Annotated in this window: 40 protein-coding genes, 7 rRNA genes and 2 riboswitches (2 of these 49 cut by a window edge); of the genes, 9 read left to right on the top strand and 38 right to left on the bottom strand. The window is 42.1% G+C overall.

Features of this window, described 5'->3' with window-relative positions; translation table 11 throughout:
- The 13 genes from ACZ449_RS22640 to ACZ449_RS22580 form a co-directional block, all read right to left on the bottom strand.
- Positions 1-457, bottom strand: partial view of a pyridoxal phosphate-dependent aminotransferase gene (locus tag ACZ449_RS22640; RefSeq protein WP_464258303.1) — the 5' portion only. 740 nt of this gene lie to the left of the window's left edge; the window shows 457 of its 1,197 coding nt (coding positions 1-457); the start codon lies at positions 455-457; its stop codon lies off the left edge, out of view.
- Between the two features lie 18 nt (positions 458-475).
- Entirely contained in the window at positions 476-1,129 is a 654-nt protein-coding gene (locus ACZ449_RS22635; protein ID WP_464258302.1) for a methionine ABC transporter permease, read from the bottom strand.
- A complete protein-coding gene (locus tag ACZ449_RS22630; RefSeq protein WP_464258301.1) occupies positions 1,098-2,153 on the bottom strand; it encodes a methionine ABC transporter ATP-binding protein in 1,056 nt (351 codons plus the stop codon). The genes ACZ449_RS22635 and ACZ449_RS22630 overlap by 32 nt, the downstream gene beginning before the upstream one ends.
- Positions 2,154-2,235: 82 nt before the next feature.
- Positions 2,236-2,360: riboswitch (SAM riboswitch) on the bottom strand.
- Positions 2,361-2,728: 368 nt separating this feature from the next.
- A 5S ribosomal RNA gene (gene rrf, locus ACZ449_RS22625) occupies positions 2,729-2,845 on the bottom strand.
- Positions 2,846-3,066: 221 nt separating this feature from the next.
- A 23S ribosomal RNA gene (locus ACZ449_RS22620) occupies positions 3,067-5,981 on the bottom strand.
- A 460-nt stretch (positions 5,982-6,441) separates the two neighbouring features.
- Positions 6,442-7,997, bottom strand: a 16S ribosomal RNA gene (locus ACZ449_RS22615).
- Together the 16S, 23S and 5S rRNA genes form the textbook arrangement of a ribosomal RNA operon.
- Before the next feature lie 557 nt (positions 7,998-8,554).
- A complete protein-coding gene (locus ACZ449_RS22610; RefSeq protein WP_464258300.1) occupies positions 8,555-9,697 on the bottom strand; it encodes an ABC transporter ATP-binding protein in 1,143 nt (380 codons plus the stop codon).
- Between the two features lie 39 nt (positions 9,698-9,736).
- Positions 9,737-10,903, bottom strand: coding sequence for an oligogalacturonate lyase family protein (locus tag ACZ449_RS22605; RefSeq protein ID WP_464258299.1), 1,167 nt, complete (start codon positions 10,901-10,903; stop codon positions 9,737-9,739).
- A 126-nt stretch (positions 10,904-11,029) separates the two neighbouring features.
- Complete coding sequence (locus ACZ449_RS22600; RefSeq protein WP_464258298.1) at positions 11,030-12,358, bottom strand: ABC transporter substrate-binding protein; 1,329 nt, start codon at positions 12,356-12,358, stop codon at positions 11,030-11,032.
- Between the two features lie 34 nt (positions 12,359-12,392).
- Complete coding sequence (locus ACZ449_RS22595) at positions 12,393-13,229, bottom strand: carbohydrate ABC transporter permease (protein ID WP_464258297.1); 837 nt, start codon at positions 13,227-13,229, stop codon at positions 12,393-12,395.
- On the bottom strand, positions 13,226-14,191 hold the full coding sequence (locus tag ACZ449_RS22590; protein WP_464258296.1) for a carbohydrate ABC transporter permease: 966 nt from the start codon (positions 14,189-14,191) through the stop codon (positions 13,226-13,228). Before ACZ449_RS22590 ends, ACZ449_RS22595 begins: the two co-directional genes overlap by 4 nt.
- A 167-nt stretch (positions 14,192-14,358) precedes the next feature.
- Positions 14,359-15,954 (bottom strand): response regulator, encoded by a 1,596-nt coding sequence (locus tag ACZ449_RS22585; RefSeq protein WP_464258295.1) that lies wholly within the window; start codon positions 15,952-15,954, stop codon positions 14,359-14,361.
- On the bottom strand, positions 15,947-17,791 hold the full coding sequence (locus ACZ449_RS22580) for a sensor histidine kinase (protein ID WP_464261924.1): 1,845 nt from the start codon (positions 17,789-17,791) through the stop codon (positions 15,947-15,949). The genes ACZ449_RS22585 and ACZ449_RS22580 overlap by 8 nt, the downstream gene beginning before the upstream one ends.
- Positions 17,792-18,023: 232 nt before the next feature.
- Here ACZ449_RS22580 and pelA point away from each other — a divergent pair, with 232 nt between their 5' ends.
- Positions 18,024-19,583, top strand: a complete 1,560-nt coding sequence (gene pelA, locus ACZ449_RS22575; RefSeq protein ID WP_464258294.1) for a pectate lyase — start codon at positions 18,024-18,026, stop codon at positions 19,581-19,583.
- 275 nt (positions 19,584-19,858) lie between these two features.
- Here pelA and ACZ449_RS22570 read toward each other — a convergent pair whose 3' ends face one another.
- The 8 genes from ACZ449_RS22570 to gyrA form a co-directional block, all read right to left on the bottom strand.
- Positions 19,859-21,274 (bottom strand): S-layer homology domain-containing protein, encoded by a 1,416-nt coding sequence (locus ACZ449_RS22570; protein WP_464258293.1) that lies wholly within the window; start codon positions 21,272-21,274, stop codon positions 19,859-19,861.
- A gap of 715 nt (positions 21,275-21,989) precedes the next feature.
- On the bottom strand, positions 21,990-23,648 hold the full coding sequence (ilvD, locus tag ACZ449_RS22565; protein ID WP_464258292.1) for a dihydroxy-acid dehydratase: 1,659 nt from the start codon (positions 23,646-23,648) through the stop codon (positions 21,990-21,992).
- Between the two features lie 119 nt (positions 23,649-23,767).
- Complete coding sequence (locus tag ACZ449_RS22560) at positions 23,768-24,862, bottom strand: tetratricopeptide repeat protein (protein WP_464258291.1); 1,095 nt, start codon at positions 24,860-24,862, stop codon at positions 23,768-23,770.
- Positions 24,863-25,264: 402 nt separating this feature from the next.
- Positions 25,265-25,381 (bottom strand): 5S ribosomal RNA (gene rrf, locus ACZ449_RS22555).
- Positions 25,382-25,475: 94 nt separating this feature from the next.
- Positions 25,476-28,390, bottom strand: a 23S ribosomal RNA gene (locus tag ACZ449_RS22550).
- Positions 28,391-28,723: 333 nt separating this feature from the next.
- A 5S ribosomal RNA gene (gene rrf, locus ACZ449_RS22545) occupies positions 28,724-28,840 on the bottom strand.
- Positions 28,841-29,007: 167 nt separating this feature from the next.
- Positions 29,008-30,563 (bottom strand): 16S ribosomal RNA (locus ACZ449_RS22540).
- A gap of 516 nt (positions 30,564-31,079) precedes the next feature.
- Complete coding sequence (gene gyrA / locus ACZ449_RS22535; protein WP_464261923.1) at positions 31,080-33,521, bottom strand: DNA gyrase subunit A; 2,442 nt, start codon at positions 33,519-33,521, stop codon at positions 31,080-31,082.
- A gap of 196 nt (positions 33,522-33,717) precedes the next feature.
- Here gyrA and ACZ449_RS22530 point away from each other — a divergent pair, with 196 nt between their 5' ends.
- Both ACZ449_RS22530 and buk read left to right on the top strand, forming a co-directional pair.
- Positions 33,718-34,356 carry a manganese efflux pump gene (locus ACZ449_RS22530; protein ID WP_464258290.1) on the top strand — a complete coding sequence of 213 codons (639 nt, stop codon included), beginning with the start codon at positions 33,718-33,720 and terminating at the stop codon, positions 34,354-34,356.
- 128 nt (positions 34,357-34,484) lie between these two features.
- Entirely contained in the window at positions 34,485-35,558 is a 1,074-nt protein-coding gene (gene buk, locus ACZ449_RS22525; RefSeq protein WP_464258289.1) for a butyrate kinase, read from the top strand.
- A gap of 49 nt (positions 35,559-35,607) precedes the next feature.
- Here the strand turns inward: buk and ACZ449_RS22520 are convergent, their stop codons facing one another.
- From ACZ449_RS22520 to ACZ449_RS22485, 8 genes are all read right to left on the bottom strand, one after another.
- Positions 35,608-36,909: a SpoVR family protein gene (locus ACZ449_RS22520; RefSeq protein ID WP_464258288.1), complete on the bottom strand. Its 1,302-nt coding sequence runs from the start codon at positions 36,907-36,909 to the stop codon at positions 35,608-35,610.
- Entirely contained in the window at positions 36,906-38,126 is a 1,221-nt protein-coding gene (locus ACZ449_RS22515) for a YeaH/YhbH family protein (RefSeq protein ID WP_464258287.1), read from the bottom strand. Before ACZ449_RS22515 ends, ACZ449_RS22520 begins: the two co-directional genes overlap by 4 nt.
- Before the next feature lie 20 nt (positions 38,127-38,146).
- Positions 38,147-40,072 (bottom strand): serine protein kinase, encoded by a 1,926-nt coding sequence (locus ACZ449_RS22510; protein ID WP_464258286.1) that lies wholly within the window; start codon positions 40,070-40,072, stop codon positions 38,147-38,149.
- Between the two features lie 203 nt (positions 40,073-40,275).
- Complete coding sequence (locus ACZ449_RS22505) at positions 40,276-41,970, bottom strand: methyl-accepting chemotaxis protein (protein WP_464258285.1); 1,695 nt, start codon at positions 41,968-41,970, stop codon at positions 40,276-40,278.
- A gap of 201 nt (positions 41,971-42,171) precedes the next feature.
- Positions 42,172-42,402 (bottom strand): hypothetical protein, encoded by a 231-nt coding sequence (locus ACZ449_RS22500; protein WP_464258284.1) that lies wholly within the window; start codon positions 42,400-42,402, stop codon positions 42,172-42,174.
- 21 nt (positions 42,403-42,423) lie between these two features.
- Positions 42,424-42,705 carry a hypothetical protein gene (locus ACZ449_RS22495; RefSeq protein ID WP_464258283.1) on the bottom strand — a complete coding sequence of 94 codons (282 nt, stop codon included), beginning with the start codon at positions 42,703-42,705 and terminating at the stop codon, positions 42,424-42,426.
- An 85-nt stretch (positions 42,706-42,790) separates the two neighbouring features.
- The gene (locus tag ACZ449_RS22490; RefSeq protein WP_464258282.1) at positions 42,791-42,949 is read right to left on the bottom strand and encodes a hypothetical protein; all 159 of its coding nucleotides are present in this window, start codon (positions 42,947-42,949) and stop codon (positions 42,791-42,793) included.
- Positions 42,950-43,006: 57 nt separating this feature from the next.
- The gene (locus ACZ449_RS22485) at positions 43,007-44,686 is read right to left on the bottom strand and encodes a sensor domain-containing protein (protein ID WP_464258281.1); all 1,680 of its coding nucleotides are present in this window, start codon (positions 44,684-44,686) and stop codon (positions 43,007-43,009) included.
- Between the two features lie 57 nt (positions 44,687-44,743).
- A riboswitch (cyclic di-GMP riboswitch) is annotated at positions 44,744-44,827 on the bottom strand.
- Between the two features lie 88 nt (positions 44,828-44,915).
- On the opposite strand from ACZ449_RS22485, the gene ACZ449_RS22480 reads away from it, so the two are divergent.
- Positions 44,916-45,152, top strand: coding sequence for a YbaK/EbsC family protein (locus ACZ449_RS22480; RefSeq protein WP_464258280.1), 237 nt, complete (start codon positions 44,916-44,918; stop codon positions 45,150-45,152).
- A gap of 86 nt (positions 45,153-45,238) precedes the next feature.
- On the opposite strand, the gene ACZ449_RS22475 is transcribed toward ACZ449_RS22480, so the two are convergent.
- Positions 45,239-46,270: a beta-ketoacyl-ACP synthase III gene (locus ACZ449_RS22475; RefSeq protein ID WP_464258279.1), complete on the bottom strand. Its 1,032-nt coding sequence runs from the start codon at positions 46,268-46,270 to the stop codon at positions 45,239-45,241.
- 37 nt (positions 46,271-46,307) lie between these two features.
- Here ACZ449_RS22475 and ACZ449_RS22470 point away from each other — a divergent pair, with 37 nt between their 5' ends.
- Positions 46,308-47,045 carry a hypothetical protein gene (locus ACZ449_RS22470; protein ID WP_464258278.1) on the top strand — a complete coding sequence of 246 codons (738 nt, stop codon included), beginning with the start codon at positions 46,308-46,310 and terminating at the stop codon, positions 47,043-47,045.
- A 57-nt stretch (positions 47,046-47,102) separates the two neighbouring features.
- Here the strand turns inward: ACZ449_RS22470 and ACZ449_RS22465 are convergent, their stop codons facing one another.
- From ACZ449_RS22465 to dnaA, 8 genes are all read right to left on the bottom strand, one after another.
- Entirely contained in the window at positions 47,103-48,443 is a 1,341-nt protein-coding gene (locus ACZ449_RS22465) for an acetyl-CoA hydrolase/transferase family protein (RefSeq protein WP_464258277.1), read from the bottom strand.
- 90 nt (positions 48,444-48,533) lie between these two features.
- On the bottom strand, positions 48,534-50,468 hold the full coding sequence (gene gyrB, locus ACZ449_RS22460; protein ID WP_464258276.1) for a DNA topoisomerase (ATP-hydrolyzing) subunit B: 1,935 nt from the start codon (positions 50,466-50,468) through the stop codon (positions 48,534-48,536).
- Positions 50,469-50,483: 15 nt separating this feature from the next.
- Positions 50,484-50,738 carry an extracellular matrix regulator RemB gene (gene remB / locus ACZ449_RS22455; protein WP_464258275.1) on the bottom strand — a complete coding sequence of 85 codons (255 nt, stop codon included), beginning with the start codon at positions 50,736-50,738 and terminating at the stop codon, positions 50,484-50,486.
- Positions 50,716-51,582, bottom strand: coding sequence for a DciA family protein (locus ACZ449_RS22450; protein ID WP_464258274.1), 867 nt, complete (start codon positions 51,580-51,582; stop codon positions 50,716-50,718). The genes remB and ACZ449_RS22450 overlap by 23 nt, the downstream gene beginning before the upstream one ends.
- Before the next feature lie 4 nt (positions 51,583-51,586).
- Complete coding sequence (gene recF / locus ACZ449_RS22445; protein WP_464258273.1) at positions 51,587-52,684, bottom strand: DNA replication/repair protein RecF; 1,098 nt, start codon at positions 52,682-52,684, stop codon at positions 51,587-51,589.
- Complete coding sequence (locus tag ACZ449_RS22440) at positions 52,681-52,902, bottom strand: RNA-binding S4 domain-containing protein (RefSeq protein ID WP_464258272.1); 222 nt, start codon at positions 52,900-52,902, stop codon at positions 52,681-52,683. The genes recF and ACZ449_RS22440 overlap by 4 nt, the downstream gene beginning before the upstream one ends.
- 84 nt (positions 52,903-52,986) lie before the next feature.
- Complete coding sequence (gene dnaN / locus ACZ449_RS22435; protein ID WP_464258271.1) at positions 52,987-54,111, bottom strand: DNA polymerase III subunit beta; 1,125 nt, start codon at positions 54,109-54,111, stop codon at positions 52,987-52,989.
- Positions 54,112-54,395: 284 nt separating this feature from the next.
- Positions 54,396-55,973, bottom strand: a complete 1,578-nt coding sequence (gene dnaA / locus ACZ449_RS22430) for a chromosomal replication initiator protein DnaA (RefSeq protein ID WP_464258270.1) — start codon at positions 55,971-55,973, stop codon at positions 54,396-54,398.
- 501 nt (positions 55,974-56,474) lie between these two features.
- Here dnaA and rpmH point away from each other — a divergent pair.
- From rpmH to ACZ449_RS22410, 4 genes are all read left to right on the top strand, one after another.
- On the top strand, positions 56,475-56,609 hold the full coding sequence (rpmH, locus tag ACZ449_RS22425) for a 50S ribosomal protein L34 (RefSeq protein WP_464258269.1): 135 nt from the start codon (positions 56,475-56,477) through the stop codon (positions 56,607-56,609).
- Positions 56,610-56,675: 66 nt separating this feature from the next.
- On the top strand, positions 56,676-57,038 hold the full coding sequence (gene rnpA / locus ACZ449_RS22420; RefSeq protein ID WP_464258268.1) for a ribonuclease P protein component: 363 nt from the start codon (positions 56,676-56,678) through the stop codon (positions 57,036-57,038).
- A complete protein-coding gene (yidD, locus tag ACZ449_RS22415; RefSeq protein WP_464258267.1) occupies positions 57,035-57,253 on the top strand; it encodes a membrane protein insertion efficiency factor YidD in 219 nt (72 codons plus the stop codon). Before rnpA ends, yidD begins: the two co-directional genes overlap by 4 nt.
- 70 nt (positions 57,254-57,323) lie before the next feature.
- On the top strand, positions 57,324-57,671 hold the 5' portion of the coding sequence (locus tag ACZ449_RS22410) for a YidC/Oxa1 family membrane protein insertase (protein WP_464261922.1). Its footprint extends 282 nt past the window's final position; 348 of the gene's 630 nt are visible here — the first part of the coding sequence; it begins with the start codon at positions 57,324-57,326; its stop codon lies beyond the right edge, outside the window.

Genomic DNA, 57,671 nt, shown 5'->3' with positions numbered 1-57,671 from the left:
TCGGCGGCTGTAAGCTAACATACTTAGGAACTGCACCGCAGAGAATAACATCTGCCCCATAATTCTCGTAAAAGGGTTCAAATATGATAACCTCATCGCCCGGATTAATAGTTGCCAGCAATGTAGCAATCATGCCTTCTGTCGCGCCACAACAAACTGTGAGTTGACGCTCGGGATCAATGACTACTCCATAGTCGCGCTTTACCTTGGTAGCAATGGCATCACGCAAGCCTTTCGTACCCCAGGTTATCGCATATTGATTGTGATCCTCCATGACTGCTCTGACAGCAGCCTGCTTGATAGCTTCCGGCGCTGGAAAATCCGGATATCCCTGCGCCAAATTTATCGCATTATGAGTGGCTGCAATCCGACTCATCTCCCGAATAACCGATTCCGTAAATTGTCTGGCTTTAGCTGACGCATAACCTTCTTCACTATCCTGGGTAATTTTATTCATTAATACGCTACCTCCTAATTACCGTTTGTTAAGTCTGTGAGCAAAGTAATCACCGCTTGACTGCACGATTTGAACCATGGCAATAAGAATTACTACTGTAGCCAACATAACATCAGCACGAAAGCGCTGGTAGCCATAGCGGATAGCCAAATCACCCAATCCACCGCCACCGATAGCACCTGCCATGGCAGAATAACCAATTAGACTAATCACCGTCAGCGTAAATCCTAGCACTATAGACGGCATAGATTCTGGAATAAGCACCTTCAAAATAATCTGGCCAGTTGATGCTCCCATCGACTGTGCAGCCTCAATTAAGCCTGCATCCACTTCTTTAATTGCTGACTCAACAACCCGGGCGAGAAATGGAATAGCCGCAATACTAAGTGGCACAATGGCAGCATTTGTGCCGATAGATGTACCCACAATAATCCGGGTAAAAGGAATAATAGCTACCATCAGAATAATAAAAGGCGTTGATCTGGCAGCATTCACTATGGCTCCCAATGTCTGATTAAATATAAGATTTTCCTTAATATGACCTTTGCCTGTTACCACCAGGACAACCCCTAAGGGAATTCCAAAAAGCGCTGATACCAGCGAGGAAACAGCCACCATGTAAAATGTTTCTCCTAGTCCCTCAACCAGCAACATGAGCATGTCTTGCGACATAACCAATCACCTCTGTTCTCAAATCTAGATCCTGCATATAACGTAGTGCATTTTGGATATCTTCGTCCTTCCCTGATAGCTCAATCAAGAGCGTACCATAAGGAATATCCTGCAAATGATCAATATTGCCTGATATAATATTTACATCTACAGCAAACCGGCGAATAAGTCCAGCTATAAATGGTTCATTGGTCGCTTCCCCGAAAAAAGATAACCTCATAACAAGATTTCCACCAACTATTGGCGCTTCTGACAACAGCTTTGCTAATGTATCTGGGACTTTGTTATTTACTACTGCTTTAATAAAATCCTGCGCGGTTGCTGATTGTGGATTAGTAAACACATCAAATACTTTACCGATTTCAACCAACTGTCCCCCTTCAATAACGGCAACTTTGTCACAAATCGCTTTAATAACATGCATCTCATGAGTTATTAGAACAATAGTCAGACCTAGTTTTTTATTTATATCTTTCAACAGCGCCAAAATGGATTCTGTAGTCTGCGGATCAAGCGCCGAGGTTGCCTCATCACATAAGAGCACCTTAGGCTCACTAGCTAATGCCCTGGCAATACCTACCCGCTGCTTCTGCCCACCACTAAGTTGGGCTGGATAAACATCTCGCTTGTCTGTCAGGCCAACTAATTCTAATAAAGGTTCTACTTTTTTTTCTCGTTCAGCCCGGTTGATACCAGCTAATTCCAATGGAAAAGCTACATTTTCAAGTACAGTGCGTGCCGAAAGTAGATTAAAGTGCTGAAAAATCATCCCCATACGTTTACGAGCTTCTCGTAACTCGCCCTCAGATAAGGTGATCATATCTTGACCATCAACCAATACCCGGCCAGCAGTAGGGCGTTCCAGCAGATTAATACAACGAATCAGCGTGCTTTTCCCGGCACCGCTTTTACCAATAATACCAAAAATTTCACCCTGCTCTATTTCAAGAGACACATTATCAAGTGCATTTACAGGGCCTGATTCTCCCTGATATACCTTCTGTAATTCAGTTAACATAATCATATTTATATGGTTCCTCCTTTACTTCCTGAAAATAAAAAAGCCTCTTCACAGAAGAAGAGACATAATTAACTAACTATGCTATTCTTCATCTGCCAGGCCCTTACGGGCTTCTGCAGGAATTGGCACCGTTTCGCCTATACAAATGCGTATATGCGATGGTTGCCGCGGCTTCATAGGGCCAGTCCCTCAGCCAACTCTTGATGAAAAATCACTGTATTCAGTTCTTGGAGTTATATTAGCACAAGGTCTAAATGCTGTCAAGGAAAAATTGTAAAGTTGTTATGCTTGCAACAATCTAAACTTTGCGACAACAAAAAACACCTACCAAATAGTAGGTGTTTCAATCAACCAGCAACTTCCTAATCTCCCAGGCCAATCCAACCAAGTACCTTCGGCTACTACGAACGTCCATAGCACCCCATCTGCTTCGTTGTCACTGCGGGCGTCCCCTCCGACGTACTTCCAGTACGACTACGGCGACGTCCTCGCTCCGCCTAGCACCTGGGGCACTCTGAACGTTCTAAACTTTAAGGCAATAAAAAAACACCTACATATATAGTAGGTGTTTTAAAATTAACCAGCAACTTCCTAATCTCCCAGGCCGTTTCCAACCAAGTACCTTCGGCGTTTGTGGGCTTAACTACTGTGTTCGGTATGGGAACAGGTGGAGCCCCACAGCTATCGTCACTGGATATAGTTACGGCTGTTGATAACGCACCATCTGCGTCGTTGTCGCTCCGGGCGTTCCCTCCGACGTACTTTCCAGTACGACTCCGGGTACGTCCTCACTCCGCCTAGCATATGTCACGTTCTGAACAGTCTAAGGCAATACATTGTATTCCCTGAAAACTTCACAGAAGAAAGACTGCGTATTAGGATTCATTGATGTTTGCACTTCATGCAAACGAGGTTTTAAGTCAAGTCCTCGGCCTATTAGTACCAGTCAGCTGCATGGATTACTCCACTTCCACATCTGGCCTATCTACCTTGTAATCTGCAAGGGGCCTTACTTCTTTCGAATGACAGACCTCATCTTAAGGCTGGTTTCACGCTTAGATGCTTTCAGCGTTTATCCTTTCCGAACGTAGCTACCCAGCTCTACTCCTGGCGGAATAACTGGTACACCATTGGTTCGTCCACTCCGGTCCTCTCGTACTAGGAGCAGTTCCCTTCAAGTCTCTTACGCCCGCGATGGATAGGGACCGAACTGTCTCACGACGTTCTGAACCCAGCTCACGTACCACTTTAATGGGCGAACAGCCCAACCCTTGGGACCTACTTCAGCCCCAGGATGTGATGAGCCGACATCGAGGTGCCAAACCTCCCCGTCGATATGGACTCTTGGGAGAGATTAGCCTGTTATCCCCAGGGTAGCTTTTATCCGTTGAGCGATGGCCCTTCCACTCGGTACCACCGGATCACTAAGCCCGACTTTCGTCCCTGCTCGACTTGTCTGTCTTGCAGTCAAGCTCCCTTCTGCCTTTACACTCTTCGCGCGATTTCCATCCGCGCTGAGGGAACCTTTGGGCGCCTCCGTTACTCTTTCGGAGGCGACCGCCCCAGTCAAACTGCCCGCCTGACACTGTCCTCAGTTTCGTTACTTCTTGAGTTAGAATTCCAGTAAATAAAGGGTGGTATCCCAACATTGACTCCAACAAGACTTGCGTCCTATTCTCTCAGTCTCCCACCTATCCTGTACATCATTTACCAAAACTCAATGTCAGGTTGCAGTAAAGCTCCATGGGGTCTTTCTGTCCAGTCGCGGGTAACCTGCATCTTCACAGGTATTTCAATTTCACCGGGTCCCTCGTTGAGACAGTGCCCAAGTCGTTACACCTTTCGTGCGGGTCGGAACTTACCCGACAAGGAATTTCGCTACCTTAGGACCGTTATAGTTACGGCCGCCGTTTACCGGGGCTTCAATTCACAGCTTCGATTGCTCTAACCGCTCCTCTTAACCTTCCGGCACCGGGCAGGTGTCAGCACCTATACGTCAGCTTTCGCTTTAGCAGGCACCTGTGTTTGTGGTAAACAGTCGCTTGGGCCTCTTTTTTGCAACTCATTTTCGCTTCAACCGTTTCAAGTTTACACGATATATAAGCTCCCCTTTTCCCGAAGTTACGGGGACATTTTGCCGAGTTCCTTAACGAGGGTTCTCCCGCGCACCTTAGGATTCTCTCCCCGCCTACCTGTGTCGGTTTACGGTACGGGCACCTATTATCTCACTAGAAGCTTTTCTTGACAGTGTGGGATCAATCAATTCACCGTTATCACTAACAGCTACCCATTACTTCTCAGGTTCCAGTTGTGCGGATTTGCCTACACAACACCCTACAAGCTTAGACGCGAATTTCCATCCTCGCGCTCATTTACCCTACTGTGTCACTCCATCGCTCAAACGACTTTAGGTGGTACTGGATTTTTAACCAGTTGTCCATCGCCTACGCATCTACGCCTCGGCTTAGGTCCCGACTTACTCTGAGCGGACGATCCTTCCTCAGAAAACCTTAGGCTTTCGGTGGACAAGATTCTCACTTGTCTTTTCGCTACTCATACCGGCATTCTCACTTCTATACGGTCCACAGCTCCTTACGGTACTGCTTCTCTCCCTATAGAACGCTCCCCTACCCATGTCGTTAGACATGCCATAGCTTCGGTTCCGTGCTTTAGCCCCGGACATCTTCGGCGCACAATCTCTCGACCAGTGAGCTATTACGCACTCTTTAAATGGTGGCTGCTTCTAAGCCAACATCCTGGTTGTTTCGGAAATTCCACATCCTTTGCCACTTAGCACGGCATTGGGGACCTTAGCTGATGGTCTGGGCTGTTTCCCTTTTGACTACGGATCTTATCACTCGCAGTCTGACTCCCAGGTTAAAGTATATCCATTCGTAGTTTGACAAGGTTCAGTAATCTATAAGACCCCTAGCCCTATCAGTGCTCTACCGTCTATACTCATTACCTGAGGCTAGCCCTAAAGCTATTTCGGGGAGAACCAGCTATCTCCGCGTTCGATTGGCATTTCACCCCTATCCACAACTCATCCCAAAGCTTTTCAACGCTCACGGGTTCGGTCCTCCACGCATTTTTACCTGCGCTTCAACCTGGCCATGGATAGATCACTGCGGTTTCGGGTCTACAATAACTAACTATCGCCCTATTTAGACTCGCTTTCGCTTCGGCTCCATGTTTTCCACTTAACCTCGCTAGTTACTGTAACTCGCCGGTTCATTCTTCAATAGGCACGCCGTTGACCACATAAGGGTCTTCGACTGCTTGTAGACATACGGTTTCAGGTTCTCTTTCACTCCCCTCCCGGGGTGCTTTTCACCTTTCCCTCACGGTACTATGCGCTATCGGTCGCCAAGGAGTATTTTGCCTTGGAGGGTGGTCCCCCCTGCTTCCCACAGGGTTCCTCGTGTCCCGTGGTACTCTGGATTCTGATCCTCAAGCTCGATCTTTCGCTTACAGGGCTGTTACCTTCTGTGGCCTACCTTTCCAGGTAGTTCGACTAGATCTAGCTTGATTTATATCAGTCCGCAACCCCAAAGAGCAAAGCTCTCTGGTTTGGGCTCTTCCCCGTTCGCTCGCCGCTACTTAGGGAATCTCAATTGATTACTTTTCCTCCGGGTACTTAGATGTTTCAGTTCCCCGGGTGCCCTCCTAACTTACGTTAGGTGACGGTGCATTACCACCGCCGGGTTCCCCCATTCGGAAATCCAGGAGTCAAAGCTTGCTTGCAGCTCTTCCTGGCATATCGGAGCTTACCCCGTCCTTCGTCGGCTCTTGGCGCCTAGGCATCCGCCGTATGCCCTTACTAACTTGACTTATGCTGCAACTGTCTATAAGCCGCCATCTGCTTCGTTGGTCCTCGAAATGTTTGCTTGCGTACGTTAGTACGCGGCGCTGCACACTTCTCCGGTCCGCCTCGCAGCTGACACCTTCTAGCCAGTTTCGCCTGCCTTACACTTTGCTTTCGCTAATGCAAGGACTTTTTTTAGAATCCTAATTGCGCTTCGTTAAGTTACTTCACATATTTGCATATGAGAGGTAATTTTACTTTGCTTTCTTCTGTGCAGTTTTCAAGGAACATGTTTTCAGGAATATCAATTTTATCATAGTCACTTGTGTATTTCAACAAGTAAGTTTTGACAACTTGCATTCCCTCAAAACTAAACAATGTAAGTGATACTACAGCCACCGCATAAGGTGCGTCTAATATCGTAATGCTTGCCAAATGTACCGACCTGGAAGTAGTTCAGTTGTTACGCTGAACGGTTCTCCCTAGAAAGGAGGTGATCCAGCCGCACCTTCCGATACGGCTACCTTGTTACGACTTCACCCCAATCATCGGCCCCACCTTAGACGGCTAGTTCCATTGCTGGTTACCCCACCGGCTTCGGGTGTTGTCAACTTTCGTGGTGTGACGGGCGGTGTGTACAAGGCCCGGGAACGTATTCACCGCAGTATGCTGACCTGCGATTACTAGCGATTCCGACTTCACGGAGGCGAGTTGCAGCCTCCGATCCGAACTGAGAGCTTGTTTATGCGTTTTGCTTGACCTCGCGGTCTTGCTTCGCTTTGTTTAAGCCCATTGTAGTACGTGTGTAGCCCAGGACATAAGGGGCATGATGACTTGACGTCATCCCCGCCTTCCTCCGTCTTGTCGACGGCAGTCTCCCTTGAGTTCCCACCTTTACGTGCTGGCAACAAAGGATAAGGGTTGCGCTCGTTGCGGGACTTAACCCAACATCTCACGACACGAGCTGACGACAGCCATGCACCACCTGTTTTCGTGTATCCGAAGATAGGAACTAATCTCTTAGTCTTTCACTCAATGTCAAGCCCTGGTAAGGTTCTTCGCGTTGCGTCGAATTAAACCACATACTCCACCGCTTGTGCGGGCCCCCGTCAATTCCTTTGAGTTTCAACCTTGCGGCCGTACTCCCCAGGCGGGGTACTTATTGCGTTAGCTTGCGGCACAGAGGGGGTCGATACCCTCTACACCTAGTACCCATCGTTTACGGCTAGGACTACCGGGGTATCTAATCCCGTTCGCTCCCCTAGCTTTCGCGCCTCAGTGTCAGACACAGTCCAGAAAGTCGCCTTCGCCACTGGTGTTCCTCCCAATATCTACGCATTTCACCGCTACACTGGGAATTCCACTTTCCTCTCCTGCACTCAAGATTCCCAGTTTCCTGCGCCTATACGGGGTTGAGCCCCGCACTTAGACACACGACTTAAGAATCCACCTACACGCCCTTTACGCCCAATAATTCCGGACAACGCTTGCCACCTACGTATTACCGCGGCTGCTGGCACGTAGTTAGCCGTGGCTTCCTCCTTTGGTACCGTCATTAGAATGCATTATTCACACATCCCACGTTCGTCCCAAACGACAGAGCTTTACAATCCGAAGACCTTCTTCACTCACGCGGCGTTGCTCCGTCAGACTTTCGTCCATTGCGGAAGATTCCCCACTGCTGCCTCCCGTAGGAGTCTGGGCCGTGTCTCAGTCCCAGTGTGGCCGTTCATCCTCTCAGACCGGCTACTGATCGTTGCCTTGGTGAGCCATTACCTCACCAACTAGCTAATCAGACGCAGACCCATCTCTAATCGGTAGCTTATAAATAGAGGCCACCTTTCTTATCCTAGTCATGCGACCAAGATACCACATTCGGTATTAGCACCACTTTCGCGGTGTTGTCCCCAATTTAGAGGCAGGTTGTCTACGCGTTACTCACCCGTTCGCCACTAGGAGTTATAAATAACTCCCCGTTCGACTTGCATGTGTTAGGCACGCCGCCAGCGTTCGTCCTGAGCCAGGATCAAACTCTCCAATAAAGTTTTATTATTGAAGCCATTTGTTGGCTCTATAAATCATAGTAAGAAATTGTTTTTGTGTTGCATGTCGCAAGCGACATACAACCGCACATCTGGCATTTATGATGCATTACTTACATTGTTCAGTTTTCAGGGAACGTCGTCGTTCGCATTCTTGCGGAGCCGACATTTATATATGTTATCACGTTTATTTCATCGTGTCAACATCTATTTTTTAACTCAATTTTCATGTTGTCACTGCTCGACAGCGACTTGTCTATATTAACACGCCAATTTTACTATGTCAATATCCAATGCCTGGCCAACTTTCTTTCCTGTAAGGAAAAACAGTAAAGCCAGTCTCTCTGTTTTTTCATCGTAGCATATCATAACCCAATTTGTCAATTATTATTCAGTCAATACTGAAAATTCTGTCTGTATTTTATCACCTGTTATATATAGAAGAACAGTCCCTTTCGGGACTGTTCAGATCGTCGACACAAAGGCACATTCCGTAAGCCTTTGTGGAAAGCGAAACCATCCCTTGAACTCATTTGCACTTATAAGGAAGGGACTGCCTATGAGACAGCCCCTATGGTATGTTCTGAAAATAGAATATTGCATTCTGTTTCTTTATCAAAAATATGTGCTTTATCCATATCAATAGTGAATGTGGCTGTATCCCCGCGTTGAACATTGGGCGCATCCTTCACCCGTATGGTCAGCATTTTTTCACAAATCCCGCTGCAATATAGGTAGACTTCAGCGCCGGTATTTTCCTTGACCTCAATACAAGCTTGGAAGGTATTTGGCGCATTTCCGGACTTGGTTAAACCGGATCCGTTATGAATATCTTCCGGCCGTATTCCAAACACCACTTCTTTTCCTATATATCCTAGCACCCGGTTTTTTTTTCCCAGTATATTATTCAGCTGCCATTCAAAGCAGGAAGAGGCAAAAAATACTTTCCCCTCTTTTTCTTTTAATACTCCGTTGATAAAATTCATGGCCGGAGAGCCAATAAAACCAGCAACAAATATATTACGCGGAGAACTGTAGATTTCCGTAGGAGTAGCCGTTTGCTGAATGACACCATCTTTCATAACAACCAGACGGTCCCCCATAGTCATGGCTTCCGTTTGATCATGTGTTACATACACGGTTGTAATTTCCAGGCGTTTTTGCAACTTGCTGATTTCTGTCCGCATATGCACCCGCAGCTTGGCATCCAAGTTGGACAAAGGCTCATCCATCAGGAAGACGCGAGGCTCCCGGACAATTGCCCGCCCTAGAGCAACGCGTTGGCGTTGGCCGCCGGACAAGTCTTTCGGCTTGCGCTCAAGAAGATGTTCCAGGTCCAAAATACGAGCTGCTTCTTTTACCCGTGTATCAATCTCATTCTTGGGAAATTGTCGCATTTTTAAACCAAATGCCATATTTTCGTAAACATTTTTGTCAGGATACAAGGCATAGTTTTGAAACACCATGGCTATGTCCCTGTCTTTGGGAGCCATTTCGTTGACCCGTTGCTCACCAATGAACACATCTCCCTCAGAAATTTCCTCAAGACCGGCGATCATTCGCAATGTAGTGGATTTACCGCAACCTGACGGGCCTACTAATACAACGAACTCTTTATCATTAATCTCCAGATTTACATTATGAACTACTGTCGTTTGCCCATAGCTTTTACAAATATTTTTTAGACTTACACCAGCCATGTTGTCCTCTCTGCCTTTCCATTGTGTTTTCTTTTTTCGTTACAGCCATTTGCCATCCTGTTGCTCCACCAGGTAAAGGTGAATTTTACCTTCCCGGTCTGATGCAAACAGGATTTTTTCGTTATTCCAGCTAAAGGTAGGGTGACCATGGCTCTGCTGCGTACGCCATGATGTATTATGGAAACATAAGGTTTCAAGTTTCGCCGAATCTTTGTCAAGGTGAATCAGAACCAGATCCTCAACCTGATCTCCTACTAGCAGCTTATTATCATTCGTGGCATGATAATGGTTGCAATAGTAAGGCATAGAAATAGTCTCCAACACGTTTCCTTTGCTATCAGCCAATCCTACGTAAGGTATTTGACCGACTTCAGGTTCTATTGTCGTAGCCTGAGTTTTATCGGAAGTAATAGTACCATCATGTCCCTTACGTCGATTGTCAAAAAATATTTTTCCGTCATTGGTCCAAAACTCGTGACCTACGCAATCATCTTGTTCCTGACGGAAGCATGGCACAACATCCCGGTTAACTAAATCCAGCAACCAAATCCGCTGATTTACAAGATTCCATGGTCCTTCATGGCAAAACATAGCCAAAGTGCTGTCATCAGGAGCAAACTGGAAATGACCGAGCCAGTGGGAGCTTTCATGCACAGTAACGGCTTTTGAACCATCCAGGTACACTAGGGTAATCCATCCCTTTTTAATGGCGTACATTTGCTCTTTGAAACCCCTATAATTAGCCCCACGATAAAGACCAGGGTTTTCGTTTATAGCCAAACCAATATATCTCTTGTTGGGAGCGATGAAAGGATGCCCCAGATGGGCCCTGGTCGTTTCTTCATAGACTACCGTTGCTGTCATAGTTTTCGTATTCAGTTTTTTTATTTTATTTCCAGTCACATAAACCACGATTTCACTGTCAGGTGTTTTCGTATGGCCGGTAGGGGTGATTCCTGCTTTTTCATCAGTCATCTGCTGAATAACCCCTGTATCCAGATCCATTCGAAAAAGATTATATACTTCTGCCGTTGGCGACGCCCGGTCGGACATGAAATAGATTTCTCTGTCGTCTAAGGTGAACGAATTATCGGTGAAGTAAAAATGATAATTATTACAATCACCTGACGTTAGCTGCCACACAGTTTTTCCGGTTTTTTCATCAATAATTTTTCTTTTCTCTGCTGGGTATTCCTTCCCTATCACGCTAGCTGCTCCTCTCTTGTTCCGAATGCACTATCATCAATCCCGTGACAATTCTCTACAGCCGTGACGCTAGGAACGTTTCTCCTAGCATCACGCTGAAATCATCATTAAAAAAGATATATGGCTTTATTTTTTTCCGGCTACCATTTTGTCATATTTTTCTTTAGATTTATTCATAGCAGCTGCCCATTCATTCAAGAATTCTTCTACCGTTTTCTTACCGGTCATTACACCCTGAATGCCGGGATCCACTGTTTGATCAAGAATGGAACGATAGTCCGGCAAATACATGGGAGGATCATAGAACTTAAGATTTGAATCAGACAGAACTTTTAAAGCCATTTGCATATGCGGTAGTTCTTTCGCCCATGGCTCTTGCAAAGAATCCAGGTGAGTCGGCATTTGTCCAATTTTTTGATTCCAATAGCTTTGGCTTTCCTGCGAACATAAGAAGCTTACGAAATTCCAGGCGGCTTCTGGGTTTTTGGTGGTTTTGTAGATGCTATAGCCAAGCGTATTACCCGATTCCTGGATAAAGCGTCCATCCGCGGTTTTAGGTAGAATCATAGGAGCGTATTGTCCTGGTTTCAACGCCTTGCTATGTTCGGAATAAGAACCAATATTGTGCTGAATTAATGCAACTGCACCGGTGTCGAAACCGGCTACCATTTCTTTATAGCCATTGGTTACGTCGCTGGTCGGAGTATATGTTTTATAAAGACCAAGATATTTTTTTAGGAATTCTACGTGTTTAGGATCATTGACAGTGCATTTGCCATTGATGTCAAAATAGCTCAAACCGGAGTAGGCATACATCATTCTTTGCAGTTGGAAGGAACCACCATTACCACCGCGGATAGAAAAACCATAATGGTTATTACCTTTGTCCGTCATTTTTTCTACAGCAGTAAAGAATTCGTCCCAAGTTTCAGGAGGTTTTACATTGGCCTCTTTATACCAATCCGCTCTGTACCACAGGCATTCCATATTCATAGTGTTAGGAATCTGGTAGAGTTTCTTATCCAATGTCATATTACGATTAGATTGGATGATACCGGAATTTATTTTATCTTTGTCTGCCCATTTTTCAAAGAAGGGATCTAGTGACAGCAATGCGCCTCTGGCGCTAAAATCACCTAGCCAGCTGGTTTGTACCCCGGAAACATCAGGCATGTCATTGGCTGCAATAGCGGCATCCATCTTTTGCTTAGCCCCACTTTTAGGAAGACCGACATATTCTACATGAATATCAGGGTATTTAGCTTCAAACTTTTTAATTAACTCCTGGTAATGGGGAGTACGGTCAGGACCGGCATTCTCGTCCCAAAAAACAATAGTAATTTTCTCACCGGGCTTGCCTTGCCCACCGCTGGTTGCACTTTGTCCGCAACCGGTCAATACCAGCGACAACAACAAGCCCGCAACCAAAAGCAATTTAGCGGTTTTGTTAAACATAACTTTTTCACTCCTCTTTTATTCTAGTGAAGGATTAGCCCTTCACTGCACCACCCAATCCATTTACTAAATAACGTTGTACATAAGCAAACATAGCGATTGCCGGCAGCAATGCAATTACACTGCCTGCCGCCAAGGCACCGTAATTAATGTTAAACTCGCCCATCATATAACTTAAACCAATGGAAAGAGTAAAGTTGGCATGATTATTCATGAACATAAAGGCGAATAGGAATTCATTCCAAGCGTAGATGAAAGTAAATACGCCAGTAGCCACAATACCCGGTAATAGCAGGGGTAATACCACGTGATAAATAGCTTGAAGCCGGTTACACCCATCCACCATGGCCGCCTCTTCTAATTGTATCGGCACACTGGTAATAAAGCCGTTCATGAGAATAGAATTAAAGGGTATCTGAAAGGTTGTATAGACCAAAATAAGTGATAAGGGATTACTAATTAGCCCAAGGTTCTTAAAGATAATAAACAGCGGAATGATTAACATGGCACCGGGAACAAACTGCGTACACAGTAAGAGCAGCATAAATATGCGTTTGCCCTTGAAACGGTACCGGCTCAGTGAATACCCCACCAAAGTAGCACAAGTCACAACTGAAACTACGGTACAAAGAGCTAAGAACAAGCTATTTTTAAAAAACTTGGAAAAACCTACGTTGTTCCACGCGTTGATAAAGTTGTCAAGCGTCAGATGGTTCGGTATGTACGCCAAAGGAGTTTGAAGGATATCTCCTTCCGGCTTTAACGCCGTATTAATTGTCCAATAAAACGGAAACAAAATAAATACCATGGTCATTAGCAGAGGCAAATATAATGTGAATATACGTTCGTACGTTTTCTGACTAAGACTCATCCTTCAGCACCTCTTTCCATACGGCTTAATTTCAGATAGGTTATGGCAAAAATCAGTAAAATAACAAACGACACCACTGTAATTGCCGAACCATAACCAAAATTATTTTCCCGAATAGCCAGTTCAGCGACATACATAGTAAGTGTTGTTGTGTGATGGGCCGGGCCGCCGCCGGTAAGGTTAAAAATCAAGTCTACATTGTTATATTCCCATACGCACCGCAACAAAGTTGTCAATACCAGCGTGTTCCTCAATTGTGGTAAAGTGACATGGAAAAAGGTTTTTACTTTTCCTGCACCGTCTACTCTGGCCGCTTCATATAATTCTTCCGGAATACCCTGTAAAGCCGAGAGTAATGTTATGGCAAAAAAGGGAATACCCCGCCACAATTCGGCCGTAACTACTGCCGGGAATACAGTACTTAAGTCGGCTACCCAGGCATATTTGTGATCAATTAATCCCAGCTTCATAAATAAGTCGTTGATAACTCCCATATGCTCATTGTACATCAACGACCACATAACCGATGTCAAAACGCCTGAGATGGCCCAGGGAGTAAACGACATGGCCCGCAAAAAGGTTCTGCCCCTAAACTTTTGATTTAAGGTAAGTGCAATACTAAGTCCAAAAATCACCTGCAGTGACACTTGGGAAACTACCCATTTGAAAGAAATTATTAAACTGGGGAAAAACTGCGGATCCTCAAACAATATTGTCTTAAAGTTATCCAACCCGGCAAAACCGTTATAAAAAGGAGTATTCGCGTTATAATGCTGTAAACTGTAATAAAACACATTGGCCAGAGGATAAAACCAAAAGCTTGCGATAAGGATAATTGCGGGTGCGATAAAGAAATAAGGAAACCATTTTTCAATATCTACTTTTTTTTTCTGTTCTTTGTTGCGTTCTTGCTGTGTATGACCCATTTGCTCCCGGGTCTTTCTCTGCAATGACAATTGCACGTTATCACCCTCGTTTCAACTCTTTTACTATATTTTAGAGAAAAAACAATTTTCTGTGAATTAGATATATTAAGATAAGTATTTGATATTTTTAGCTTTCTTGGAATTTACTAAAAAATACACGGCTTCAAAGGTAATCCACCCCTAAAGCCGTACTGCCAGTTGCCTTAATCTTTATTCCGGTATTCCACCGGCGATACCCCTGTGTATTTTTTAAAACAGACACTAAAATACTCCGGGTTACTATACCCTATTCTTTCCGCTACCTCATATGCCTTCATACCGCCTAAGCGAAGTAACTCCATGGCTTTTTTCATCCTTGTTTTCAAAACAAATTCAGAAAAAGTGATATTTTTTTCCTGCTTAAACAAGGTACTCATATACACGGGGCTCATATGCACGTGTTTGGCCACTTTCTGCAAACTGAGGCATTTTTGGGCGTAGTTGGTTTCGATATAGCATACCGCCTCACTTACCGCGGGACAGCGCTGGTTTACACGTTGGCTGGCAACAAAACTGACCAAATCGTTTACCAATTCCAAGACTACGTTCATAATATCCTCGATGGTTTGCATCCCGTTAATGCGGTTATAGTACCGGTCAATTTGTTCCGGTTGCCGTGTCTGCCACTCTTTTGCCCATAGCTGCGCATTACTATAGAGCGAAAGTATACATTGTACCGCTATAAAGTGTGCTTTTTTCAATGTAACCTGGTTAGTGCAAACCATCTCTTCCTCCAGCTTTTTCACTAACGCTATCGCTTCTTGAGCAAATCCCAACTGTACGGTTCGAATGAGTTCAGATACAGTCTCTTCAAACGACAGACTGCCTGAACCAGACAAAACGTTTATATCGGCAACAGAAAACACTTTATCTTTGCCAATCACATGGCGAAATTCCAGAGCACGCCTCGCTTCATCATAGGATGCTGTTATACAGGCAATTCCTTGAAAACACCTGCCGCAAGCGATGGATACTGTCTTCCCTAACCGCTGCTTGACAATATCCCGCACCCCTCCTGCCAGTTCCCGGATAACCTCCTCCGTTTCTTCCAACCGTCCCGAGCTTGCATACAAAATCATCAGCTCGTCCTGTTCTAAATCAACAGTACATCCCTGCCCTGCATAATCCACAATTTCGCAGCAAATTTTTAATATATCCTGTTTTATTGATTCATTTGCGCCCGCTTCTGTGTCACCGGATACCTGACAGTAATCATCTATTTTAACAACCAGCACAGCAAAAACTTCAGCATCCAATGGAATACCTAGCGCTATCCCTTCTTGGCACAACTGTTCCGGCGCTTGGGTTTGTTTTAACAGCTTTTTTATTAACTGCTGGCGAAAGAACGGCATTCCCGCATTCATTTTTTCCTTGATATTTTTTTGCGCTTCCCACTCTGCCGCAGCCTTTTTGACCTTATTCAGCAACACCTCTTTATCTACCGGTTTCATTAAATAATCGAAAGCCCGTATCTCAATGGCTTCTTTTGCGTAGGAAAAGTCGTCATAGCCTGTCAAAAGAATAACCTTCATGTCTGGATGCTTCTCTTTTGCGACCCTGGCCATTTCCAGGCCGTCCATAAATGGCATTTTTATATCCGACACTACCACCTGAGGACAAAACTCTTCTATAATTTTTAGCCCCTGTTCACCGTCAGCGGCCTCACCTACCAGCATAAAGTCATTTTCTTCCCACGCTACGGTATTGGCCAAGCCTTTACGGATGATGCGGTCGTCATCTACAATAGCAACCTTATACATTTTCCTCATTACCCCTTCGTCCTAACGGAATCAAAACTTTTACACTAGTTCCCAGATTATATTCGCTTTCAATCTTCAGTCCAGCTTCTTTACCATAATGAAGTTGCAACCGCTCATGCGTGTTACGTACTCCAAGCCCTACGCTCTGCTGCTGTGAACCCTTCCTTTCCAGGCTTAGGCGTATTTCTTTCAAACGTTCTTCACTCATACCCAAGCCATTATCCCTCACTTCAAAACATAGAAAACCATTTGTTTCGTAACCGCTTACCAAAATCCGCCCACAGCCTCGTTTTTGTTTGACTCCATGATAGATAGCATTTTCAACTAGAGGCTGGAGAGTTAGTTTGATAATTCGGTGGGACAAAACAGCTTCCTCTACCTGAATCTCATAAGCGAAATCATCTCCGTAGCGCATCTCCTGAATAAACAAATAGTTACGTATATGGGCAATCTCTTCCTCGACACTGATAATCTCTTGCCCTCGGCTAATACCGATGCGAAAGTAATTGGATAAAGCAGTCACCATAGCGCTGGCTTCTTCATTCATCCCCATGTCACACAAACCTTTAATGGAATACAAGGTATTATACAGAAAATGGGGGTGAATTTGAGTCTGCATGACAGCAAACTCCATTTGGCGTTTATTCTCCTGCTCTTTTTGAATTTGTTCCAGAAGATTTTTAACCCGCCCAACCAAATCTTCTACCCCTTGATTCAACACACCAACTTCGTTTAACGGATGAGTTTTAGGAACAAAATTCATATTCCCGCCCTGAATTCGTTTCATACTGTTGGTTAAGAGAGAAATCGGCTTGGTGATATAACTGGCCAAAGCATTCGCCAGCAAAGCAGCTACAAATATCAGCAAAATAATAATTAACAGCGTAATAAGTTTAATATAGTCCAGCCTGGCTAGTACGTCTTTTTGGGGAAACACCGCCGCTAACTTCCACTTGCTTGTAGGCAGTGTATCATAGATGACTACCATCTGTTCGCCTTTGGGTTTTTGATATTCCAGTTGTCCTTCCTTCTCGGTTGTAGTTTGCAAATATTTTAAAATATCGGCAGTAAGCTCGTATTGCTTATCGATTTTTTTAAACACCCTGGCTTCTTCCGGGCTGATCAGCACTAGATATCCATTTTCACTTGGCTTTGAACCATTCAGCACTTTAGCAAAAAACTCATACCGCAGGTTAAATGCAATAATTCCATTGGTTCGGGCATTGTTTTTACCAAACAGTTTGAACATACTGATAACTTGCTTGTCAGTATCCGGTGTATCGGTTTCATATCTTCCTCTAACGGTTAAATGGCGCCAATAAATATCGTATGGATGTCCTTTATAACGCTGCCGGTAATCTTCGTAGGAAAACCTGGGGCGAAGCCTCTGATCAGCACTACAAAAAAGAACAAATTCTCCATTATAAAAGTCTACATAAATAGATTCAATCAAAGAACTATAAAAGGACTCTATCCTCTCAATCTGATGATAAACCTGCAAATAATCCTCTGGCAGCATGTTATCAGAATTCTTGGCAGCAACAGTTAGAACAGCCGGATGATTCGACAACGCGACTAATTGTTCAAAAGCATCTGCCATCCGGTTGTCCAAATAATTTCCGGTTTGGTTTACCGTATTTTTTATATTTCGGTAAGCATTGTCCGTTATCTGCGCCGCTGCCAACAGATATGAGGCCATACCCATTATTAAAATAAAAACAATAATAATGGGTATGTACAGGCTAAGAATGGTAGATTTAAACGAGTATAGCATATGTTTTTTAAATTTTTGTTTAAGCCACCTGATCCCGCTGTTGATTAGTACCCAATATCTCATCACTGCACCATTTCCAGTAATAATTTTCCATACGTGTTTTATTATAGCATAACAGGTATTGTTCGACTAAAGAAAAATCCGCCTTGTTTATTTAGCAACTCTGATTTAGTTACACTAATTTTATTCCTAAAATATAAAAGACTTACCTTAATATCTTTAATTACGGAAAATTGAATTTTTTTTTACAATATAATGAGAAAGAATACAATCTATATAAGGGAGATGCTGCAAAATGAACAAACAACCACACAGATTTTGGCTTGCGGTCCTGACAGTCACGTGTTTCCTGCTGTCAACAACGCCGCTACCTTCGCAGGCAGGCAAAGAGCAGCCCGCAAAGGTCAAACAGGAGATTACCATCATTATGGGTGACCCCAACTTTGCTGTCAATGGCGCATACCATGACTTGGAAGACGGTTTGCTGACAAGACCGGTTATGGAGAACAACATTTTTCTCGCCCCACTGGCGGATATTATTGGAACCATCGGCGGAACATATAACTGGTCAAAGACCACACAAAGGATAACCATTGAACTAAATGACAATACGGTAGAACTTGTTGTAAATCAAACCAAAGCCAAAGTAAACGGCAAAGATACAGTTTGCGAAATAGCGCCTCAAGTAAAAGACGGCAGCCTCTTCTTACCGGCCCGCTTCGTAATGGAGAATCTTGGCTTTACTGTTACATGGGAGCCGAAAAGAACCAGACTGGTCATGGAAGGCAGCGTTCCGGTTAGAAAGGATAACGCGCCCCTGGCCAAAGGCGGTCCTGTTACCATAGCCACAATGCTTAACCAGCCAAAAGAATGGTATCATAGCACTGAAGCACAAAAAGTCGCCGACAATATCCTGGGATATCAGAATTCCGATGGCGGCTGGATCAAGTTACAGCCTGACGTAAATATAACCCAGCCGATTATGGGTGTAGGCGATTTAAATGCAGGGAAAAGAAAATCAACCATCGACAATGATTCTACCAATATGCAGATCCGGTTTCTTGGTAAGCTGTACACCACCACTAAAGCCGAAAAATATCTGAATGGTTTTAACAAAGGGTTGGATTACCTCTTAAACGGTCAATATGAGAATGGCGGCTGGAGCCAGTTCTTCCCGGAAGGCACAGGCTATCAGCGGAATATCACGATCAATGACAATGCCATGGCTAATGTCCTCGATCTCTTACGCGATGTAATCAACAAAGACGACGGTCTCGACTTTGTTGATGCAGCAAGAATCATCCGCTGCAAAACCGCATATCAAAAAGGTATTGATATGCTCCTCAAAACCCAAATCGTAGTTAACGGTAAAAAAACAGCCTGGTGCCAACAATACGATGAAACTACACTGGATCCCACCATTGGCCGGTCCTATGAGCTGCCCTCCATCAGCAGCCAGGAAAGCGCCAAAGTCGTACGTTTCTTAATGAGTATTGACAAGCCCACTCCGGAAATTATTGATGCCATTCAGTCAGCAGTAGCTTGGCTGGATTCAGCCAAAATCAGCGGCATCAAAGTCTTTACCCATAAAGACCCAACCCTGGAGTTTGGCAGCGACAGAATCGTAGTAAATGATCCGAAAGCTCCTCTAATCTGGGCACGCTTCTACGATATTGATACAAACAAGCCACTTTTCTCAAGCCGTGACAGTCAAAAACGTTCTGAGTTCTGGCAAGTATCTTATGAAAGAAGAAACAAATATAATTGGTATGTATCAGAACCCTTAGAGCTATTAACAAAAGCTTATCCCGTTTGGCAGGAAAAATGGGCTCCAACCCATAATGTTCTTAATTAAAAAATCATTGACTAAGCAACACCTGAACTTCACTCATGAGGTTCAGGTATTTTTTGTTGTATAGTAGTTCCTCTATTGTTTAATCATACCCTATGCTTATATATAGTCGAGTAGCAATATTTCGGAAATACGGCAAAATACCAACGTCATTACAAGAAGCGAAATACCGCTGCAGGCACAAGATTTGCTCCTGCGCGATGGGAAATCATACCAAAATTCACCTGTAAAGAAATAAGGGGAGTCTCCTTTTTTGAGACATCCCCTGGCCATTTCGATTAGAAGAATAATTCCATCTGAGCTAATGCCATGTGTTTATTGTCTGTACCGGCAATATCATTGCCATCGACAGTTTTACCGTCAATGTAGAAAACTTCGAATTTGGTATTTTTGATAAAGGTGTAATCAAAGCCAACTTCCATGCCTTTAATATTGTTCATACGTGCTGCTTTAGCATTATCATGACGCAAACCAGTGGTCATGTCACCGCGGTCAAAACCATCTTCGGCATATCTGTAACCAAGCCAGCAACCCCAGCTGCCAACCTTATTCTTATCCGCCTTGCCATAATCCAGTTTTATTTCATAGCCTATTGGCTCATCATCTGTAACAACCGAATTATCAAGAGCACCGCCTGTAGTCCCTCTAATTCTAGTGGCTCTGTTTTTAGCATATTCCGCACTTAGTACTAAATTATCCCAACCAGAATACTTAAAGCCGATACCTATGGTGTCATAGCTAGCACCTGTTTCTCCTCTGTCTTCGAGAGGATTCTTTAACCATTGGGCAGCCATAGTGAAATCCGGAGAGAAAGCGTATTTTAACTGAGCCAGTTTATACCAGGTGTTTTTCTGCTTGAAATTATTAGATGCTTTAGTAGTATATTTATTCTTCTTAGCATCATAAGTAGTAGTATAAACAGTTTCAGTATTATTACCGCCATGTTTCATAGCAAACATGTCTAACGTCAATTTTTTGTCTTTGCCAATAGTAACACCAGCGCCATCCCAATTATCTTTGTCCCAGCCAGTGTAGGCATTAAATGTTTTAAAATTGCCACGCCCAGCGAGCGCATGCACATTACCAATATCGCCTTCCATATAAGCGCGAACCAAATTGTTCTGATTGTCACTGCCGCTGCCGCCAAATTTAGCGGCTGATGATTCATAACGGGCAACCATCTTCCAGTTGTCATCCAAAGGGGCATTCATATTCAAACGATACCGCACCTGACCGTTTTTCTTTTTGTCAGAATCAGCACCAGTGAAACCCATCACGCCATCACCGGCATAATCATAGCGAAAGCGCAATTCACCGCCAATTGTCATTTTACCAAGAGAGTTCACCTTCTTTTCCAAGTTACTCACTCGAACCCCCAAATTGTTGAGCTCGGTAGCATATTCTGCCTTAAGTTTGTCAATCAAAACCTTATTGGCGGCATCGGCTTTGTCGACATTATACATGGCTTTAGCTACCAGCGTGGCCATTTCATAACGGGTAATCGCTTTATCCCCGCGGAAATCACCATCGCCATAGCCGTCAACAAGGCCTGCTTTTACTAATTGAGTCACTGCGGGATATGCCCAGTGATTTGACTTAACTGTTGCAAAAGGATTTTCCGAGACACCCAGTGCAGTGCCAGCTACACTTGTTCCAAGCATTACTGCAAGCGCCAAAGTTAAACTTTTCTTCATTTTTTTCCTCCCTAGTTTTTTTGTACTCTCTCGGAGAACCGAAGCCATATATTGACCAAGGCTTCTAGCCTTGGTCAATTTTCGTTTTTCCCCCAACAAATGCTGGTATTTTTAAATAATACTTGACTTTTTTAAAACACCTCCATAATCGCGAAGAAGGCCTTTATTTTGTCTATCTTGCAATAAGCGTCTTTGGTTGGCTTCTTCTTCACATCTTTCCTCAATTTTTCTATTTTGTTATAATTTACTACCAATTATAAAGCTGCTTTACCTTCTGGTTGTTGAGTTGCCGGAAGCGGTAGCTACTAGCTTATTTCTAACCAAAATTATATTTTTCCAAAGCATTTATGAATATTTATTTGAATTCAAACCGTAATTTAATTCTAAAGCGCATGGTATGTTTTGAGAATTAAAAATATTAAGATAATTGTTTGTTTTTTTCATAAAGATGATAAAAAATAACTAACCGGCCTTCTTTTATGTACGTTCCATTTGCTTTCTTGTCAACAATAATAAAAATCCTTCCAAGCAAATTGCCTGGAAGGATTGAAGATACGAATCACTTTATTTGACTTTGATTTGTTCGATTTTTCTTCACATACATAAAAAATCACTCCCAGTTCTATTTTACCATAAAACTGGAAGTGATTGTCCTTTTGTCTACAGTCTGAACAGTCCCTTTCGGGACTGTTCAATATTATTTAGATCATAAAATTTATTTTAGTACAGCACCCGTATTTGCCGAAGTCACTAGTTTAGCATATCTGGCAAGATATCCAGTAGTTACCTTAGGGGCTGGTTTAATCCAGGCTGCCTTCCGTTTCGCCATATCGTCGTCACTTACTTTGACCTCAAGCTTACGTCCTGGAATATCAATGCTAATAATATCGCCTTCTTCTACAAGGGCAATCGGGCCTCCATCCATAGCCTCCGGAGAAACGTGACCAATGCAGGCTCCCTGGGTAGCACCACTGAAACGTCCGTCAGTTAATAGTGCAACCTTAAGACCCATGCCAACAATTATAGCTGTCGGATTTAACATTTCCTTCATTCCCGGTCCGCCTTTGGGGCCTTCATAGCGAATAATAACAACATCGCCGTCTTTAATTTTTTTACCGATAATAGCCTCAATGGCCTCATCCTCGGAATTAAATACACGTGCAATACCTTCAAAAACAAGCATATCTTCTTTGACAGCACTTTCTTTTACTACTGCGCCATCAGGAGCTAGGTTACCGTTCAAAATAGCGATACCACCAGTCTTACGATAGGGGGCTTCCACTGTTTTGATTATGTCTGGCCGCAAAACAGCAGCCGCTTTAATCCGCTCACCAACAGTACCAGTCACCGTTAAGGCCTCAGTATGAATGCGACCAAGTTTAGAAAGCTCTTTCATTACTGCACAAATGCCACCAGCTTCGTTTAGGTCTTGCATATGATGAGTGCCACTTGGACTCAACTTGGTTATATAAGGTGTCTTACCACTAATTTCGTCAAACAACGGCAATGGCAATTCAATCCCGGCCTCATGAGCAATGGCGGTAAGATGTAACACCGTGTTCGACGAGCCACCGATGCCCATATCAACGGTCATCGCATTCTCAAAAGCCTGTCGGGTTAAAATATCACGAGCTTTAACATCACGCTTGACTAAATCAACAATAATTGAGCCAGCTTGTTTGGCAAGCATGCGGCGCGCGCCGAAATTTACAGCCGGGATTGTACCATTGCCAGGTAATGCCATACCCAATGCTTCAGCCATACAGTTCATAGTATTGGCAGTAAACAGTCCTGCACAGGAACCACACCCAGGACATGCCGATTTCTCCATTTGATCCATTTCTGCTGTTGTTATTTTACCGGCTTCAAATAGTCCTGCAGCCTCAAACATCGTGCTAACACTCACATCCCGTCCCTGATAGCGTCCTGCCATCATCGGGCCACCACTCATTACAATACAAGGAATATTAAGTCTGGCGGCCGCCATAAGCATACCTGGTACAATTTTGTCACAGTTAGGAATGAGCACAAGTCCATCAAAGCCATGACCGATTGCCATGGCTTCAACAGAGTCAGCAATAAGCTCACGACTAGGCAATGGATATTTCATGCCATCATGCCCCATAGCAATACCATCACAGATACCAATAGCAGGAAATTCCACTGGCATACCGCCACCAGCAGCTACGCCCATCTTTACAGCTTCAGCTACATCTTTAAGATGCATATGTCCAGGAATTATTTCATTAAAAGCGTTAACAACGCCAATCATTGGTTTTTCTAATTCTTGAGGAGTATAACCCATAGCATAAAACAAAGAACGATGTGCAGCCCTAGTTGAACCCTTTTTAACAATATTACTTTTTAAAGTCATGACTGACTCTCCTCTCTGATATGAAAACTGTTTTTCTCGAATGGACATTTTTTCTTTTAAAGTTACGAAACTAGTAACACTGTATTAAGTATTCAACGAAACATTATGAAATCCTTGCACTATCTTCTTTTCTTATTTTTATTTTTTTTTGCAGGTTTTTGTTTATTTACTTTACTTGCTAGTGGCCAGACTGGTGTATTATTTTGCTTACGTATGGCACGTTCTTCTGGCGGCAATTCGTTCCTACGATCTCCCAAATATACTTCAGCTAGCGGATAAAGCGTTTCCCGGCGATCATATTCAATTTCAAAATCAAGCATTGCTGTTGCCGCTATTTGACTTTTAGTAAGATGCGCCATTGCCTGTTCATTAGGCTTTGGCAATATATTAATCTTATTAGAGCTTCGCTTATAAATTGTTAGTAATATTTCTATTGCTCCTACGATAATTTCTCTAAGATCATAGGCCTTTAAATACTTATATTGGTAACTAAATGCCACAGCTTGTCGTAAATGCTCAGAAGCTTTTTCAAGCTCACCGCATTCAATAAGTATTTTTCCTATCGAATAATGGGATTCTACTTGCCCTATATCATTAGCCAATGCTTGTTCATGAGCAAACACCGCCAAATCTGGACGCTTTCCTCTATAGTAACTATTTCCCAAACGATTCCAAAAATAAGCATTATCAGGTGTCTCAGTCAGCTTTTTTAGAAAGTAGCCCTCAGCATCACTTCCCCATCGTGGTAAAAAGGCATTATCAATGATAGCTTCCCCAAATATAATCCCATCAGTCCTGTCAGCTCCAGCCATATTAATCATGGCTGCTGCTGCCAGTTTCATTGCAAGCATTGTTCGGATTCGCGGTGATAATTCCCATTCCCCGGCAGCATTACAATGTTTACAGCGAAAATAGCCAAGTGCCTGAAACTTCTCTATCCCGTTTCCAGCATCAGTACTATCTGTTGAAAACACTATAGTACCTAAATCATAGTCCCCACTCTTGTCGCATTTTCCACATGTCAACCGAAAAATATTTTCGGGAAACTCCTCGTTTACCTCTTTGATATGCTTGTACACAATTTTGGAATATTTTCCTGGTAACATGGCAGCGGTAGGACGCTGCGAAATAGTATCTACATCTTGACCAGTAGCTACGCTGATAAGTAAAGGGTTGATACCATATTTTTGATATTTTTCCACTACATCTATCATTCCCTTACGATAATATATGTATCTCTAACATACCTATTAATAATAATACTCTGAAACCTGAAAAAAAAACCCACCCGCGAGTAGTGGGTAGGTTTTTTCTTGTATTCTTATTATATTCCAGGATTTGAAAACTGTCAACCAAAAAACACCTACCAAATAGTAGGTGTCTTAGCTAACCAGCAACTTCCTAATCCCCCAGGCCAATCCAACCAAGTACCTTCGGCTACTACGAACGTCCATAGCACCCCATCTGCTTCGTTGTCACTGCGGGCGTCCCCTCCGACGTACTTCCCAGTACGACTACGGCGACGTCCTCGCTCCGCCTTGCACCTGGGGCACTCTGAACGTTCTAAACTTTAAGGCAATAAAAAAACACCTACGCATATAGTAGGTGTTTTGATCAACCAGCAACTTCCTAATCTCCCAGGCCGTTTCCAACCAAGTACCTTCGGCGTTTGTGGGCTTAACTACTGTGTTCGGTATGGGAACAGGTGGAGCCCCACAGCTATCGTCACTGGATATACAGAGAACAATATATGTTCCCTGAAAACTTCACAGAAGAAAGACTGCGCATTAGAATTCATTGATGTTTGCACTTCATGCAAACGAGGTTTAAGTCAAGTCCTCGGCCTATTAGTACCAGTCAGCTACATGGATTACTCCACTTCCACATCTGGCCTATCTACCTTGTAATCTGCAAGGGGCCTTACTTCTTTCGAATGACAGACCTCATCTTAAGGCTGGTTTCACGCTTAGATGCTTTCAGCGTTTATCCTTTCCGAACGTAGCTACCCAGCTCTACTCCTGGCGGAATAACTGGTACACCATTGGTTCGTCCACTCCGGTCCTCTCGTACTAGGAGCAGTTCCCTTCAAGTCTCTTACGCCCGCGATGGATAGGGACCGAACTGTCTCACGACGTTCTGAACCCAGCTCACGTACCACTTTAATGGGCGAACAGCCCAACCCTTGGGACCTACTTCAGCCCCAGGATGTGATGAGCCGACATCGAGGTGCCAAACCTCCCCGTCGATATGGACTCTTGGGAGAGATTAGCCTGTTATCCCCAGGGTAGCTTTTATCCGTTGAGCGATGGCCCTTCCACTCGGTACCACCGGATCACTAAGCCCGACTTTCGTCCCTGCTCGACTTGTCTGTCTTGCAGTCAAGCTCCCTTCTGCCTTTACACTCTTCGCGCGATTTCCATCCGCGCTGAGGGAACCTTTGGGCGCCTCCGTTACTCTTTCGGAGGCGACCGCCCCAGTCAAACTGCCCGCCTGACACTGTCCTCAGTTTCGTTACTTCTTGAGTTAGAATTCCAGTAAATAAAGGGTGGTATCCCAACATTGACTCCAACAAGACTTGCGTCCTATTCTCTCAGTCTCCCACCTATCCTGTACATCATTTACCAAAACTCAATGTCAGGTTGCAGTAAAGCTCCATGGGGTCTTTCTGTCCAGTCGCGGGTAACCTGCATCTTCACAGGTATTTCAATTTCACCGGGTCCCTCGTTGAGACAGTGCCCAAGTCGTTACACCTTTCGTGCGGGTCGGAACTTACCCGACAAGGAATTTCGCTACCTTAGGACCGTTATAGTTACGGCCGCCGTTTACCGGGGCTTCAATTCACAGCTTCGATTGCTCTAACCGCTCCTCTTAACCTTCCGGCACCGGGCAGGTGTCAGCACCTATACGTCAGCTTTCGCTTTAGCAGGCACCTGTGTTTGTGGTAAACAGTCGCTTGGGCCTCTTTTTTGCAACTCATTTTCGCTTCGACCGTTTCTAGTCTACACGATATATAAGCTCCCCTTTTCCCGAAGTTACGGGGACATTTTGCCGAGTTCCTTAACGAGGGTTCTCCCGCGCACCTTAGGATTCTCTCCCCGCCTACCTGTGTCGGTTTACGGTACGGGCACCTATTATCTCACTAGAAGCTTTTCTTGACAGTGTGGGATCAATGAATTCACCGTTATCGCTAACAGCTACCCATTACTTCTCAGGTTTAAGTTGTGCGGATTTGCCTACACAACACCCTACAAGCTTAGACGCGAATTTCCATCCTCGCGCTCATTTACCCTGCTGTGTCACTCCATCGCTCAAACGACTTTAGGTGGTACTGGATTTTTAACCAGTTGTCCATCGCCTACGCATCTACGCCTCGGCTTAGGTCCCGACTTACTCTGAGCGGACGATCCTTCCTCAGAAAACCTTAGGCTTTCGGTGGACAAGATTCTCACTTGTCTTTTCGCTACTCATACCGGCATTCTCACTTCTATACGGTCCACAGCTCCTTACGGTACTGCTTCGCTCCCTATAGAACGCTCCCCTACCCATGTCGTTAGACATGCCATAGCTTCGGTTCCGTGCTTTAGCCCCGGACATCTTCGGCGCACAATCTCTCGACCAGTGAGCTATTACGCACTCTTTAAATGGTGGCTGCTTCTAAGCCAACATCCTGGTTGTTTCGGAAATTCCACATCCTTTGCCACTTAGCACGGCATTGGGGACCTTAGCTGATGGTCTGGGCTGTTTCCCTTTTGACTACGGATCTTATCACTCGCAGTCTGACTCCCAGGTTAAAGTATATCCATTCGTAGTTTGACAAGGTTCAGTAATCTATAAGACCCCTAGCCCTATCAGTGCTCTACCGTCTATACTCATTACCTGAGGCTAGCCCTAAAGCTATTTCGGGGAGAACCAGCTATCTCCGCGTTCGATTGGCATTTCACCCCTATCCACAACTCATCCCAAAGCTTTTCAACGCTCACGGGTTCGGTCCTCCACGCATTTTTACCTGCGCTTCAACCTGGCCATGGATAGATCACTGCGGTTTCGGGTCTACAATAACTAACTATCGCCCTATTTAGACTCGCTTTCGCTTCGGCTCCATGTTTTCCACTTAACCTCGCTAGTTACTGTAACTCGCCGGTTCATTCTTCAATAGGCACGCCGTTGACCACATAAGGGTCTTCGACTGCTTGTAGACATACGGTTTCAGGTTCTCTTTCACTCCCCTCCCGGGGTGCTTTTCACCTTTCCCTCACGGTACTATGCGCTATCGGTCGCCAAGGAGTATTTTGCCTTGGAGGGTGGTCCCCCCTGCTTCCCACAGGGTTCCTCGTGTCCCGTGGTACTCTGGATTCTGACCCTCAGATGCAATCTTTCGTTTACAGGGCTGTTACCTTCTGTGGCCTACCTTTCCAGGTAGTTCGACTAGATATTTTCTGATTTTTGTCAGTCCGCAACCCCAAAGAGCAAAGCTCTCTGGTTTGGGCTCTTCCCCGTTCGCTCGCCGCTACTTAGGGAATCTCAATTGATTACTTTTCCTCCGGGTACTTAGATGTTTCAGTTCCCCGGGTGCCCCCCTAACCTAAGTTAGGTGACGGTGCATTACCACCGCCGGGTTCCCCCATTCGGAAATCCAGGAGTCAAAGCTTGCTTGCAGCTCTTCCTGGCATATCGGAGCTTACCCCGTCCTTCGTCGGCTCTTGGCGCCTAGGCATCCGCCGTATGCCCTTACTAACTTGACTTATGCTGCAACTGTCTATAAGCCGCCATCTGCTTCGTTGGTCCTCGAAATGTTTGCTTGCGTACGTTAGTACGCGGCGCTGCACACTTCTCCGGTCCGCCTCGCAGCTGACACCTTCTAGCCAGTTTCGCCTGCCTTACACTTTGCTTTCGCTAATGCAAGGACTTTTTTTAGAATCCTAATTGCGCTTCGTTAAGTTACTTCACATATTTGCATATGAGAGGTAATTTTACTTTGCTTTCTTCTGTGCAGTTTTCAAGGAACAGTGGAACATCTATATTATCAGAACCACTTGTATGTTTCAACAAGTAAGTTTTGGCAACTTTCGTTCCAAAACCAGCAACTTCCTAATCTCCCAGGCCGTTTCCAACCAAGTACCTTCGGCGTTTGTAGGCTTAACTACTGTGTTCGGTATGGGAACAGGTGGAGCCCTACAGCTATCGTCACTGGATATTTTGTTTTCAGGAATACTTATGTTATCATAGTCACTCGTGTTTTTCAACAAGTAATTTATGGTAACTTGCATTCCCTCAAAACTAAACAATGTAAGAGTATCATCTGCCAAGATGTACCGACCTAGAAGTTAGTTCAGTTGTTACGCTGAACGGTTCTCCCTAGAAAGGAGGTGATCCAGCCGCACCTTCCGATACGGCTACCTTGTTACGACTTCACCCCAATCATCGGCCCCACCTTAGACGGCTAGTTCCATTGCTGGTTACCCCACCGGCTTCGGGTGTTGTCAACTTTCGTGGTGTGACGGGCGGTGTGTACAAGGCCCGGGAACGTATTCACCGCAGTATGCTGACCTGCGATTACTAGCGATTCCGACTTCACGGAGGCGAGTTGCAGCCTCCGATCCGAACTGAGAGCTTGTTTATGCGTTTTGCTTGACCTCGCGGTCTTGCTTCGCTTTGTTTAAGCCCATTGTAGTACGTGTGTAGCCCAGGACATAAGGGGCATGATGACTTGACGTCATCCCCGCCTTCCTCCGTCTTGTCGACGGCAGTCTCCCTTGAGTTCCCGACATTACTCGCTGGCAACAAAGGATAAGGGTTGCGCTCGTTGCGGGACTTAACCCAACATCTCACGACACGAGCTGACGACAGCCATGCACCACCTGTTTTCGTGTATCCGAAGATAGGAACTAATCTCTTAGTCTTTCACTCAATGTCAAGCCCTGGTAAGGTTCTTCGCGTTGCGTCGAATTAAACCACATACTCCACCGCTTGTGCGGGCCCCCGTCAATTCCTTTGAGTTTCAACCTTGCGGCCGTACTCCCCAGGCGGGGTACTTATTGCGTTAGCTTGCGGCACAGAAGGGGTCGATACCCTCTACACCTAGTACCCATCGTTTACGGCTAGGACTACCGGGGTATCTAATCCCGTTCGCTCCCCTAGCTTTCGCGCCTCAGTGTCAGACACAGTCCAGAAAGTCGCCTTCGCCACTGGTGTTCCTCCCAATATCTACGCATTTCACCGCTACACTGGGAATTCCACTTTCCTCTCCTGCACTCAAGATTCCCAGTTTCCTGCGCCTATACGGGGTTGAGCCCCGCACTTAGACACACGACTTAAAAATCCACCTACACGCCCTTTACGCCCAATAATTCCGGACAACGCTTGCCACCTACGTATTACCGCGGCTGCTGGCACGTAGTTAGCCGTGGCTTCCTCCTTTGGTACCGTCATTACCCTGCATTATTCACACAAGATACGTTCGTCCCAAACGACAGAGCTTTACAATCCGAAGACCTTCTTCACTCACGCGGCGTTGCTCCGTCAGACTTTCGTCCATTGCGGAAGATTCCCCACTGCTGCCTCCCGTAGGAGTCTGGGCCGTGTCTCAGTCCCAGTGTGGCCGTTCATCCTCTCAGACCGGCTACTGATCGTTGCCTTGGTGAGCCATTACCTCACCAACTAGCTAATCAGACGCAGACCCATCTCTAATCGGTAGCTTATAAATAGAGGCCACCTTTCTTATCCTAGTCATGCGACCAAGATACCACATTCGGTATTAGCACCACTTTCGCGGTGTTGTCCCCAATTTAGAGGCAGGTTGTCTACGCGTTACTCACCCGTTCGCCACTAGGAGTTATAAATAACTCCCCGTTCGACTTGCATGTGTTAGGCACGCCGCCAGCGTTCGTCCTGAGCCAGGATCAAACTCTCCAATAAAGTTTTATTATTGAAGCCATTTGTTGGCTCTATAAATCATAGTAAGAAATTGTTTTTGTGTTGCATGTCGCAAGCGACATACAACCGCACATCTGGCTTTTATGATGCATTACTTACATTGTTCAGTTTTCAGGGAACGACGTACATGGATGTACTAGTGTCACGGACGTACCATGGACGGTACGCTTTGTCCGGGACCGATTGTCGTTCGCATTCTTGCGGAGCCGACATTTATATATGTTATCACGTTTATTTCATCGTGTCAACATCTTTGTTCTTGGTATAAATTGCTGTCTTTCTTCAGGCTTATTCATTATTGCCTTGCCTAAAATCGACTTGCCTATCTTATCATGCACAGCTTGTTTATGTCAATACATTTTGGATAGCTCAACTGTTTTATTAAGCCTCTCATACTACATACACTGAATATATAGCTAAAAAAGCGGCTTGCGCCGGGCCTTTAGGCGACAGCGTAAGCCGCTTTTATTTAGCTTTAAACTTTACTCATTCACTCTGCTAATCATTATTAGCTTTATTTTCAACCACTGCCAAAGCAACAACTTGATCATCCTTATCTGTACGCATAACTTTCACACCCTGCGTACTGCGGCTAGTTACCGAAATAGTATCAATCTCCATCCGGATAACGATACCCTCACTGGTAATTAGCATAAGTTCTTGCCCTGGTTTAACCACTTTTATACCGACAACATACCCAATTTTTTCAGCTGAATTGGGTTTAATATTGATAACACCTTTTCCGCCGCGTCCTGTTATACGGTATTCATCGGCGTTTGTCCGTTTGCCATAACCTTCTGATGTTATTGTAAGAACTTCGCCGTCTCTTTTCACGACATCCATGCCTATTACCTGGTCATCTTTATCTAGACCTATCCCCCTTACGCCATGCGCGGTCCTACCCATAATTCGCACATCAGCTTCATGGAAAACAATGGCCTTGCCGTCCCTGGTACCCATGATGATATCACACTCACCATTTGTCAGCTTAACGCCAATTAAATCATCATCTTCATCTAAGGATATGGCAATTAAGCCGCCTTTACGTGCAGTATCAAATTCGAGTAACTCGGATTTTTTTACAGTTCCTTTTTGCGTAGCCATAAACAAATAGCGTTTGGCACTAAACTCTTTGATGGGAATAACAGCTGTAATTTTTTCATCTTTCTCCACCTGAAGCAAGTTGACAATAGCCGTCCCTTTGGCTGTACGCCCGGCCTCCGGCAATTCATAACCTTTTAGTCGGTACATCCGCCCTCTACTGGTAAAGAACAAGAGATTGTGATGTGTTGTCGCCACAAATAAATGCTCGACAAAGTCCTCTTCTTTTGTTCCCATCCCATGTACACCTCTACCGCCCCGGCGCTGACTGCGATAGGTATCAACAGGCAGGCGCTTGATATAGCCCTGGTGCGTCAAGGTAATTACAATGTCTTCTTCAGCAATAAGGTCTTCCATATTCATTTTAGACACATCGCTGGTAATAATAGTACGCCGTTCGTCCGAAAAGCGTTTTTTTACATCCAAAAGTTCTTCTTTTATGATGTTCATTACTTTACTTTCGTCTGCCAGTACACCCTCTAACCACTCGATGGTCTCCATGATGTCTTTATATTCGTTCTCGATTTTTGCACGTTCAAGTCCAGTCAAACGCTGGAGACGCATATCCAGGATGGCCTGCGATTGCTTCTCACTTAGACTAAACTTATTCATTAATGCATTCTTAGCAATCTCCGGAGTTTCTGATTGCCTAATTGTACTAATAACAGCATCTAGATGGTCAAGCGCAATTTTTAAACCTTCTAAAATGTGCGCTCTGGCCCGTGCTTTATCCAGCTCAAACTTAGTACGGCGGATAATTACTTCTTTTTGATGCTCCAGATAATACCGCAAAACTTCCTGTAGGTTGAGTACTTTTGGATGACCCTTTACCAAGGCCAGCATATTTACTCCAAAAGTATCCTGCATTTGCGTATGTTTGTAAAGCTGATTTAAAACGACATCGGCATTCGCATCCCGCCTGAGTTCAATGACCACCCGCATACCTTTGCGGTCACTTTCATCGCGCAGATCGGTAATACCGTCGATTGTCTTATCCCGGACAAGTCCGGCGATATTTTCAATCAGTCTGGCCTTATTGACCTGGTAAGGCAATTCAGTAACTACGATTCGCTGCTTACCGCTAGACATGGTTTCCACTCTAGCCTGTGCCCGCATTTTGACACTGCCCCGTCCGGTAGTATAGGCCTGCCAGATTCCTTCACGGCCAAGTATCAAGGCCCCGGTCGGGAAATCCGGGCCTTTAATAGCTAGCATTAATTCACTGATTGCCACATCAGGATTATCAATCATCATAATCAGGCCATCAACCACTTCCCCTAAATTATGCGGGGGAATGTTGGTAGCCATACCAACCGCGATACCTGACGAGCCATTAATTAACAGGTTAGGTACTTTAGACGGCAGTACTGACGGCTCTTTTAATGATTCGTCATAGTTTGGGACAAAGTCAACTGTGTTCTTTTCAATATCGGCTAACATCTCTTCGGCAATTCGTGACATTCGAACTTCTGTGTAACGCATGGCTGCCGCCGAGTCGCCGTCCACTGAACCAAAGTTACCATGTCCGTCTACCTGCATATAGCGGGTAGAAAAAGTCTGCGCCATTCGAACAATGGCATCATATACCGAACTATCGCCATGGGGATGATATTTACCCAAAACTTCACCGACAATACGTGCCGATTTTTTGTAGGGCTTATTGGCCGCCATCCCAGCCTCGTGCATAGCATAAAGTATCCGGCGATGAACTGGTTTCAGACCATCGCGAACATCAGGCAATGCCCTCATAACAATTACGCTCATAGCATAGTCGATATATGAATTTTTCATTTCGTCTTCAATTTTGATTGGTAAGACCTTACCTAAGCCAAAATCCAAACCATCTTGCACAAAACCACCTCAATAATTCGACATTCTACTATATTTTCCCCACATAAGCAAAAAAATCCTGCAAAAGTTAGATAAAAGCATAAAAGTATCTGAACGATCTGCTAGTAACCCATTTTAGTCGCCAACCATATACTAAACATGAAAAGATAGTCTTATCATCATCATAACAGGAGGCGTACTGTTTATGAACCTTTTTTATGTTCTGCTGCTCGGCTTAGCTGTCAGTATTGACGGTTTTGTAGCCGGTATCGCTTATGGCTTAAAAAATATCGACATGCCTTTCACCTCTTTGAGTATTGTCGGTTTTGTAGCTGCAATTTGCACCGCTGTGGCCATGGTTATGGCCTATCTTGTTGGCCAGTTTATCAATACCGATATTGCTATTTTTATTGGCGCATTACTCCTGATTATGCTTGGTCTCTGGAGTTTGTTCCAACAATACCTAACTAAGGATATTGCCTCTTACGAAATGGATGGCCAAGTTACTGCACGCAAACTGACTTTTTCGCTAGGTCGGTTAGTTATCAGTATCATGGCTAAACCAGAAACCGCTGATGTTGATAAACTTGGGATTATAAGCCCCCTGGAAGCTGTCTTTCTTGGATTAGCAGTTGGCGCCGATGCTATGGTTGGCACCTTTGCCGCCGCCCTCATGGGACCAATGCCGCTTTATACCCCTGCTGTCATTGGCATAATTCACATGCTGTGCATTGCCGGAGGCTTTTATTCAGCCCATAAATTAATTTCCGAAAGAGTAAAAAAACAGTTTCCCTACCTGCCGGGTGCACTCCTGATACTTCTAGGTATTCTCAGACTTGGCTAGACTAGACGCCTAGTCCCCAAACTGGTAAAATATATAATAACTTTACTCCCGCAAAAGCATACAACGCGTTACTACTTTGCTAGTAGCTGATGTGGTTGGCAGCAATATATTAAACAGGGGGCTATTCTATGGTATATAAAATCTTGACTATTAATCCTGGATCTACCTCCACTAAAATTGGTCTATACTACAATACCACCGAAATTTTTGTACAAAATATTAGTCATAGCGCTGAGGATATCGCGAAGTTTTCCTCGATTACTGAACAATTTGAATACCGCTTGGAAAATATCGTTGCTTTTTTATCTGGTCAAAATATAAAAGCCAGCGATTTATCTGCGGTTGTCGCCCGCGGTGGATTATTAAAACCAATGATAGGTGGTACATATCAAATCACAGCAGCTATGCTGGATGATCTAAAACATAATCGCTATGGTGCTCATGCCTGTAATCTTGGTGGTATTATTGCTGATCTACTGGCCAAAGAAGGTGGTTGCCTTGGCTATATTGTCGATCCCGTAGTTGTTGACGAACTGGCACCAGTGGCCCGGCTTACCGGTTGCCCAGAAATTACCCGCAAAAGCATTTTTCATGCGCTGAATCATAAAGCAGTAGCCAAGCGTTTTGCTAAAACCATTAACCGTTCTTATGATAGTCTCAATTTAATTATAGCTCATTTAGGAGGCGGTATTTCCATTGGTTGTCACACCTTTGGTGAGGCTGTTGATGTTAATAATGCCTTCGATGGAGAAGGGCCATTTTCACCAGAGCGAGCTGGTACGCTGCCTGCTAAGCAGTTTGCAGATAAGATTGTTTCTGAAAAATTGGATATAAACACAATTGCCTCACTGATAGCTGGTAAAGGCGGTTTAGTGGCCTATCTGGGCACAAATGATGTGCGGGAGGTGGAACGCCGCATAGCGACAGGTGATAAACAGGCAGAACTTGTTTATCAAGCAATGATATATACCATTGCCAAAAGCATCGGTGCGGCTGCCATACCGGTCTGCGGTAAAGTAGATTATATTATTCTCACTGGCGGCATTGCCTATTCAGAGCAGCTTACCGCCAAACTCAAAGAATATATTAGCTTTATTGCCCCTGTTATTATTATTCCTGGCGAAAATGAACTGCAAGCACTGGCCGAAGGAGCCTACCGTGTACTAATTGGTGAAGAATCAGCCAAAGAATATACCCCGTAAGTAAAAAAAACTTAGTTAAGGCATTTGGCCTTAACTAAGTTTTTTTATTCTATACATCCCATACGGCTACCATCTTTTCTTTAGTACAACGTACAATTTTATCTTTATTATTGAGCTTGGTCTTCAAATCTACCCTATCCCCCCACAACTCACCAACATATTTAATCGTCTCTTTAGCATAATTCATCTCTAATTCTCGCCCATCATAGATGTGTTCGAGTACCAATACCCCATTCTCCACAGTCACTGGATGGATTTGCGGCACCATTCCCAAACCAACCATATTGGCTAATTCATCACGAATTGTTCGCCACCCCTCTTCATCAGCTACCTCTGTTACCACAACATCTATACCACGCACTTTATAATTAAACAAACACAGTTCTTCACACAACTCCTGGTTCAAAAAGCGCCGTAGAAATGACTGATCCCTCTCTTGCTCGCGAATTTTAAATATTTCATCCCTTCCACTATTTTTATCCAGATACTCAAACATTTTAAAGCCGATAAAATAGGGATTAATTTGCCTTTCATGCGGTCTGACAACAAGATTATGGCGTTGCAGAAACTCAAAATGCAAGCCTTGCGGCAGTGTAAGCTCTTGCAGCAGGCGATAATGCCAATAGCTGGCCCAGCCCTCATTCATAATCTTGGTTTCTACTTGTGGTAAAAAATAAAAGGTTTCTTCTCTGACAATGTTGATCAAATCCCGCTCCCAATAAGCCAGCTTACCCCGTTCACTCAAAAAGCCCAACAAATCCTGTTTTAAGCGGTCTGGTACCTCATCTGGTACTTCTTTAGCCAGTTCACTCTTAGTAAGGGGTTTGCCTTCTCCTTGCCGTCTGACTTGGAATCGCAACGCGTGAGCAGCATCAAGAATTCGCTCCACTTGTTTTGGGCCGATACTAGGATCTGCAATATAGTCTCTCACCCGGCTAGCATGGCTTTTAAACATTTCGACAGTCAGCTCTGCCCGGGTATTCTCTTTAAACATCCGGTTATTTTTAAAAAAATCATTGTGTCCGTACACATGTGCAATTGTCAGGATCTGTAACAGCAATGTATTATCCCGCATGAGATATGCTATACAAGGATCAGAGTTAATTACCATCTCATAGGGCAAACCAGTTAAGTTATATGTGTAGAAGGTTTTTTGCCGTTCATAAACCTTACCATAGCTCCAATGAGGATAATGAGATGGCATACCAACATAGGATTCATAACATAGCATATCTTCATAACTGCAAATTTCGAACTGCTGTTCATAGCAATTTAAGCCAGCATCTTTAATTAGCACTTCAATTTTATCATTCCACTTTTCTAGGTCCTGCATGCTATAATCTGCCGTCACAATATATCACCGCCACCTTCTGTCTCAGCCTGTATTGTGGGCTCAACTTCTTTTTCTAATATACGTTTGAGAGCTGGCCAAATATCTTCTTTTCGCCCCATAGACGCAATAATGAAGTTTTTGGCCTTGATGTTTTGATCCAATTGACGGCGAATAGTAACACCATAACTATAATTAGACAAGATCTCGACATAGCCTACCAGGTTGCAAACACTAACCAACTCATTGGCTTTATCAACAGTTCGCTCATTATCTTCTGTCCAGTTGTCACCATCGGTGCAATGAAAGGCATAAATATTCCATACATCAGGATTATAGCGCTGCTCAATGATTTCCAGGGCCTTGGCATAGCCACTGGAAATCATTGTACCACCTGACTCGCCGTGGTGAAAAAACTCTCGCTCATTTACCTCTTTGGCTTCCGTGGTATGCGCAATAAATACGACTTCTACCTGTTCATACTTCCAGCGTAAGAATTGATATAGCAAAAAGTAAAAGGTACGCGCCAAATATTTTTTACTCTGATCCATTGAGCCTGAAACATCCATGATGCAGAAAACTACCGCATTGGAATGACGACGGATATCTTCCTTCACCCTAAAATATCTCAAATCATCTTCACGAAATGGTACCCGCTCCCGTACCTGTTGGCCATCTTCACTAAGAATTTGGTCACAAAGCTTTTCTCTAACCATTCCCTGCTGACGTTTAAGTTTTTCGACCAGTGTCCGTTTTTTAGCCAGCCGCGGCGGAATGCCTTTCCGTTGATAACCTGAACGTTTAAAAATATACTCAGACTCTTGCACCGCGAATTTTTTACGCTCCAAGTCAGGCAGCTGTGCCTCTTCAAACATGTAATTGACAATTTCATCCATAGTAATTTCAGTCTCGTAAATTTCGTCCCCTTGCTCACTACCCGCCTGGCCAAGCCCTTGTTCTTGCTGACTATTGGTACGGCCAATAACCTGGCCACGTGCTTCTTCACCGGTACCGCTGGCCGTACCGCCGTTATTTTTGCCATAAATAAACTGATATTCTTTGATACCACGAACAGGTATCTTTATTTTTTTATTTTTACTTTGTCCGATAATACTTTCGTCAGCAATAATATCACCCAAATTGCGCTTGATGGCATCTTCAACCAATTCACGGTGGCGCTTACGGTCATATTGCGAGCGATCAGACTCTCCTGTACGGCCTTCTTTAAAAATTGCCATAGGTCACCTCCGCTATCACCTTAGTCTTTCCATAAATTATTGGCGGCATATTTTAGCACGACATTACAACAATGCTGGCAGTATCCATTGTTTTTCATGGCCTCTACCATGGTGTTATACTTAGTATCCTGTTCTTTGTCACGTACTCTAGCCTGGGTAATAATGCGCGAAAGCTCTTTTACTGAAGCCGTTAACTTCTTTTCAATAGCTTCCTTTAACGGTTCATAGCTCTTATACTCAATCTTACCGCCGCTGCGCATAATTGAGAACATGTAGGAGGTCACATCCTGGCGGAATCCTTGGGCAGCTGTGCCGGTAATTCCTATTTGCTCTTCAATGGACTGCATAAACTTGATGTCAGGTTCCAATTCTTCCCCTGTGTTTACATCTTTTAGTTTAGTCTCATTTACATAGGCTTCGGCATGATCAAGATAATTGTTAAACAAACTTTCGGCCTGTTCTCGGTAGCCATGAATAAAAGCTTTTGTTACTTCTTTTTCCAGTATTTTGTTATATTCTTTTTTTATAGTGTCTTGCAAAAAGCCAAGATAACGTTTCTTTTCATCCTCAGCAATGGCTAGCTCCTTAGTTGCCTTAACCATTGTCTCAATAACGGCAATCGGGTTAATGCAATTAAATTCAGATTCAGACAATGTATTATCAAGAACCTTCATAATAAATCGGGTAGATATACCTGTCATACCCTCACGAGGAGCTTCGTCACGAAGTTCAACAATGTCCATTCGCTTGGTCGAGCCTTTTTCCACAATTTCTTCACCATTATAGATTTTTAATTTGGTGAACGGATCAACCTTGGAAGAAGGTGTTAAGCGGGTCAAAATTGCAAACATGGATGCAACTTCAATGGTATGGGGAGCGATGTGGGCGTTAAAACTGCTGTTTTTTAAGACTTTGCGGTATATCTTAACTTCTTCATCAAGTTCCAGGCAATAAGGAACCTCTACTTTTACTATCCGGTCTAGAATAGCCTCATTGGTATGATCTGATTTAAACTTATTCCACTCGGCTTCATTAGAGTGAGCCAAAATAATGCCATCAAAATAAATCATAGCCCCTTTACCTGGCGAGGGAATTGACTTTTCCTGGGTGGCTGTAATCATTGTGTGGAGATACTCTACATCATTTTTAAATACTTCAATAAACTCCACTATGCCGCGATTACCCACATTAAAAGCGCCATTTAAAGACAGAACACGGGGATCGTCTTCTGGATAAAGATCCAATTTAGATATATCCACCGACCCTGATAACACAGAGGTATCCTGGTTATTAGGGTCAACTGGCGGAACAACACCAATGCCTTTGCGCGAGCGGATGGAAAACTCTGATGTAGTCACCGGAAACCGCTCAAATTCGCCATCAAAATCATGCTTTAGCCGATAACGGCATATCGGACATAAATCCCCTTCAATAGTTACGCCTAATACTTCTTCAAACTGGGGACGAAGGTGCTTGGGAATAAGATGCAAAGGTTCTTCGCGCATCGGGCAATCCTTAAGCAAATAAATAGGCGGGCTCATTTCCAGCACTTGTTTTAACGCTTCCATGATGGAGGACTTGCCAGCACCTACCGGCCCTACCAAATAAAGTACCTGGCGGGATTCTTCCCCCTTCATTGCCGCCGAATGGAAATAACGCATAATCTTCATAATGCTTTTATCAATGCCAAAAAATTTATTGACAAAGAAGCTATAACGCTTAATGGTGTCATTGCCATATACTCGTTTTAGTCGCGGATTTTCTTCTGTCTTAATAATTTCGATGCCAAACTTAATTAATAGTTCCTGCATTCGTTGATGAGCTAATACCGTTATCTCCGGATTTTCTTTTACTATTGCCAAATAATCCAATAATGTACCATCAAATTTATATTGTTTGTGCTCGTTACGATCTTGCCTGATGAGTTTTTCAAAATCAAAAGCCATATTTACTTGCCTCCTTTTATATTTTGTTGGAGTGACCTTGAATTATTTTTAAATATACACAAATATACACATGCAACCAAAGGCAATTACACCTTTTTACTAATTTATTACGCCAATGGAAAAATTGGGCCTGTCTTAAATAAAAAAACGCAATAGATGTTGTGGTAACACCCATTGCGTCGCTTTTATTCACCCTTGCGTTATTAGTTTTTAGTATCCATTTTTTCTCCAACAAACAACATCCCGATGATTTTTCCAGTTTTGTCTTTGAGTGGTTCATAGTTTACAATATACCACTGCCTCATAACAGTTGCCCGCCCCATATATTGATTATCCCGCTCAATTACCGCTTTCTCAACATATTTTGCTGCCGGAGTTCCAGTGGCCCTTCGTCCGGTTTTGGTAGTAATCGTGGTAGCAATCCGAATATTTCCCTGGAATATTGTAAAATCGGCTCCAACCTGTTTAGCTATTTCATCAATAAGACGTTCATTGTTATTGATTACTTGCTCGCCAGACATCATTTGATTACTGCTGTTAATATGGATAGTTCCATAAGAAAGCAACAGCCCGCGCGCCTTATTTAGTTTATCCTTAATCCGCTGTCTGGTAATTTCATCAACACTTACAAACTGGGCTGTCATTTCTTCCATATTTTGTGCCATAGCATTTAGATCTACAGTAGATGTTGCAATCTTTTCAATAGTCGAAAATACTTCTTCACTAGCCGCATTAATTTCTTGACTAGCGCCTGAAAATTGACGGGCAATAGCAGTTATTCCATCCACATTAGCAGCAATATTTTCAATATCAGCCGTTACTCCGGCTGTATTATTAGCCATAATACCTACTTGTTCATTCAGCTTTTGACTAATAGTAATAATCCGATTTAGCGCAGCTTCCGAGCCACTGGCCATCTCCGCGCCTTGTTGAGCCTTAGTAAGCCCAGCTTCGATGGCTGCCACTGTATCGAAAGTTTCTTCTTTTACTCCGGTAATCAAACTGGTTATTTCCTCTGCTGATTGCCGCGAGTTCTCAGCTAGTTTGCGTACCTCGTCAGCCACTACCGCAAAACCACGGCCTTGCTCACCAGCCCTTGCTGCTTCAATGGCCGCATTTAAAGCCAATAAATTAGTCTGCGCCGCAATAGCCGTAATCACTTCAACAATTTGTCCGATCTGGCTTATCCTATTAGATAAACCATGAATTGCTTTAGCCGAAACATCCATTTGATTTTTTACGCCGGTCATTGTAACAATAGCTTCCTTAACCTGACCAGCCCCTTCAATAGCGCTGGTAGTAGCCTCTTTTGCCAAACCAGCTGTTTGCACCGCAAGCTGATTAATATCTTTCACCTGAATACTAGCATGACCTGTAGATTGGCTACACAGCTCCAAATCATGCACTTGCTGTGAGGAACCTGCTGCTATTTCTCCAATATTCTCGGTTGTCTGGCGCATAGCGTCTGTTGCCTGAGCTGTGTAATCAGATAAGTATTTACTATCTTCTGATACTTTGCCGCCAATCTGTGTAATCTCACCAACTAAGTCCGAAATTTTCTCCATAACATTATTGGTATTATGAGCTAACTGACCAATTTCATCATTTGTCGTAATATGTAGCTTCTGCTTTAAATCGCCACCTCCGGCAGCCATTTCACGCAGACTAATAAGCAATGTATGAATAGGACTGGCAATAACTCTAGCAATAAGTATCGCCCATATCAATAATGCCACTATAATTATACTAATGTACGTACATATAAATCCTTGAAATTGAATCTGTGATAAGATAGTCATCAATAATATAAAGCCTACCAATGGGGCCAAACCAGTAAAAAACAAACAAAGAATCAATTTGCCATTAATACCTTTAAACAATTTTGCTACTTGAATCATTAAAATCGCTCCTTTCTAAATTTTCCGTCTATTTATTAATGATAATACTTTGTGAAATTTATGTCAATTGGTTCTGCTTATAAAATTGGATAATTTTATATTTTTTGTAAAAAAAGAGTAATATCACATTTAATGACATTACTCTTTTCCTTATCACTTCATTTTTTATTATAATACTATGGTAATAGCGATACTTATTATTTATTTTTCCGTAACAGTAGCTACCATAGCGATTGTGCGGGAAAAGCATATTTCAGCTGTTAGCTGTTCAAAAAAGGTTACATTGAATTCACCGGGAATTACACCATTAGTAGTACGATTACTATGAAAACCAATAATTACTCCCTGGATTACTGCCTTTACTTTACTTCCTGGCAAAGGGATACCACGAAACGGGTTAAAATCAAGTGGCGCGATATAATAATTCAACACTCCATCACTGTTTACCACCAATCAGTTAGGATCAAAACCATCTGCCGTATAGATAGCATCAGTAGGGGCGGCTGGCTTTAGACCCCTGTCGGTAAGAAACCAGGCAGTATATACACCTAGGGGAATCAAACCTTCAGCCGATAAGGAAATACTACCGGTACCATTATCATAACCGCATACTTCGCCGCTGGCTGTCGCCTGTACCCAAAATCCGGCGTCAATGGCTGGCGGCCTATTTGTTGGCAATATGTCAAATTCAAGTTGACAGCAACCTTGGCATTTGTCAACTCTTTTATAGTCCATTATATCCTCTCCTTTTTTGCAAGGTTACACTTATTGATATATTATATGTTAATAAATTACATAAGTTTCTTGCCAAAATCGGAGACTAAGCTTCTAGAATTATTTTTTTTATCTGAAGGGTTAACTGAGAGAATTCTTCTTTTGATAACTTTTTTATTAATTTATCCAAAAGACAAGGTAATTCTTGTATTATCGTAGACACGTCTTCCTTTATTACAATATTTTCTTCTTCTTTCGCATTCATTTGATTAACAGCTCCTCAAACTACTATATTTTGAAACTTCTTGCAAGTCTTCAGCCATTAGACTTTACATATAGGTTCAGGTCTACCCAGATAATAACCCTGCCCATAATCTACACTTAATTCATGCAAAATTCGCCAAATACTCTCATTTTCAACAAACTCAGCTATTGTCTTTTTCCCCAGCGTATGTGCCACAGCATTCATTGCTTGCACTAATGCTCTTTTGGTATTGTCAGAATCCAAATCTCTAATAAATGACCCATCGATTTTTAAATAATCTACTGGTAATGTATGTAGATGTGAGAAAGACGAAAATCCTACGCCAAAATCATCCAGCGCAAAGCAGCATCCCAGAGCTTTTAACCTCCGAATCCAATATTCTGCTTTCGTAATATTCTTTATCGCTGTTGTTTCCGTTATTTCAAATCCAATTCGACATGGATCTATCGTACTTTTACTAATACGAGATTCTATCCATTTTAATAGTGAATCATCGCCAAGACTTTCACCCGAAATATTAACAAAAATATTTAAATCATTTCGACTTTCAAGCATCTCAATTGCCGTTCGTATAACCCATTGATCAATCTGAGACATCAGACCATATCTCTCAGCTAAAGGAATAAACGTAGCCGGCGGAAGTAACTCTCCTTGATTATCAATCATCCTAATTAAGGCTTCGTAATGTAAAACGTCATTTCCAATCTTATATATAGGCTGTAAGAATAGTTTAAATTTATTTTTTTTTATGGCAGTGTTAACTAGCGTTAGAATCCGATTGTTTTCAAATACCTTCATTCTATCTTCCTGGTTTTGAATTACCACTACTCTGTTTTTTCCTTCTTCCTTCGCAGCGCGCATGGCAGCATCCGCATAAGAAAATGCATTATCAATATCATGTATTGTCTCAATAAATGATATTCCCATGCTCACACTAACTTTAAAAAAGCTTGCGTCGAAAACAAAACTCTCTTGATTTAACGCTTTTACTAGTTTGTTTGCTATTAGCTTTGTTTCTTCTTTATCTATATCAGGTACTATAATAGCAAATTCATCTTTATCAAGCCTGGCAAAAAAATCATTTTCGCGCAAATTGGATTGAAAACAAGTAACAACTTGCTTCAATATCGAATCCCCAGCACTATAACCGTAAATATCGGTAGCTCTCTTGAAATTATCGATATTTACAAAAAGAAGTGCACTCATTTTTAGACTTGTTTTTTCACGCATTTGACAAATATATTCACTCAAATAGTACTGATTAGGTAATCCAGTTAGATAATCGTGCCTTGCCACATAATGTAGTTGTTCTTTCATAATTTTTTGCTCAGTTATATCTCTAATGACACTAATAAGAATTTTCTTTCCGCTAATAGTTGTACATTGAGAGTTAACTTGCACATTTATTAGGCTTCCATCTTTTTTTCTGTGAACCGTTTCAAAACTAGCTCCTTTTTCCTTACTAGTTTTCAAATCAGCTAGTACAATAGATTTTTCATCTATCCTTAGTCCGAAAACAGTCATTGCTAATAATTCCCTGCGGGAATAGCCATACTTATGTAAGGCCACATCATTAGCATCGATAATATAACCATTTAGTTTTATAAATAAAATAATTTCTTCCGCTCTGTGAGCTAATATTTTATATGTTTCCAGCAGATTAGTAAGGTTGCTTTTCTGGTACTTGTCACCATCAATATTCTTTAAAGTACAATTTCTATCTCCTAACTTAAGCATCGTATCTCTCACCTCAAAAATAAAATAAGACCAAGCCAAAGCCTAGTCTTATCACGCGATGGCAACCTGGCAATCATAGGTAAAACCCTTAGATCCATAGCTTTGCGTCCTTACCTTTCGATAAGTTTGCCAAATATGTCGTTTTTTTTGTGTTACTGTAATATATTATCATTACTGGCTAATTTTAGTCAAGTAAAAATTAGGATATAAGTCCTATTATACAGGACTTTTGATTTATTATTTTAGAAATAAGTTGTATAATAATTTTGTTCATGAAACGACCGGTTTTGCCATTGGCGGCATACCACCCATCGGTCATCTCAGCAAGCTTAAGTGCCTTATTGATGCAGATCTGTTTGATTATAATGAAGTATGGGCTGCAGCTGGCACGCCTTTTGATGTATTTAGGATTACCCCTGACCAGTTGGCAACAATTACTCAAGGACAAATTATTAGTGTCAAATAATTTTAGAGCTTATATCGTATACGTGTAAAATCCCGCTAGTTTATGACCAGCGGGATTTTTATTTTAAAAATCAATATATTAATTTATTATTTACCCCAACGAATTATACCTGATCCCCAGGTCAAACCGCCACCAAAACCTACTATGGCGATAATGTCTCCTTGTTTTATTCTGCCGCTTTTAACGCCTTCGTCCAGTGCAATAGGGATAGATGCAGCCGATGTATTCCCATATTTATCAACATTAATAATTACCCTTTCAAGCGGTATACCTAAGCGCTTAGCAGCCGACTGAATAATTCTCAGATTAGCTTGATGGGGTACCAAATAAGTAATATCTTTGGCCAAAAGCTTAGCATTCTCAAGAGCTTTTTTTACTGTTTCACCCATTATTTTAATAGCAAACTTAAATACCTCATTACCATCCATATGAATAAAATGCAAACCTTGCTCAATTGTTTCTTTGGTTGTAGGAGTGCGTGATCCGCCTGCAGGCACCATAAGCAAGTGACCACCATTACCTTCAGCTCCCAAATCCATCCCGAGAATTCCATATCCTGGTTCTACTTCACCTAAAACAACGGCTCCAGCCCCATCACCAAATAATATGGCTGTATTCCGATCTGTCCAATTAGTAATCGTCGATAATGACTCTGCACCAATAACTAACACTTTTTTATAAGTTCCTGTTTTAATAAAAGAACTACCAGTAGCAACTCCATAAATAAACCCAGAGCAAACTGCCGTGAGATCAAAGGCAGCTGCATTAATCGCCTTAATGTTTTGTTGTACTAAGCAAGCAACTGAGGGAAACACCATGTCTGGAGTAACTGTCCCAACAATAATCAGGTCAAGTTCTTCTGCTGTCACACCTGCATCCTGCAGCGCTTTTTCAGCTGCTTTAGTCGCCAAATCTGAAGTAGCCTGGCCTTTTTTTATAACCCGTCTTTCACTTATACCTGTACGCTCAACAATCCATTTATCTGAGGTATCCATTTTTTTTTCTAATTCAAAATTGGTAACAATTTGTTCAGGAACATAAGAACCTATTCCTAAAATTCCTACATATCTTTCGTTCACTACATAGCCCCCTTTTAAAATTATTGCAGCCTTATTCATCTTAAGCGCCAGCACTGATCAATTTCTGTCCCATGCCGTGGATAGATCGGCTGTAATATTTATTGGCCTCATTGTCGCCATGTTCATTAATATTATCCTTTGGCCTCCCGATTTTAAACAGAAATTTAAAGAAAAACTACACGAAAGCAATCAACAGGCTGTACTTTATTTTTGTCAGGCCATTCAAGATTATGTACAGCTTGAAAACCAACCACCTATTTTACGCCAAGCGCAAAAGAAAAGCGTTCATAAACTAAATAAAGAAGCCCGCACACTATTACAATTTCTTAAAAGCGAGGGAGATTTATTAAATCCCATTACCTCAGAACAACCTAATCGGTTTACTAACGCAGAAAAATTCATTGATTACAATCAATCGCTAATAGGGAAAGCTGACCGAATTTATGAACTCTTACCTGATCGATTTGACCGGCGGTACCAATCCGGTTTACCCCCAATCAGTCCTGCATTTAAAATAATTCTGGAAATACTGGCAAGTGGCTGTACAACTATAACAAGAGTCAACGGGAAGCTACGAGCCATTATTATCGATGAGAGAACAGCCCTGCCCGAAGAAATCAGTGAAGATTACTGGGAAAAATTAATGCAGGCTATTGAACAATGGCAACCAAATGACACCGGTAGCTTTCACCTTCACGCCTTACTGGATGTAGCAGTAACAGCAAATGAAATCAAATGGGCTTCCCGACAAGCAAAAAAGCTTTTATATGAAAGCACATCTGATGATCCTTTAACAAATTTATCTACAAAATAAACCACGGCGGAAGTCATACAGACTTTCGCCTTTATCATATCTATTATTGCAACATCGCTATTTCTTATTAGACCTGCGCCAAATTTTCATTTGCTCGGCATTTTTAATAAGTTCTTCTCGGAAATCAGGATGGGCAATACTAATAATTCGCTCTGTCCGTTCCCAGGTAGAGCAACCTGCTAGCTTAACCTTACCCCATTCGTTGACAAGATAGTGAGCCTGTGTCCGCGGACTAGTCACAATACCGCCTGTCGGCAAAGTTGGCACTACGCAGGAACCATTAGCTCCAGTTTTTTTATTGGTAAAAGACGAACGAAAACAGATAAAACTCTTACCGCCCTTGGATAAATACGCGCCTGTTACAAAATCCAGTTGCCCGCCTGTACCGCTAATTTGCCGCACACCTGATGATTCAGAGGATATTTGTCCATAAAGATCAACTTCAACACAGTTATTTACTGATATAAAATTATCAAACTGCCCGATAACAGCCGGATCATTCGTGTAATCTACCGGATAAGCAGCCAGAAAAGGATTTTTGTCTACCCAATCGTATAACTCCCGGGTGCCGGCGCTAAATGTCCAGACACTTTTCCCTTTATCTAAATGCTTATGTTTATTAGTTAGTTTACCCTGTTTAAACATAGCCAAATAGGCGTCAACCAGCATTTCAGTATGCATACCAAGATCTTTGACATCTGATTCGGCAATCAGATTACCAACAGCATTTGGCATACCACCGATTCCCAATTGAAGAATTGATCCATTGACAACATCTTCGACAATAAGCCTAGCTACCTTTTGATCAATTTCATCTGATAGAGCAATAGGCAATTCAGGAATACCAATATCGCCACTCTCAACAATAAAATCAACCTCAGAAATATGGATACATTCTTCCCTGCCGCCTAAAGCCTGTGGATATTGTTCATTAACTTCCACAATAACAATTTTGGCGGTTTCTATAATAGCACGAGTAGCTGAGGTAGCTAATGAAAAGTTAAAATAACCATGCTTATCCATGGGCGCAACAGAAATCATAGCCACATCTACCACAAGATCATTGCGGTAATAAAGCGGCATATTGCGATAAATCATCGGAATAAAGTTACAGAGGTTACGGTCATGTAATTGCCGGTCATAGCCGCTAAAATGCCAACTACAAAAAGTAAATACGTCCCGCTCTGGGTCTACACTTACTACCTGGCGTGGCCTTAATGTTAAAGCGCTCCGAATTTTAATATCTTTTAACTCTGATTTTCTTTTGGCTAATGCTTCATCCAGCACTACTGGTTGATTTGTGGCAAAGCCGTAGTCAATCCAGTCGCCTGACTGAACAACTTGTACTGCAGCCTCGGGAGTGCGTAATTTATCTTGATATTCACGAATATAATTCACCTGATTGCTCCTTTCTTCAAATAATTTAAAAATGACTAACGTAAAAACCGCTAGTCATTTTTTTATTTGATAACCAAAACTCACAACTTATTATATATCCAGATTTCTAACCTTACTAGCATTATCCTCAATAAACTTGCGCCGTGGTTCTACTTTATCACCCATCAATATTGAAAATATATCATCAGCGGCTATAGCATCCTCAAGATCAACTCTAAGAACAGTTCTGGTTTCGGGATTCATGGTTGTCTCCCACAGCTGTTCAGGATTCATTTCTCCTAAACCTTTGTAACGCTGAACATTAATATTATCGCGCCCGATTCTGTTAAGTAAGCTGTCCATTTCGGCATCACTATAGAGATACCAGCTTTCCTTACCTTTTTTAACAAGATAAAGTGGTGGCTGAGCAATATAGACATGGCCATTTTGAATTAGTGGCTGCATGTGGCGATAAAAGAAGGTTAATAGCAATGTTCTTATATGAGAACCATCTACATCAGCATCTGTCATAATAATTATTTTGCCATAACGGCGTTTTCCCAGATCAAATTCTTCACCAATACCACTACCGAAAGCAGTGATCATCGCTCTAATTTCTTCATTGTTGAGGATTTTATCCATACGGGCTTTTTCTACATTAAGAATTTTCCCTCGGAGCGGCAAAATGGCCTGAAAACGGCGATCACGGCCCTGTTTGGCACTGCCGCCGGCGCTGTCACCTTCGACCAGATATATTTCGGCCTGATCCGGATCTTTGATCGAGCAGTCGGCTAATTTTCCTGGTAATGAACTGGATTCCAAAGCACTTTTACGCCTGGTTAATTCCCGCGCTTTACGGGCGGCTTCCCGAGCACGCGAGGCCATAATAGCTTTTTCGATAATTTTCTTAGTTACAGTTGGATTTTCTTCAAAAAATTCATTAAGCCCTTCGGAAACAATATTATCAATTACGCCTCTAACTTCACTATTACCAAGCTTGGTCTTGGTTTGTCCCTCAAACTGAGGTTCCTGAATTTTGACACTAATAACGGCTGTTAAACCTTCCCGAGCATCTTCGCCACTTAAATTCTCATCATTTTCTTTAATTACATTAAGTTTACGCCCAAAATCATTAATAGCCCTAGTTAAAGCGATTTTAAAACCACTTAAATGAGTGCCACCTTCCTGAGTATTGATGTTGTTAACAAAGGAATGTATATTTTCGGCATAACCATCATTATATTGTATTGCAATTTCAGCAAGTGTGGTATCTTTAGTACCATTTAAATAGATAGGATGAGGATGGACAGCATCTTTATTTTTATTTAAATATTCAACAAAAGAGGCAATGCCGCCTTCATAGTAAAATTCCTCTTTTTCTTCCGTACGCTCATCTTCCATGACGATAGTCAAGTTGCGATTAAGAAACGCCAGTTCCCGCAAACGGCTTTTTAGTGTATCAAAACTGTATTCCAATTCCTCAAATATCTCGAAATCAGGTTTAAACGAAACCTTAGTTCCGGTTTCTTCTGTTTCCCCAATAATCGTAAGGCTTTGTGCAGTATAGCCGCGTTCAAAGCGAATCAAATGAATCTTACCATTGCGTTTTACTTCTACTTCCATCCACTCAGATAGCGCATTTACTACTGAAACGCCAACCCCATGGAGACCACCGGAAACTTTATAGCCTTCACCACCAAATTTACCACCAGCATGAAGAATAGTAAGCACAACTTCCACCGCCGGTTTTCCTGTTTCATGCATATCTACTGGGATACCACGGCCATTATCAATAACGACAATACTATTATCTTTTAATATTTTTACCAAAATTTTGTCACAAAAACCAGCTAAGGCTTCGTCAATACTATTATCAACTACTTCATAAACTAAATGATGCAGTCCTCTAGCTGAGGTACTGCCAATATACATTCCTGGACGCTTACGAACAGCCTCTAAACCTTCAAGAACCTGAATTTGCTGCGCACCATAATCGCCACTTACTGTTGTATCTTCCATATCATTTATAATATTTGTATCTTCCATTATGCGTAACCCCCGTTATTCCTCGTCTGCAACCGGTATATAGCCAGCTCTCTTTTTTAATGTGTGTGACGATATTGCTGAAAAATAAATATTCTCGTCAGTTATAATAAAACTCTTAGCACTGTTCTCGGAAATATCAATAAAATTTTTTTTTGCTTTTATATTATTGATATACTGATTGGTAATTGCCGAATTAGTGATTTTTAAATCTAAAATAGCAATTACACTCCGCAAGGGAATAACAGTATCAGCGCCTAGGTGCAGAAACATAGCTTTTCCTCCTGACTTTTTCCGCAAGCCGCCCTTTGATCTTGCTAATTACAGTATTAACCATAGTTTCATTTATTCTATCTGGCTTAACTCCTGTCATCAGCATGACTAAAGTAGCCTCATTAAGCTTATCCCATCCAGGCTCAAACAACGCATGAATCAATTTATGAACCAGTCTTTTTTTGCCAGTATGAAATTCACGCGGGCTGCAGGGAACAAACTGGCAGATTTCTTTATACGTAAGCCAGGGAGCTTCAGTTAGTAACTTAGTAACTGCATACTTTTTTTCCTGCTTATAAGTAAGACTGCATACATTACAATAACTTTGTCCTGGCGGAACTAATACGCTGCAACTTTTGCAAGACTGCCAACCCGCTTTTTTTTTGGTTATAGTAATCCCAGTTTGCTTTATTAAAACATAGTAACACTTTTTTCTTAAATTATTATCTTGTATTGCCGCTGTTGCCTGCCACACAGCAGCTAATTCTTTTGAGTCCAGTATGGCAGGTTGTAATAAGGTACTATTTTCCCCATCTTCTTCAGAATTCTGGTATTTCCGTAAATCTCCTGCTTGAAACCTTATATCAGTTACTAATTTTTCATTAAGAAATGTATTTATTTTATGAATAATTCCTGTCTTTAACATCATTAAGTGATGACTCCAGACAGAATTATTTACAGCTAACAGCAGTATACCACGCTGAATGGATATAGGCCATGCATGGCTGGCAATTTCTTCCCCGGCAATCTCCTGCCAATGAACAATCACCGACTGAGCATTATATTGCTTAGTAACACCCAGCGATTTTAGAGTGCTTGGCATTACATCTTTTATCCGAAACACAATATCACTCCGTTACCATACCACCTTGAATGTGATAAAATTTTCCAAATTTCACTTGTGAAAAATATTGTTCATCAGCAGCAGTGATAAAAGTCTGGATACGCTCTCTAATAAATAAGAGTAACTCAGAACGGCGGGCGGCGTCAAGTTCACTCATAACATCATCAAGCAATAAAATGGGATATTCTCCTGTTTCTGATTTAATAAATTCTAATTCTGCCAGCTTTAAAGCCAATACACCTGTCCGCTGTTGACCTTGTGAGCCAAAGTTACGTAAATTTTTGCCATTAACTAAAAATATAAGATCATCCCGGTGCGGACCAATGTTAGTATTGCCACTTAGAATATCTTGTTTACGCTGCTGCTCAATTTGATCATGATACCAATTATGTAGGTTATCTATTTTATCTTGGTTAGCCCCATTCAAATGATAATTTACTGTGAGACTTTCACTACTGCTGGTAAGTTTGCGATGATGAAGATTGGCTAACATGGTAAGCTTTTTTACTGATTCCAAACGTTTTTGAGTAATAGTAGCTGCTGCTGCTGCGAATTGCTCATCCCAGGGAGAAAGCAAATCAATACCTGCTCGACCTTCTCTGATTTTTTTCAATAAATTGTTACGTTGTCCCAGTATCCGGTTATAGTTTAATAATTTCCGGTAATATATAGGATTTGCCTGTGATATTTCATTATCCAAAAAGCGCCGACGTAAGACCGGCGCTCCTTTTATCAACAGTAAATCCTCTGGTGAAAACAGTATAGCATTAAGAGAACCGATAATTTCTCTTACCGGCAAGGGATGACTATTATATAGTATCTCCTTATTTTGGTTGGTTATAAATTTAAATTTTAATGAATTTTCGACATCTTGACGAAAAAAAATAACCTCAACACGGGCTGCAGACTGATCCCAACGTATTAATTCTTGATCAGTGTTCGTTCGGTGTGAGCGCCCCATAGCAGCTAAATACAACGCTTCAATAAGGTTGGTTTTCCCTTGAGCATTAGGACCAAGGAAGATATTTACATTAGCTGTAAAATTTATATTTATATTTACATAATTACGAAAATTATGTAAAACAAGCTGATTTACTCTCATGCCTCACCTGTAATTATTCTCCAACAGCCAATTCCCTCAATAGCAATAACGTCACCGATAACTACTTTTTTCCTGCGTTCTGTGACTGTCGTACCATTTAGTTTTATTAATTTATCTTCTAGTAATGGTTTAATTTGTGCTCCGTTATCAATAATACCTGCCCATTTTAGTAGCTGATCGATATTAATTTCAGATGTGTGTATTTCGATTTCTTCCATGATTTTTCCTCCATAGCAAAGTTAATATAAATACAGAGTAAGATTGTTACGCTAGTATGTCAAACAATCTTACTCTTCATACTGTTAGCTGGTACGAACTGGGGTAATAATGTAGGTGTAGGTTTCATCATTTTGAGGTATAACACGAGCAGGGCTCAAGGGTGTATTTAATGCAATTTGAAGTTCAGTTGTGCCGATATTTTTTAGTATGTCAGTTACATACTTCGCATTAAAGGCAATAGCTATCTCTGTACCTTCAGTACATATTGGTATTGTTTCGTAAGCCTTGCCGACATCTGGATTATTCGAGGTTATTATAACTTCATTGCTATTAAACTGGAATTTAATAATATTATATTCGCCATCTTTGGCCATAAGTGATACACGTTCTACCGCATCCATAAATAAAGCCGTATTAATAGTTGAAGTAGTAGCAAATTCTGGTGGTATAACTCGGTTATAGTCAGGATATTGCCCTTCAATTAGGCGCGATTCTAAGTAAACATCTTCAAAACTAAAAGCGACTTTGCTTTTTTCCCAGCAAATATTAACATCAACTGGAAGTTCTGATGTTAATAACCGAGCTAATTCATTTAGAATTTTGGAAGGAATGATAATTTTAAGATTACTGCCAGTACTATTTTCAACAGCACTCTTTTTTAAAGCTAATCGATGAGTGTTTGTTGCTACCATTCTAACATCAGTGTCTGTTAATTCTAATAAAGCTCCGGTAAATAGTGGACGGCTTTCTTCTGTAGCACAAGCAAATGTAGTTCTTTTAATAAGATCACGTAAAACATTATCTTTGATTGTAAATGAATTTATTCCATTTGTTTTTATAAATAATGATTTTAATACCGGAAACTCTTCAGCTGGCAGGCTCAATAAGTTGAATTGAGAAGTGCCTGCTGTAATTTTTATCGTATGGTCTTCATCAGACGAAGCCAATTCTACTATTTCGCCTGGGAGTCGTTTTACTAATTCCTGAAAGTAGCGACCAGATAGTACAATTTTCCCGGGAATATCTACCTGAGCATCAATGGTGCAACTTATACCAATTTCGTAATCAGTTGCTTGCAGTTGTAATTTATTATTCTCAGCAGATAAATAAATCCCAGATAGGAGTGCTTGAGTAGCTTTGGATGAAACTGCTTTTTGAACAATTTGTACTGCGTGATGTAACTTGTCTTTGGCACAAGTAATTTTCATAGAAAAGGCCCCCTTGAAATTGTAAAATTAGGCAAAATTTTTAAGAAGCGACCGTACTATTATTAATATTTAATGAATATAGTAATAAATAGCCGTAATAGTAGTAGGCGCTGTTGATATGTTGATAAATATGTCGAAGACGTGATATTCATAGGATAAGCATGTTGGTAATATGTCGATAAGTAGTATAGGAGTTATCAACATATTCACACATAAAATGCGGATTAAAGTTATCAACAGTTTGTGTACAAGTTATATTGGTAGTTATAAACAGAGTTATGCACTTATGACTCAATGCGTTTAATCAGGTCTTTAATTGTATTATTTAGTTTAGCATCCGAATTTCGTTCGCGGTGAATTTTGTCATGGGCGTGTATTACGGTAGTATGATCGCGGCCGCCAAAAATCTCGCCGATCTTTGGTAACGATGTTTCGGTTAATTCCCGGCATAAATACATCGCAATTTGTCTGGGAAAAGCAACATTACGAGTGCGTTTTTTAGCAGAAAGGTCTTCTAATTTTAGTTTAAAATGGGCAGCGACAATATCTTGGATAAGATCGGTGGTAATTTGTTTTGGGCGGCCATTTGGGAATATATCTTTAAGTGCTTCAGTGGCTAAATCAATATCAATTGGCTGATTGCTAAGGGAAGCATAGGCAATTACGCGAATAAGCGCGCCTTCGAGTTCACGAATGTTGTTTTCAATCCGACTGGCGATATATACAACCACTTCGTTTGGAACATTTAGGCTTTCTATCATGGCTTTTTTGCGTAGAACCGCAATACGTGTTTCTAAATCTGGAGGCTGGATATCTGTTATTAGACCCCATTCAAAGCGAGAACGTAATCTGTCTTCTAAAGTTTGAATTTCTCGTGGCGGCCTGTCACTGGAAATAATAATTTGTTTATTAGCATCATGTAATGTATTAAAAGTATGAAAAAATTCTTCTTGGGTATGCTCTTTTTTAGAAAGAAATTGAATATCGTCAACTAAGAGAACGTCAATATTGCGATATCGCTGACGGAAACTTTCTGGATTACCGCTAATAATAGAGTTAATAAGCTCATTAGTGAATTTTTCGCTGGATATATAAACAACTTTGCTATTAGGGTTATTTTCCTTAATTCGATGGCCAATAGCGTGCATAAGATGAGTTTTGCCTAGACCTACGCCACCATAGATAAAAAATGGATTATAAACTTGGGCTGGAGCTTCAGAAACAGCTAATGAAGCTGCGTGGGCTAAGCGATTAGAATTTCCGATAACAAAGGTAGAAAAAATATATTTTGGGTTTAAATTAAACTCTTCTGCCACTGGTGGAAGTATTATATTTTGACGATTAGGGTATCTTTCTTTTTTTATAGGAGCGACCGGAGCAGTAGTTAGAGAAGGAGTTTCAGGAGATAGCGATGCCGCCGCTTCAGGAATATCACCAATATCGTCAAGATATTTTAAGTAATCAGCATTTGTAAGATCATCAATAACCGCCGGGTTATCTGATGGCTCAGACGCTTCGGATAAACTAAGTAGAGTATCTATTTGGGGGGGGAGTGCGGCAAGTTCTGCTGCAATATCAATTTCGGGGATTAGTAGGGCAGTGTCTTCGACACCTTCGATATCCATATCCATATTGATAAAAATAACTTCGAAATCCTTATTGGCGGCAGCTTTTAAGGCAGCCTTAATAATAGGTACATAACGGCTTTCCAGCCATTCTTTTACGAATTGTTTAGGAGTGCCAATTTCAATGACATTATCAGTAATAGAAAGTGGCATTGTCGATTTGATCCATGTTTCAAAAAGCGGCTTAATGAATGCTTTTTGCATATGTACCAATGCATTTTGCCAAATTGTTGCCATATAAGCGGTATCCGCGCTCATTATATTGTTCAGTCCTTCCTCACACGATGTTTTCCACAAAATAGTATAGTAATTAACATAAGTTATCCACAAAGTTATTAACAGTTGTTGATAACTTTTATTAAGATAGTGGTTGAGGCGAAAAAAAAATACAACAGCTGTACAAAATAATCCCGTAAGTGTGTATTGGTAAGTTATCAACCATTGTGGATAAAGCTGTTAATAAGTATATTTTATTGGGGATAAGTATAAAAATAGAGATATTACGTAATGTTATCCAGAGGCCTGTTGATAACTAGGTACGTTTATATTAACAAATCACGTGACAGTTATCAACAAGATATTTTGCATATTGCCAAAAAGGTAGTAATTTATCCACAGATAGAGTTATTTGTTACAGCCATATATTCTTGACATTAGACCTCACGCTAGTCTATAATCTAAACTAGTGAAATTTTGTAGATTTAAAGGCTTTTCTCTTTCATGTAAGGAGGTGTAATAATGAAACGTACCTATCAACCGAATACGTTGTGGAAAAAAAGAACCCATGGTTTCCGCGAGCGTATGTCATCAATTGGTGGCCGTCTTGTAATTAAAAGAAGACGCGCTAGAGGTAGAAAAAAATTATCAGCATAGTAGGCCGCTTTCGTGGCCTATTTTTTCCATTGGTGAAAGAAAATTTATGAAACCGGATGATTAAAAATGGTCAAAAGGTTTACTTTACCCAAGATGGGTAGGCTTTGTCAAAATAAAAGCTTCCAAGCAGTTTATCGATCAGGCAAGTCATATGCCAATAAACATTTGGTATTATATGTCTTGCCTAATCGGTCTGTTAAGCGACGGATTGGTTTTGCGGCTGGTAAACGCCTGGGACCAGCTGTTATGCGTAATCGTCTAAAACGTTTATTAAGGGAAGCTTATAGGCATCAGCAAGAAAAAATTATAAATGGCGTTGATCTAGTACTTGTTGCCAGACAGCCACTGTTAAAGGCAAACACAGAACAAATTGTCAAAGCTTTTATAGAGCTTTGTGCCAAAGCAAAAATATTGGTGGAAAAAGCATGAAGCAAATAATTACTTTGCTTATTATTAGTAGTATTAAGTTTTATCGCCTGTTTATTTCCCCATTAAAGCCACCTAGCTGCCGGTTTGTGCCTACTTGTTCTGAGTATGCGCTTATGGCGATTGAAAAATATGGGGTTTATCGTGGCGTGGTAATGGCTGTTAAGCGTATTTTACGCTGTCATCCGTTCCATCCTGGTGGATATGATCCTGTTTAAATAAACATCCGACCATTTGCAGGAGGGAAATTTTTTGGATTTTTTTAGCTTCGATTTTTTGAGCAACATAATGCAAAGTGCATTGACTTTCTTTTATAATGTGACAATAACGCTGGGTTACGCCAATTATGGTGTTGCCATAATTTTGCTGACCATCGTAATTAAAGCGATTTTGTATCCGTTAACTGTCAAGCAAGTAAAGTCAATGAAAGCCATGCAGGACATTCAGCCTAAGATGAAGCAATTGCAGGAAAAATATAAAGGTAACCCGGAAAAGCTAAATAAAGAATTAGCATCTCTATATAAAGAGGCTGGGGTTAATCCATTGGCAGGTTGTTTGCCTTTAATAGTGCAAATGCCATTTTTGATTTCCATTTTCTTTGCTATACGCGATTACCATTATATGCAACAACCACCA

The sequence above is a fragment of the Desulfosporomusa polytropa genome, from assembly GCF_055380075.1.
Note: the sequence above shows the minus strand (reverse complement) of the source record. Positions and strands in the feature narration are given on the sequence as shown.

Bases quoted from the DNA above. Each gene is read 5' to 3' on its own strand.
- ACZ449_RS22530 (WP_464258290.1), top strand. From the start codon at position 33,718: ATGAACCTTTTTTATGTTCTGCTGCTCGGCTTAGCTGTCAGTATTGAC.
- ACZ449_RS22570 (WP_464258293.1), bottom strand. From the start codon at position 21,274: ATGAAGAAAAGTTTAACTTTGGCGCTTGCAGTAATGCTTGGAACAAGT.
- ACZ449_RS22635 (WP_464258302.1), bottom strand. From the start codon at position 1,129: ATGTCGCAAGACATGCTCATGTTGCTGGTTGAGGGACTAGGAGAAACA.
- ACZ449_RS22560 (WP_464258291.1), bottom strand. From the start codon at position 24,862: ATGATAGATGTAGTGGAAAAATATCAAAAATATGGTATCAACCCTTTA.
- recF (WP_464258273.1), bottom strand. From the start codon at position 52,684: ATGAGAGTAAATCAGCTTGTTTTACATAATTTTCGTAATTATGTAAAT.
- dnaA (WP_464258270.1), bottom strand. From the start codon at position 55,973: ATGGCAACAATTTGGCAAAATGCATTGGTACATATGCAAAAAGCATTC.
- ACZ449_RS22510 (WP_464258286.1), bottom strand. From the start codon at position 40,072: ATGGCTTTTGATTTTGAAAAACTCATCAGGCAAGATCGTAACGAGCAC.
- ACZ449_RS22515 (WP_464258287.1), bottom strand. From the start codon at position 38,126: ATGGCAATTTTTAAAGAAGGCCGTACAGGAGAGTCTGATCGCTCGCAA.
- gyrB (WP_464258276.1), bottom strand. From the start codon at position 50,468: ATGGAAGATACAAATATTATAAATGATATGGAAGATACAACAGTAAGT.
- pelA (WP_464258294.1), top strand. From the start codon at position 18,024: ATGAACAAACAACCACACAGATTTTGGCTTGCGGTCCTGACAGTCACG.
- rpmH (WP_464258269.1), top strand. From the start codon at position 56,475: ATGAAACGTACCTATCAACCGAATACGTTGTGGAAAAAAAGAACCCAT.
- dnaN (WP_464258271.1), bottom strand. From the start codon at position 54,111: ATGAAAATTACTTGTGCCAAAGACAAGTTACATCACGCAGTACAAATT.
- ACZ449_RS22595 (WP_464258297.1), bottom strand. From the start codon at position 13,229: ATGAGTCTTAGTCAGAAAACGTACGAACGTATATTCACATTATATTTG.
- ACZ449_RS22600 (WP_464258298.1), bottom strand. From the start codon at position 12,358: ATGTTTAACAAAACCGCTAAATTGCTTTTGGTTGCGGGCTTGTTGTTG.
- ACZ449_RS22490 (WP_464258282.1), bottom strand. From the start codon at position 42,949: ATGAATGCGAAAGAAGAAGAAAATATTGTAATAAAGGAAGACGTGTCT.
- ilvD (WP_464258292.1), bottom strand. From the start codon at position 23,648: ATGACTTTAAAAAGTAATATTGTTAAAAAGGGTTCAACTAGGGCTGCA.
- ACZ449_RS22580 (WP_464261924.1), bottom strand. From the start codon at position 17,791: ATGAGATATTGGGTACTAATCAACAGCGGGATCAGGTGGCTTAAACAA.
- ACZ449_RS22610 (WP_464258300.1), bottom strand. From the start codon at position 9,697: ATGGCTGGTGTAAGTCTAAAAAATATTTGTAAAAGCTATGGGCAAACG.
- ACZ449_RS22440 (WP_464258272.1), bottom strand. From the start codon at position 52,902: ATGGAAGAAATCGAAATACACACATCTGAAATTAATATCGATCAGCTA.
- buk (WP_464258289.1), top strand. From the start codon at position 34,485: ATGGTATATAAAATCTTGACTATTAATCCTGGATCTACCTCCACTAAA.
- ACZ449_RS22485 (WP_464258281.1), bottom strand. From the start codon at position 44,686: ATGCTTAAGTTAGGAGATAGAAATTGTACTTTAAAGAATATTGATGGT.
- ACZ449_RS22475 (WP_464258279.1), bottom strand. From the start codon at position 46,270: ATGAATAAGGCTGCAATAATTTTAAAAGGGGGCTATGTAGTGAACGAA.
- ACZ449_RS22505 (WP_464258285.1), bottom strand. From the start codon at position 41,970: ATGATTCAAGTAGCAAAATTGTTTAAAGGTATTAATGGCAAATTGATT.
- remB (WP_464258275.1), bottom strand. From the start codon at position 50,738: ATGTTTCTGCACCTAGGCGCTGATACTGTTATTCCCTTGCGGAGTGTA.
- ACZ449_RS22630 (WP_464258301.1), bottom strand. From the start codon at position 2,153: ATGATTATGTTAACTGAATTACAGAAGGTATATCAGGGAGAATCAGGC.
- ACZ449_RS22495 (WP_464258283.1), bottom strand. From the start codon at position 42,705: ATGGACTATAAAAGAGTTGACAAATGCCAAGGTTGCTGTCAACTTGAA.
- ACZ449_RS22585 (WP_464258295.1), bottom strand. From the start codon at position 15,954: ATGTATAAGGTTGCTATTGTAGATGACGACCGCATCATCCGTAAAGGC.
- rnpA (WP_464258268.1), top strand. From the start codon at position 56,676: ATGGTCAAAAGGTTTACTTTACCCAAGATGGGTAGGCTTTGTCAAAAT.
- yidD (WP_464258267.1), top strand. From the start codon at position 57,035: ATGAAGCAAATAATTACTTTGCTTATTATTAGTAGTATTAAGTTTTAT.